Raw genomic sequence first — 57,300 nt, forward strand, 5'->3', positions numbered from 1 at the left:
CTGGACGAACAGGCCCCGCTCGGCGCCGGCCGGCAGCGACGCCAGCGCCGCGTCGCCCTTGACGGGATCGCGGCCGACGAGAACGACGCGCGCGCCGGCCTCGACCATGCCGCGCGCGATGCCGAGCCCGATGCCGCTCGCCCCTCCGGTAATGACGGCCACCTTGCCTGAAAGATCGAACACACGTGCCTCCGATTCGCGTTGCTGTCCCGATAGCGCGACAGGATAGCCCTGCGCGACTCGGCGTTGCGCCGGTACGAAGCACGATATTTTTTGCCGCGAATCATGCCTTTTTCGAATCTTTCGGACATCGACCGACCGGTGCCTGCGGCGCATCGCACAGCGTCGGACGATCAACCGCCGGCATTCTCGCGAATGATCGCCGCGGCGGCCGCATCGGCCTCGCTCGCGACGCCGTCGTGCACGCGCGTGCTGACGGCCGGTGTCGGCGGCTCGCTGTCGAGCGCGTGGCCGTTGCGGTCGTGCGTGTCGACCGTCGCGCGCATCGACAGCCCGACGCGCAGCGGATGCGCGGCGAGATCGCGCGGATCGAGCGCTATCACGACCGGCACGCGCTGCACGACCTTGATCCAGTTGCCGGCCGCGTTCTGCGACGGCAGCATCGAGAACGCACTGCCGGTGCCCGCCGAGAAGCCCTGCACGCGGCCGCGATAGGTCACGCGCGAGCCGTACAGATCCGAAACGACTTCGACGGGCTGCCCGATGCGCATGTGGCGGATCTGCCCTTCCTTGAAATTCGCCTCGATCCACAGCTGGTTGAGCTGCACGACCGACATCAGCGGCACGCCGGGCCCGACCTGCTGACCGACCTGCACCGAGCGCTGCCCGATCGTGCCGTCGACGGGCGCGACGATCGTCGTGCGCTTCAGGTTCCGGTACGCGAGCTTGAACTGCGCGGCCGCCTGCACGACGGCCGGGCTTTCGTCGACGGGCAGTTTGGTGCCGAGCGCACGTGCCGCATCGAGCTGCGCCTGCGCGGCCGCGAGATTCGCCTGCGCACCAGCGACCGCCGCGCGTGCGCGCGCGAGCTCCTCGGGCGCGACGATCTCGACCGATGCGCCCGAGCGAGCCGCGAGCGCGCGCTGCGCGAGCGACAGGTCGGCGCGCCGCGCGTTCACGGCCTCGACGTACATCGTGTTCGAGATCTTCGCGTTCGCGACCTGCCGCACCGCCTGTGCGAGTTGCGCCTTCGCCTGCGCGAACGCGACGGACGCCTCGGTGTCGTCGAGCCGCACGAGCGTCTGCCCGGCGCGCACCGCCTGCGTATCGGCAACCACGACGTCGGTCACCGATCCGGGGATCTGCGCGGCGACCTGGACGATGCTGCCGGCGACGTACGCGTCGTCGGTGTCTTCGTAATAGCGGTCGCTCAGCAGCCAGTATGCGATCCATGCAAGCGCGGCCACCAGCACGACCGCGAAGAACGCGATGAAGCGCTTGCGGCGCGTCGCACGGCGCGCGTCGAGCGCCGGGTCGTTCAATGCGGCCGGCGGCGCGGCGGTATGGAGGTTGTCGTGGTGCATCAGTCGCTTTGCGTAACGATCAGACGATCGTGCTGGAACAGGGGAATCGGCGGCACGGCCGACGGGCTAGGCGCCGGATTCGCCACTACCGTGTGTGCGAGAACGGGCGCACCGCGAGGCGTCGCGCCGACGGCTGGCATGCGCGCCGCGTCGTCGCGCCGTGCGGAACCCGGATTCGATGCAGCGACGCTCGGCGACACGGCCGCGCGCTCCGCACGGGTATCCGCCGACGGCCCCGCCACCGGCCGGCTCGCGGTCGGTGTGGTCGCAGCAGCCACGGCAGCCGCCGCGGGCGGAGCAGCAGAAGCGCCTCGCTTCGCCGCCCCGCTACGCGCCCGATGCACGGCCGGTGCCTGTGCGACCGTTGCCCCTGCATCGAACCCGCCGCCCAGCGCGCCGATCAGCCCGACGCGCAGCGTCCGCTGCCGGCCGAGCAACGCGATCAATTGCGCGCGCTCGTCGATCAGTGTGAGATCCGCGACGTCCACGTCCTTCTGCATCAGCACGCCGCGCCGGTGACGGTCGGTCGCGATCTCCACGATCTTCTGCGCGGCCGCGACCGCGTCCTGCTGCTGCGCGACGAGCGTCTGCGACGTCTGCAGCGACGTGACGAACTGCGCGACCTGCCCGAGCGCATCGTCGACGGTCTTGTTGTACAGCCCGATCGCGACATCGGCCTGCGCGACATCCGCGCCGAGCTTCGCCTTCAGCCGGCCGCGATCGAAGATCGGCAGCGAGATCGCCGGACCGATGGAACCGGCAAGCGCGTCGCGCGAGAACAGCGACGCGGGCGTCAGCGCGAACACGCCGCCGAGCGCGACGAGGTTCACGTCCGGATAGAACTGGGCGCGCGTCGAATCGGCATTCGCGAACGCGGCTTCGACGCGCAACCGCGCGGCGACGATGTCGGGCCGGCGCCCCAGGAGATCGGCCGGCAGCCGCGCCGGCAGCGCGCCGCCCGCGAACGCGCCGACCCGCGGCCGCTGCAGCGCGAGCCCACGCTCGGGGCCACGGCCCGACAGCACGCCGAGCTGAAGTTGCGCGAGCTTGATCTGCTCGTCGTTCAGCGCGATCTGCGCGAGCAGCTTGCTGCGCTTGATCGACGCGTCGCTCGCGTCGTACGCGTTGTCGAGCCCGCGCGCGGTGCGCTCGCGCAGCACGGCCGTCACGCGCTGGCTGACCTTCAGCTTCTGCTGCAACAGATCCTGCGTCGCATACGCCTGGTCGAGCTGGCAGTACACGGTGACGATCGCGACCGCCAGCGTGAGCCGCACCTGCTCGGCCTCGACCCGCGCCGCTTCGCGCAGCGATATCAGGCTTTTCGTCGCGGCGCGGTTCTTGCCCCACAGGTCGAGCTGGTAGGTCAGCCCGACGAATACCGACGACGGCGAAGTGTTCGGATCGCCGAAGATCTCGACAGGTACGCGGTAGCCACTAACCGATACGTCGGCGACGTCGTTGCCCGGCTTCGGCATCCGCGCACGGCTGACCGTTGCGCCGGCCGTGCCCGTCAGCCCCGTCAACGAATCGAACTGCTGAAGCTGTGCCTGCGCGATCCTGAGCCGCGCCTGCGCGACCTGCAGATCGGGGTTGTTTTGCGACGCCTCGGCGACCAGCGCGTCGAGCTGCGGATCCTGCAACTGCTTCACCCAGTCGGGCGCGGGCCATGCGCCGTTCACGCCGGGGCCGGCCGTGTGCGCGAGTGCATCGTCGGCCGGCGCGTGCAACGACAGCGACGGCAGGAAGCCCGACGGCACACATCCGCTCAACGCCAGCGACACCGCCGCGGCGACGATCATCCTCGAGCCGCCCTTCGCGCCGCGCGCCGGATCCGCGTTTCCATTCACACGCCGCATCGCGCCCCTCATCCCTGCTGAACGCGCTGCGCCCGCGCGGCCAGACGCGGCCGCGCGCGTTCGAGCGGGCCGAGCCGGCCGAACAGGCCGTCCGCGACGCCGAACAGGATGCCGGCGAGCTTCGCACGCTTGTCGCGCTCGACGAGCGCGATCTGCACGACCTGCCACACGGTCAGCAGGTTCGGCACGATCGCCACCGGAAAGCGCAGCCCGTACTGCATCCCGAGCTGCACGGCATTGCGCGCGCTGTAGTAGCGCCGTTGCCACGAGTGATTCATCGACGTCATTTCGAAAGGGCCGATCGCGTGACGCTGCTTTGCGCCGATCCGGTGCGGCAGCACCAGCGACGGCACGACATAGAGCGGCACGTTGCGCGACAGCGCGCGGAAGCTGTATTCGGTATCGACGTGATCGATGAACAGCGTCTCGTCGAACCGGCCGAGCACGTCGAACGCGTCGCGCGACACGACGCAGCCCGAGGAAATCAGGAACGCGCAGCGCTGCAGCGGTGCACCCGGCTCGATCCGCAAGCGGCGCAGCCCGATCCCGTTGGTCGAGAGTTCGGGCAGGAAGCTGCGCGCGTTCTCGTCGAAGATGCGCGGGCCGGCCAGGAACGCGCGCCCCGCGAGCCCTGCGCAGACATCGCGCATCGCGGGGAAATACGCAGCCGGCACCGACGAATCCTGATCGAACAGCGCGACGGCGTCGATGCGATCGCGAAACAGCACCGCAAGCCCCGCGTTGTACGCGCCCGCGATCCCGCCGCGATTGCCGTGATGCAGCAGCGTGATGCCTTCGCGCGCGCACAGCTCGCGGGCCCGTGCATCGGGCTGCGGCGTGTTGTCGACGACGAGCAGCGCGTCGCACGCGTGCCGCCACGCGCCGAGTGCGTCGAGCTGCGCATCGCTCGGGTGATACAGGATCACGAGTGCGCCAAGTGTCGTCATGTTCCTCTCCTCAATGCCCGAACGACGCCGCCGCGCCGCGTTTCGGCCGCGTCAGCCACATCATTGCCGCGAGTGCGAGACACGTCATGCTCGCCATCCAGAACATGTCGTTGGTCGCCATCATGTAGGCCTGCTGCATCACGACCTGGTGCAGCGTCGTCAGCTCGCGCACGCCGTCCACGCCCATCGCGTTCAGCGTGTGCACGAAGCGCTGCGTGTTCGCCGACGCATGCGTGACGGATTGCGACACGACGTCGTAGTGATAAGTCGCGCGGTTGTCCCACAGCGTCACGCTCATCGCGGTGCCGAACGCGGCCGACAGCGTGCGCAGGAAGTTCGACAGGCTCGACGCGGCGGCGAGCCGGTCGTCCGGAATGCGCGACAGCGTCGCGGCGGTCAGCGGGATGAAGAAGCACGGCAGCCCGATCCCCTGGATCAGCCCCGGCGCGGCGATCTGCGCGAACGTCATCTTCAGCGTGAAATGCGCATCCCATGCGAGCACGCCCGCGAACACGAGGAAGCCGAAGGTCGCGAGCACGCGCGCGTCGAAGCGATGCGCATGCAGCCCGACGAGGATCGAGAACACCAGCGCGAGCACGCCGAGCGATGCCGTGGCGAGCCCCGCGTGGAACGCGTTGTAGCCCATCACGGCCTGCATCCACAGTGGGAACACGACGCCGACCACCGAGAAGCTCATCATCCCGAGCGAGATGATCAGCACGCAGAACGAGAACGTGCGATCGCGGAACAGGCTGAGATCGACGACGGGATGCGCCTCGCCCGCCTCCCAGATCAGCAGCGACACGATCGAGAGCGCCGCGACCACCGCCAGCGCGACGATCAGCGGCGAGCCGAACCAGCCGCGATCGTGGCCGAGATCGAGCATCGCCTGCAGCGAGCCGACGCCGATCACGAGCAGCACGATGCCCGGCACGTCGATCGGGCCGGCCTCGCCGCGTTGCGCATCAGGCCGCAGCATCGCGGTGCAGACCGCGAACGAGAACAGCCCGATCGGCAAATTGATCAGGAAGATCCACGGCCACGAGAAGTTGTCGACGATCCAGCCGCCGACCACCGGCCCGAAGATCGGCGCGAGCAGCACCGTCATCGCCCACAGCGCGAGCGCGATCGTGCGCTTGTCCGGCGGGAACGTGCGCAACAGGATCGTCTGCGACAGCGGCACCATCGGCCCCGAGCACAGCCCCTGCAGCGCGCGACAGATCACCAGCACGTGCAGGTCGCGCGCGAGCCCGCACAACAGCGACGTCAGCGTGAACAGCAGCACCGCGCCGACGAACAGCCGCAACTCGCCGACGCGGCGTGCGAGCCAGCCCGTCAACGGCACCGCGATCGCGGCCGCGACCGAATACGAGCTGATCACCCAGGTGCCCTGGCTGTTCGATACGCCGAGACTGCCGGAGATCGCCGGCACCGCGACGTTCGTCACGGTCGAGTCGAGCACCTCGATGAAGGTCGCGAGCGACAGCGCGAAGGTCAGCAGCGCCAGCCGGATGCCGCGCACCGGCTGCGCGGCCGGCTGGGGGGCCGGCGCGTCGAACGCGGACGGCCCGACGGGCCCGTCGTGAAGCGACGACGCGGTGCTCATGCGCCGGCCACCGCAACGTCGGGCCGCATGGCCGACGGCCCGTGCGCCGGTGCGAACCGTTCGATGAAATCGGCGGCGGCATCGCAGCCGTCCCGCTCGGCCGCAAGCAGCGCGCGCGTGCGCGCCGCGTGGGCCGCGAACGATGGTTCGCCGAGCACGCGCGCGAGCGCCGCGCCGAGGCGCGCGCCGTCGATCGGGCCGTCGACGCGCACGCCGCACCCGCTCACGGCAACCCGCTGCGCGTTGTCGAACTGGTCGTGCGCGAACGGCGTGACGACCTGCGCGATCCCGGCTTCGAACGCGAGCGCCGCGGTGCCGATCCCGCCGTGATGCACGAGCGCACGGCAAAGCGGCAGCAGCGTGCGCATCGGCACGAAGTGACGCACGAGCAACCGCTCGCTGCTGCGTGCCGCATCATCCGGCGTCAGCAGGATGCCGCGCGCGCCGGTCGCACGCAGCGCGTCCGCCACCGCACGCGCATAGGCCGCGTGATCGACCAGTGTCGAACCGGCCGTAAAAACGACCGGCGGCTCGCCGGCCGACAGAAATGCGTCGAGTTCGACGTCATGGGCGGGCGCCGCGACATCGTTGAACAACGGAAAGCCGCTTTGCACGTGATTCGCGGGCCAGTCGCGCTGCGGCGGCGCGAACCAGCCGGGAAACAGGCACAGCACGCCGTCGGTCGAATGCAGCCAGCGGCCCAGCACGCGCCGCACGGGCGCGAGCCCGAGATCGCGGCGCACCGCGTTGAGTGCGGGGCCGCAGGTGCGATCGAGCACCTGGCGCTCGATCAGCGTCATCAGCGCCGCCTTCACGGGCAGCGGCCAGCGCGCGGGAATCGTCAGGCGCGGGTGCGTCGGCGGCGCATGCGCGGACAACAGCGTCGACGGCGACACCTGCACCGACACGTACGGCGTGCCGTGCAGTTCCTGCATGAAGCGCGCGGAGAACGCCCACAGCGTGCCGACGAGCACCGTATCGCGGTCGGTCAGCGCACGCAGCGCGTCGTAATGCGGGCGCAGCGTCGGCGCGATCACCTGCCACAACGTGCGGAACGACGTGCGCGGATCCCACAGCGCGGGGTTCGCCATCGCGGCTTCGTAGTCGGCCTGCGTGCCGATCGGCACGAACGTGAACCCGCAACGGCGCACGGCCGGCTCGAACGGCGCGTGCGTGCAGAACACCACGTCGTGACCGCGCGACGCAAGCGTGCGCGCAACGCCGAGCAGCGGATGCACGTCGCCCGCCGAGCCGATCGCGGTCACGATCATCTTCGCCATCGCGCGCCTCGCGGGGTTCAATAGAAGCCGGGAATCAGCGCTGCGACTTCGCGACGGTACTGCGTGTACGCCGGCCCGAAATACCCGGTCAGCCAGCTTTCCTCGACGCGCACCTTGTACGCGAGCGACGCGAACACGAGCAGTACGCCGATCGCGCCACGCCATTCGCCGCCGATCAGCGCCGCGCCGACGAGCGCGACCAGGCAGCCCGTATAGATCGGGTGACGCACGAGCCCGTACGGCCCGGTGCGGACGAGTTCATGGTTTTCCTTCAGCGTGACCGACACGCTCCAGTTCGTGCCGAGGTGCAGCCGCGCCCACACCGAGAACAGCAGGCCGGCCACCAGCACCGCGAGCCCGCACTGTGCCTGCAGGCCGAAGCGCTGCCAGTCCGGCACGAGCGCCTGCCACGACGGATCGGGCAGGATGATCAGCGCGCCGCCGACGATCAGCGGAATCGACTGCAGCGTGCGCGAGCGCGATGCTTCCTTGCGCACGGTCGTCTTCACGCCCTGCGAAGTGGCGATCCAGTAGGCGAGCCACGCGGCCCACGGAACGACGATGGCGATGGTCTGAACGATATTCACGGCGGGCCTGCCTCGTTGGGATGGGAATTCGGGAGCGCCGCGCGTACCGGACGCACGGCGTTTTGCGTCACGACGACAGCGCGTGCATCGATGCGGGCACGCACGCCTGCGCGGCCGCAAGCGCGATGCCGGCGGCGCGCGACGACTCGCCGCAGAAAAAGTCGAGCAGCGCCGAACGCGTGTATTCGCGCTGCGCGCGGCCTTCGATGTCGAGGAAGTGGCCGGCGTCCGGCACCGTCGCGAACCGCGCGCGCGGCACGTGCGCGCCGAGCTGGCGCACGTCGGCGGGCGTCGTGTATTCGTCACGCTCGCCGTTCAGGAACAGCAGCTCGCAGCCGATGTTCGAGAACTCGCTGAAGTAGCGCTCGGGTTGCAGCGACAGGATCTGGTCGACGTGGAACGCGACCTGGTCCTGCTCGTCGCGCGGCAGGCGCGTGAGATACCGGTAGTTGTACAGCTTCATGATGCGCGGCAGGTAGCGGCCGACGGTGTCGTTCAGCAACTGCGCGGCCTTCAGGTTCTCGCCGGCCGCGATGTGATCGCGGGCGCGCGTCACATAGTCGACCATCGCATCGTTCAGGAACGGCGAGAACGAGCAAATCGCCGCGCGCCGCACGCTCGGGCAGCCGCGTGCCAGCGCGAACAGTGACGCGACGCCGCCCCATGACACCGACACGAGGTACGCCGGCGCGAAACGCTCGACCAGGTACTGCAGGATCGCGGCCTCGTCGTCCTTCGTCAGGATGAAGCAGCCCGGGTTGTGCTGGCGCGACTGCCCCGCATACGGCAGGTCGAAGCAGATCGTGTTCATCCGCTCGCCGAGATACTGGACGGTCTGCCCGAACGACGCGGTCGTCGCGAGGGCGCCGTTGACGAGCATCGCCGTGTCGAACGCCGGGTCGAACACGTTCCGTTCGACGTAGACCTTCAGACCATTCGGCAGCGGGACCACGTGTTTTTCGGTCAGCATCGTCGTTCTCCGGTGGATGCGGCGTCTCGACGTCGCGGCATGCTGCAGGTGCGCAATGACTGCGCCGGGTGTTCGCGCGCACTCCGAATCGCGCTGTTGGCCAATGCACCACGCCAATACCGGCGGCATCGATTCATTCCTCATGATGCGGCGCCATACTAATACGGACAATATTACTGACTCAAGTCAGTCCAACGATACCCTCTACTCCATTAGGAAATTCGGCAGATTCAAATTATTCCCTCATTTTTTATGGTAAGCGGAATTCATCCGAGGGCGATCGCAATCGTTTGCGAGGAGATGGCAAATCCTTGGTCAATCGACACATATTCATTTGAAATCAATGTGTTATAAATTTTCACTCATTCATTTAAAACGGATTTCCATGAATAAGTCGTGACGTCGGCTTGCGAGCCGACTTCCATGCCAGACCGAATATCACATAACTCAATATTCTTTCACTCCGTAATCGCTTCGACACCTGCAACGATTAGCCGGATTGATCGCTCACTTCACAAAGCGTTTTAAACAAACTCCAGCTTTTTTAATCATCTTTCAATTATTTTTCCGCACCTGCACAACCCGCGATCGGGGGCCTCGCTCGCCTGCCGGGCACCCGCTGAAACCGTCAGACCCCGATTTTTTGTTGATTGAACGTTCAATAAAAAACCGCTAAGCTCTCGACTTCCATGAACGGCCCGTCCGGGTGAAGGGAGTCGCGATGCCGAAAGTCGGAATGCGGGAGATTCGCCGCGCACAGTTGATCGACGCCACGCTGCGGTCGATCGACGAAACGGGGCTGCCCGGCACGACGCTCGCATCGGTCGCGCAGCGCGCGAACATCTCGACGGGCATCGTCAGCCACTACTTCGGCGACAAGGACGGCCTGCTCGAAGCGACGATGCGGCACGTGCTGCGCGACCTGTGGTCGGCCACCACGCGGCGCCGCGTGGCGGCACGCAAGGATCCGCGCTCGCGGCTGCGCGCGGTCGTCGCCGCGAACTTCGACGACACGCAGGTCAGTGCACCCGTGATGAAGACGTGGCTCGCGTTCTGGTCGCAGAGCATGCACGACCCGATGCTCAAGCGTCTGCAGCACGTCAACACGCGGCGCCTCCACTCGAACCTGTGCGCCGAATTCGCGAAGGCGTTGCCGCGCAAGCAAGCGCGCGAAGCCGCCAGCGGCCTCGCCGCGCTGATCGACGGCCTGTGGCTGCGCGGCGCACTCGCCGGCGGCCCGATCGACACCCGGGCTGCATTGAAGCTCGCCCACGATTACATCGACCTGCTGCTCGCGTCCGACTGACGCGTCACGCAGTCGCCCTCAAGGAGATCCTCATGTCCGTATTCGGTTTGCAGCGCCTCTACATCGGCGGCGGTTACGTCGACGCCACGAGCGGCAAGACTTTCGACACCTTCGATCCCGCCACCGGCGAACTGCTCGCGCAGGTGCAGCAGGCCAGCGCGGCCGACGTCGACCGCGCGGTGGCGTCCGCCCAGGAAGGCCAGCGTGAATGGGCCGCGATGACCGCGATGCAGCGCTCGCGCATCCTGCGCCGCGCGGTCGACCTGCTGCGCGAGCGCAACGACGAACTCGCCGCGCTGGAAACGCGCGACACCGGCAAGCCGATCGCCGAGACGCTCGCGGTCGACATCGTCACCGGCGCGGACGTGATCGAGTACTACGCGGGCCTCGCGACCGCGATCGAAGGGCTGCAGGTGCCGCTGCGCGCCGAGTCGTTCGTCTACACGCGCCGCGAGCCGCTCGGCGTGTGCGCGGGCATCGGCGCCTGGAACTACCCGATCCAGATCGCGTGCTGGAAGACGGCGCCCGCGCTCGCGGCCGGCAACGCGATGGTGTTCAAGCCGAGCGAAGTCACGCCGCTCACCGCGCTGAAGCTCGCGGAAATCTATACGGAAGCCGGCGTGCCGGCCGGCGTGTTCAACGTCGTGCAGGGCGACGGCTCGGTCGGCGCGCTGCTCACCGGCCACCCGGACATCGCGAAGGTGTCGTTCACCGGCGGCGTCGAAACCGGCAAGAAGGTGATGTCGCTGGCCGGCGCGTCGTCGCTGAAGGAAGTGACGATGGAACTCGGCGGCAAGTCGCCGCTGATCGTGTTCGACGATGCGGATCTCGACCGCGCGGCCGACATCGCGGTGACCGCCAACTTCTTCAGCTCGGGCCAGGTCTGCACGAACGGCACGCGCGTGTTCGTGCACCGCTCGATCAAGGATGCGTTCACGCAGCGCGTGCTCGAACGCGTGAAGCGTATCCGCGTCGGCAAGCCGACCGATGCCGACACCAACTTCGGCCCGCTCGTGTCGGCCGCGCAGCTCGACAAGGTGCTCGGCTTCATCGAGAGCGGCAAGGCCGAGGGCGCGAAGCTGCTCGCCGGCGGCACGCGCCTGACCGACGGCCACTTCGGCAGCGGCCAGTACGTCGCACCGACCGTGTTCGGGGATTGCCGCGACGACATGAAGATCGTCCGCGAGGAAATTTTCGGGCCGGTGATGAGCATCCTCGATTTCGAATCGGAGGACGAAGTGATCGCCCGCGCGAACGACACGCACTACGGCCTGGCAGCCGGCGTCGTGACCGAGAACCTGTCGCGCGCGCACCGCACGATCCATCGTCTCGAAGCCGGCATCTGCTGGATCAACACGTGGGGCGAATCGCCGGCCGAGATGCCGGTTGGCGGATACAAGCAATCCGGTGTCGGGCGCGAGAACGGCATCACCACGCTCGAGCACTACACTCGAATCAAGTCGGTGCAGGTCGAGCTCGGCCGCTACAACCCGGTGTTTTAAAGAAGGAGAATCCGTCATGACGACACGCGAATACGACTACATCATCTGCGGCGCCGGTTCCGCGGGCAACGTGCTCGCCACGCGCCTGACGGAAGATCCGGACGTCACGGTGCTGCTGCTCGAAGCGGGCGGCCCCGACTACCGCTTCGACTTCCGCACGCAGATGCCGGCCGCCCTCGCCTATCCGCTGCAGGGCCGCCGCTACAACTGGGCGTACGAAACCGACCCCGAGCCGCACATGGACAACCGCCGGATGGAATGCGGCCGCGGCAAGGGGCTCGGCGGTTCGTCGCTGATCAACGGGATGTGCTACATCCGCGGCAACGCGCTCGACTACGACAACTGGTCGACGCACAAGGGCCTCGAGAACTGGACCTACCTCGACTGCCTGCCGTACTTCAAGAAAGCCGAAACGCGCGACGTCGGCCCGAACGACTATCACGGCGGCAACGGTCCCGTGTCGGTCACGACCAGCAAGCCGGGCGTGAACCCGCTGTTCGAAGCGATGGTCGATGCAGGCGTGCAGGCCGGCTATCCGCGCACCGACGACCTGAACGGCTATCAGCAGGAAGGCTTCGGCCCGATGGATCGCACCGTCACGCCGAAGGGCCGCCGCGCCAGCACCGCGCGCGGCTACCTCGACCAGGCGAAGGCGCGGCCGAACCTCGAGATCGTCACCCACGCGCTCGCCGACCGCATCCTGTTCGACGGCAAGCGCGCGTCGGGCGTCACGTACCTGCGCGGCAGCGAACGCGCGACCGCGCAGGCGCGCCGAGAAGTGCTCGTGTGCAGCGGCGCGATCGCATCGCCGCAACTGCTGCAGCGCTCGGGCGTCGGCCCCGGCGCGTGGCTGAAGGAACTCGACATTCCCGTCGTGCTCGACCTGCCCGGTGTCGGCCAGAACCTGCAGGATCACCTGGAGATGTACATCCAGTACGAGTGCAAGGAGCCGGTATCGCTGTACCCGGCGCTCAAGTGGTGGAACCAGCCGAAGATCGGCCTCGAATGGATGCTGAACGGCACCGGCCTCGGCGCGAGCAACCATTTCGAGGCGGGCGGCTTCATCCGCACGCGCGACGACGATCTGTGGCCGAACATCCAGTATCACTTCCTGCCCGTGGCGATCAACTACAACGGCTCGAACGCGATCGAGATGCACGGCTTCCAGGCGCACGTCGGCTCGATGCGCTCGCCGAGCCGCGGCCGCGTGAAGCTGCGCTCGCGCGACCCGAACGCGCACCCGAGCATCCTGTTCAACTACATGGCCGAAGCACTCGACTGGCGCGAGTTCCGCGATGCGATCCGCGCGACGCGCGAGATCATGCGGCAGCCCGCGCTCGACCGCTATCGCGGCCGCGAGCTGAATCCGGGCGCCGACTGCAAGTCGGACAAGGAACTCGACGCGTTCGTGCGCGCGCGCGCGGAGACCGCGTTCCATCCGTCATGCTCGTGCAAGATGGGTTACGACGATATGGCCGTGGTCGATGAAGAAGGGCGTGTGCACGGGCTCGACGGCCTGCGCGTCGTCGATGCGTCGATCATGCCGATCATCACGACCGGCAACCTCAATGCGCCGACGATCATGATCGCCGAGAAGATCGCGGACAGGATTCACGGGCGCAAGGCGCTTGCGCGGGTGGACGTGCCTTACTTCGTGGCGAACGGGGCGATGGCGAGGAATGTCGCGAAGGCGGTGCGGCAGCCGGAGACGGTTTGACGACGGCGGGCGTGCTGCCCGCTCATCGGCGTACTGACGAAACGCCGCCGACAGCGATTGTCGGCGGCGTTTTTCATGCGTTTTTCATGCCTTCGTCAGCCGCTGTTCACTTCTCGCTTCAAACGCTCGACGTCCACGTGCATCAGATAGTGCGTGATGTTCTTCCAGATCGGATGGAACCCGTAGCCGCCGTGCTGCAGTTCATCGAGCGCCTGCTCGCGCGTCCAGCCCTGATACACCATCCGGTACAACGCCGACACGAGGCCGGTACGATCGGCGCCGTGCTGGCAGTGGATCAGCACCGGGCCGTCCTGGTCCGCCGTGCGCAGCGCCTTCAGCGCGGTGACCATGTCTTCGTCGCGAATGTCCCACGTGTTGATCCGGATGCGCTGCATCTTGATCTGCGTGCCGGCCAGGATGCTGTCGTCCGCGTGAAACGAACGGAAGCTGATGACCTTGCGGATGCCGAGCTTCTGCAGTTCCGGCACGTCCGAGCGCGACAGCTGGGCGCTGCGGTACAGCGTCGGCGTGATGCGGTGCAGGTTGTTCACATGCGCATCGGTCACGCCCTGCGCCCAATTGATCGGCCGGGCGGATACCTCGGCAGCCGGGTCCGCCTCGGCCGGCTGCACGAGTCCGGCAAGCGTGGCGGCGATCGCGGCAATGACGGCGATTTTCATGTCGGGTCAGGGCTCAGTAAAAGGCGCGCTTGCGCTCGCGGGAAAGCATGAACAGCACGATCGCGGCGGCGCTCATCGTCCAGTAGTCCGTCGGGGCCACGCCCAGCCAGTGGATATGCCATGGCACGTTGGCCGGATTGAAGCGGGCCAGGCCATACGCCGGATTCAGCACGAACCACAGGAAATCCTCGGTCAGCCAGAACACCATGATGCACGCGATGATGCGGGCTTCGATGCGCCACGACCATCGTCCATTGAACACGGCCGGCAGGTGAAAGAACAGCGCGACGAACGGAAACACCCACGCGTGGTAGCCGGTCATCGGGCGCCCGCCCCAGAAGATGTCGAGCAGCCAGTGATGCTCGATGCGCCACGTCGGCAGGTTGGCGGCCCAGCCCGCGCTGCCTTCGATCTGGATCTCGACGTTCGCGAAGAAGTACGCGAGCAACACGACCCACGCGACGACGAACACCGTATGGCGCGTCGGCACAAAACGCGCGCCGCTCATGCGGCCGGCTCCAGGCCCAGCACGCGATCGAGCACGAAGCGGCCGGCGAGCGGCCGCCCGAGCGGCGCGAGACGGCGGCGCATGTCGGCGAGGCGCTCCGGCGTCTGCAGCAACCCGCGGATCCGGTAGACGAGCGCATCGTCGTCGATCGCCTTCAGCGCGACGCCCTGTTCGAGCAGGAAATCCGCATTGCGCTCTTCCTGGCCCGGAATCGGCGAGTTGACGATCATCGGCAACTGCATCGCGAGGCATTCGGATGTCGTCAGGCCGCCCGGCTTCGTGATCACGAGGTCGGCACAGGCCATCAGGCGTTCGACCTGCTGCGTGAAGCCCTGCGGAAACAGCCGGCCCGGATGCCGCGCGGCCAGTGCCTGCAACGACGCCAGCATCGCCTTGTTCTTGCCGGCCAGCGCGATCAGCTGGAAGTCGGCATCCATCTCCAGCAGGCGCGCGGCCAGTACGTCGAGGCCGCCGAGGCCCGCGCCGCCGGACATCATCAGGAACGTCGGGCGCGCGGGATCGAGGCCGAATTCGGCCGCGCAGGCCGCGCGATCGAGCGGCTGGCCGAACGCCGGCATGATCGGAATGCCGCTGACGTGCACCGTTTCCGGCGCCATGCCGCGCGCATGCATGCGCCACGCGATTTCGTCGTTGGCCGCGAAATAGCCGCGCATGTTCGGCACGACCCACATGCTGTGCAGGTCGAAATCGGTGACCTGCACCCACACCGGCGTGTCGACGCGCCCCTTGCGGATCTCGCGCGACAGCAGTTCAGCCGGCAGGAAGTGCGTGCAGATGATCGCATCCGGGCGCTGCCGTTCGATCTCCGCGAGCAGCGCCCGGCAATTGAGCCGCTCGATCGCGCGCCGGATCTTCTGCGACGGCGCGGCGGGATCGACTTCGTCGGTCTTCTGGTACAGGTAGCCCCACAGCGCCGGCTGGCTGCTGACGAGCTTGATGTAGAGATCGGTGTAAAGCTTGCGAAAGCCGGTGGACACGAAATCCATCACGTCCAGGTGGGTGGCTTCGATGCCAGCGGGATGGTGGTCGGCGAACGCGCGGATCGCTTCGGCCGCGCGAGTATGGCCGGCGCCGGCGCTGACGCTCAGGAGGAGGATCTTCTTGCTTGGCTTTGACATCTGACTGACCGTTTCGATGAAGGGGGTCCGGAGGCGGGTTCGCAGCGGCGCGCTCACGCGGCGGCGGTTTGCGTCCGGTGTGCAACAAGCCTGGCCGATCTTCGGCGGTGCGGGCGGGCGGTTACAGCGCAGCGATCGCCCGCATCGTCTGCGGAATCATACTGCGTTCGGTCGATGGCGCCTGGATCGGGGAGGCGCGCAGGCGGTCAAGCGGTCAGGAAAGATGGATGGTGTGGACGGCGTGGCGTGCGGCCAGTGTGGACGCCGACGGCTCGTCGCGTCACCGGCCGACGCCCGTTCACGTGTGCGAACGGGGCTCGGCATTCGGCGCGAGCCACGTGCTCGTGCGCGATTGGTTTGGCATCCTCACATGTTGGTTCGGCAAAGGCGATGCATCGGCCGGTCGTGTCCCACGAACTCCCCGAATCAGGGTGTTGCACCACCCTGCTTGCGCATCCGCTTCCCACGAATGATCGGGTTCCATCGCGACGTCAGGCTCATCGCGCCTTGCAGGCGTTCGAACGCGACGTCCTCTTTCGGCCCGAATCGGCTGACCGCCGGCCATGCAAGCACGTGATCGAGCCACGCCTGCCACTCGTCACCGTGAAAGCGGCGACCGATTTCCCGGACGGCGTCCGGTGCCGCGATCACGATGCCCGCCAGCAGGGAGTAGGCCCAGAAGCTGCCCGCGCCGACGAGCTGATCGAGCCTGCACACGGATAACGCCGCGAGCAGCCCGTCCACCGACGCGAGATCGGCACGATGCGTGCGTATCGCGCGCGCCACGAGGTTGTGCTGACCGCCATACGCGGCAATGGACGTTCCGTTGCCGGCGGCGAGCACGGCCGAGAACGTCGCGAGCGCAGCCATCTCGTCGATGCGCGATGCATCGTCGCGCGGCCCGCACGCGCGCAGCACGATCGCGTCGATGACGGCGCCAGGCAAGGTCGACGTTTCTCCACCCGCCGCCGCGACGACGGCCAGCCTTTCTCTCAGGTTCTTCGCAGGCGGCAAGCCGTCCTGCGCGCCCTTTTCGTGTTCAGTGCTTTCGCCGTCATCGCCCCCGTTGCCTTCGACACCGCCGGCAATCCGCTCGAGCGCGGCCCAACCGATATCGGGGTCGTCGAATGCGCAGGCATCGATCGCGCCGTGCGCGGTGTCGAACACGGCGCGCGAGCCGGGGCAGCTGCGTTCGGCTTCGGCGAGTTGCTGCATCGAAGGCACATGCGAGCACGCGCCGCGCGGGTCGGTCAGGTCGCATGCGCAGGCGCCGCCGTCCGATGCGATCCACGGCGCGAGCCGGTGAAGCATCGCCGTCGCTTCCCGGGACAGGCTCGCGCCAGCCCGCATGCGTATCGCGTGAGACGCGATGACGGTCGTGTCGTCGGCGTCACCTGCCTGCGCCGCGCAAGCGGCAGCGTCGAGTCGTTCGATCAGGTACTGCAACCACGCGGCCGTGCGCAGCCGGTCAGGCGTCGCGCCGCGGGCATCTCCATACTTTGCTGGATCGGTAAGCATGGGTCTTCCGGGAGTATTCTGGCCAATTGGAATAGGGTTAATTCGGTCGAATCGGCTGGCGCGGTACGCCGTGCCGACCCGCAAGACCCCACGCGTCGGATCGCGACACGTGTGGTCAGCCTGTCGCCACGCTGATCCGGGCGACGGCTCGAAAACGTCGAAGAAGCGGACATCCGCGTAGATCCCGCGCCGCCTTCGTGCGCAGCAAGCTCTCCGCTTCGATCGGCGGCGCTTACTGAACGTGGAACTTCGGCGACGTGATGACCATGCCGTTCACCGTGCAATCCGGCGTCAGCACGGCGTTGTTGAACGTCGCCATACAGTGGATCGGACCGACCGCCCCCTTCTGGAGCGACGTGATCCCCGACGCCGAAAACGGTTCTCCATTCGGATTCATCGGCAAGCCATCCGCTCGCGAAACGGTCACTGCGAATGCGGGTACGGCCGAAACCGCGGTAACGACGACCGCGGCGGCAAGCGATGCAATTTGACGAATTTTCATCTGTACGGCCCTCTCTCTTGATATATGGCGGCCTTCCTCGAGAAACGCGACCGCTCTGCCGAACGAATCCGGCCGTCGCGCCGATACACGCGACGGCACGGACCCATCGAAACCGCGAATACCCGCCGCACCTACCGCACGGCCCTCGCGCGCGGCGGGCATCCTGCTTCGATCTGCGACGCTTACTGCACGTGGAACTTCGGCGACGTCAGGACCGTGCCGCCCACCGTGCAATCCGGCGTCAGCACGGCGTTGTTGAACGTCAGCGACGAGTTCGAATCGCTCCACGCCGTCACGACCTTGCTCGGCCCGCAAGTGCCGAGCAGCGTCACGGTCACCTTCGCGTTATTGATCGACAGCTGTGTCGTGCTGTCAGCCTGCCCCGTCCACGGCGACGCGCTGCTCGCGCTGCCGGCGATGAGGCCGCAGGTCCCGCCGCCGGTGAACTGCGTCGACGTGATGTTGACGATGCCGGTCGACGTGATCGTGCCGTTGAAGGTCGCGGTACAGGAAGCGCTGATCGATCCCTTGCTGAGATTCGTGATCCCCGACGCCGAGAACGGCTCGCCATTCGGGTTCATCGGCTGACCGTCGGCCCGCGAAACGGTAACGGCGAAAGCAGGCGCGGCCGAAACCGCGGTGAAAGCCACTGCAGCAACAAGCGATACGATTTTACGAATGCTCATTTGAACTGCCCCCTCTCTTCACAAATGGCGGCACGCCGCCAGGAACGCGACCTCCCGGCCGGAAAGGTCCGGCCAACCGGTCGCAGGAAGCCGCCGGCGCGCGTCATGCGCGCCGGACGGCTCAGAACTTGTAGGAAATCCCGACGAACGTGATCAGCGGATCCGCCTTCAGCCGCGTGCGCGTGGTGGCGAGCGTCGAGCCGTCGGCCGCCTTGATCACGAGCGACGAGTAGGTCTTCAGCGGCATGTACGTTAGCGTTGCCGTGAGCCCCCAGTGCTTGTCGATCGCATAGCTCGCGCCGACGTTGTAGACCGGCGTGAACGACGACGACGCCTTGCCCTCCACCGACGTCGGCCCCGGCTTGCCTGCGCCCGCCGCGAGTACGCTGCCGAGGTTCTCGTTGATGTCCTTCGCGAAGTTGCCATTCAGCTCGATGTTGCTGAACCAGCTGTAGGCCACGCCGATCCCGACGAACGGCCGGAACCGCGCCGTCGGCGAATTGAAGTAGTACTGCAGAATGACCGTCGGGCTCCATTGCCGCGCGTTCTTCACCGCCGGCTGGTTCGCCGGATCGTCCATGTTGACGCTGCCGAGCGCGCCGGCCGGGCCGGGCGGCCGGATCGTGCCGTGCCCGGTCAGCGTGAACTCGGGCGGCACGCCGAGCACCGACGTGACCGCAATATGGTCGGTGAAGAAGTGCGTGAGCGTGAGGCCGACCGTATCGGCATTGTTGACCGTCAGGCTCGTGCCCGGCGACGTGAACGACCCGGGCAGGCGCAGCGGCCCGTTGATCGGCATGCTCGCGAGATTCGTCGTCAGCCCGTTGGTCGAATCCTGCGGCATGATGTGCAGCCAGCCCAGCGTCGCGACGTTGTCGCCCGCCTGCTGGGCCGATGCGAGCGTCGACACACCTGCGACGACACCCGCGACAATCAGCTTCTTCATGAAGTCTCCCCTCATTCTGTCCGGGCGCCGCGCACCTGCGCGCGGCGCCGCCGTGTCTCCATCCAGGCGTGCGTCACTGCACGAATGCGCCGACCGTGAAGTACGGGTTGCTCGTATCGTTCATGTCGAGGAACCCGAATACGCCGCCGGCGAACACGAACTTGCCGGTCGCCGGCCCCGACGCGGCGTCCGCATGCACGGTCGTCACGACACCGGGCACCTTCTGCGTGTAGTCGAGGTTCAGCGCGCGCGTGAGCGCGGCCTGCGACGCATTGAACGGATCGAGCAGCGTGGCCTGCGCGCCGACGAGCGCGGTCGCGCGGTAGTTGAACGCGCTGTCGACACCCGTGTACTCGCCGTTCTGCGAGCCTTGCGCGATCGCCGTCTGCGGGCTCAGGAACGAGATGCCCGATTCGTCGTCCGCGCTCGGCGGGCCTTGCGTGAGGTCCGCGTTGGCAGCACCGGTGCGGATGAAGATCGGCACGAGCTGGTTGCGCAGCTTGCCGACGATCAGGATCCCCTTGCCGGCCTTCGCCGGATCGGCCGCGGCGAGCGTCGGCGGAATCTGCGGCAGGTAGTTGAGCGACTGGAACGCCGGCGCATCGGGCCGCAGCGTGAACGGCTGGTTCACGGTCGCGCTCGACGCGAGCGGCTGCCCGCCGTTCTTCTTGCCGAAGTTGTCGGTTTCGACGTAGCTGCCGTCCGCGTTGATCGTCACCTGCTGGTCGAGCGCCACCGGCTGGAAGCTCTGCGACGGCACCTGGTGATAGCCGAGCTGGTTATACTTGCCGGCGATCTTCGTCAGGTCGGTTTCCAGCGACGAGAAGCTGATGAACGGGTAGTACGGGAACGTCGTCTGCGCAATCTTGCCGACGCCGATCACGCCGTTGAACTGGATTGTCGCGCCGGGAATCGCGCCGCCCAGCACGCCTTCGCCGAGGAACAGCCGCGCGGGCCGGTTCGGGTCGAGGCTGGCGTTCTGCATCCGGAACGTGCACTGGTTCAGCTTCACCGTCGGCAGCCCCGTTTCGTCGGCGAGCGTGCCGTCGACCACGTTGGCCGGCGCCGTGTCGCGGGTCGGCTGTACGGTACCCGTGGTGCTCGGCACCGGCGATGCGAGATACGTCATCCGGTACGTCATCTTCGTCGTATCGAGCTGCACCTTCACGAGCTCCCCCGACCCCGATCCGCCGATGAACACCGTGTTGTAGTCGATCGTCTGCGGGCACAGCCGGACCACCGGCGCGGGCGGCGGGTCGCCGTCTCCGCCGCAGGCGGCCAGCACGGGCGCGAGCGACGCCGCGGCCATCCATTTCTTCAAATTCATAGGAATCCTCTTGAAATCCGATTCGCCGGCGGCGACGCGTGCGCCGCCGGTGTTACGCGTTCAATGCGGGGTTACTGAACGAATGCGCCGATCGTGAAGAACGGGTTGACCTGGCTGTTGTTGACGACCATCGCGTAGACGTTGCCGGCCGTCACGATCCAGCCCTTGTCGCCCTTCTTGAAGATCGCCACGTTGCCGCTGGCGCCCTTCGCGTTGAAGTCGCTGTTGGCCGTGATCGCGATCTTGCCGGGCGATGCCTGCGTATAGTCCAGCCCGAACTGAGCCGTCTCCGACGACGTCTGCGGATCGATGAATGCCGCGGTATTGCCCTGGAAGAGCGTCGACGTGTAGTTCGCCGCGATGGTCGATACGGCGGTGCCATCGGTACAGTTGCCGGCAGACGGCGTGAAGTAATTGAAACTGGTGTTGAACACGCCCGGCAGGTCCGGATGCGGGATCATCGGGTCGAAGCTCGGTCGCGCAACAGCCGCATTGCTCGACGGCCCGTTGTTCGTCACCACACCGCACGCGGACGCGCTCGTCGCACCGATGAACCCGCCCTTCAGCACGTTGGCCGCAACCGGTTTGGAAGGCGCGAGCATCGAGATGCCGACTTCCGCATCGGCCACCGAACCGAACGGATTGCCCGGCGGGGCATACGCGTACCCTACGCGGATCACCACCGGCACCAGTGCACCGTTCAGCTTGCCGACGATCATCACGCCATGGGCCTGGCTCGGCACGAGAAGCACGATCGGCTGCCCTTGGCCGGCCGACGGATACGGCTGCCCCGTCTGCGCATTGCTGACGAATACGTTGTCGGACGTGCCGTCCGCGTTCTTGCGCAACGTCCACGGCGTGCCGGTCGTCTGACACGAGTAGTCGCTGCCTTGCGTGATCGTGCACGAGCCGTCCGCATTGAGCGTCTGGTTCCAGTTCACGACGTCCGGCTGCCAGCCCTGCGGCGTGGTGGTCTGAAAGCCGGTGCCGGTCGGCGACAGGTGAATGCCGACTTCGTTGTATACGCCGGCCACCTTCGTGAAATCCGTTTCCGTGTCGGTAAAGCCGATGAACGGATAGAAGTCGAACGTGCGCGACGGTACAGTACCGAGGAAGTAGCCCGGCACGACCTCGATCCCCTGGAACGCGATCGTCGCCCCCGGAATCCCGCCGCCCACGACGCCGTTGCCGACGAACAGCATCGGCGGATCCGCGCGATTGATCGTCACCGAATACGTGCCGTCGCTCGTCGCGCCGCTGTCGAGCACGAATGCGCAGCGGTTCTGCTCGGCCGTCGGAAGATTGGTCGGGTGATGGAACGCGCCGTTGATCGTCAGGCCCGCGCGCGTGTTGTTGATCTGCCCCGCCGACGTCGGCACCGACGAGTCGAGGAACTGCATCTGATAGGTGAGCTTCGTCGTGTCGAACTTCACCTTCACGTACTCGCCGCTGCCCGAACCGCCCGTATACGTCGTCGTGTAATCGAGCGCGTCCGGACACAGCTTCGTCACGACCGGCAGCGTCGTTTCGGCGCCGCTCGGCCCGCATGCGCTGCCCGAACATTGCGGCACATTGATCGGCCCCGGATCGTCGCCGCCGCCGCAACCGGCGACGAACGGCAACGCGGCTACCGCGCACGACAGGATCGCCTTCCGCCATTCAGGAATGCAAATCATCAACCCCTCCTTTTCAGGTACGACAAGTCTCGTCCGGACAGGCTGCATGGCCCGCCGGTTGGTATCGCGCCGCGGCACGAACGCGCGGCGCATGACGATGCGCGCAAGACGGCCGCGATGCCGGTCAGGCAAATGCGGCACGCGCCGCGGCGGCAGACAAGCGAGCTCCCGCAGCGCCGTCATGCGGCACGGCGCCGTCGGAACGATCGAAACGGGAAGTGGTTCGCCGCTACACGGCGATAGGGCAACGCAGGCATGCGATCTGCGTCGCGCCTGCATTCAGCGAAAAAACGGGAAACGGCAGTCCGACCGGCCCCGCGGATACGCGTCTCATCTGTGGGTCTCCATCCGTACGCTTGATTCGTTATCGTGATGCGTCGTTTGTGGAAACTATGATCGGGCGATACCCACAAGTAAATGGATGCAGAGTTCCAAACGACCGAAACCGCGCAATCCTAGCGTTCATACGGTATTTGACAGATTTTCAAACAGCCTTCATTTTATTTGCTCAGACAAATACCCAAGCTGTATAACACGCGTTTGAACGGCGCCTGCCGATCCGCGCTTGGCCAAGCCAGTCGGGCCTGAGCCGCTCGCATGCATGTTGCGGCGCAACCTTACACATCGACGATCGCGAGCGTGCCGTGGCTGCCCGGCAGCACCGCGTGAAGGGTTCCGGCAAGCGCCAGGTACATCTGCCCGGCCTCGACCACGACCGTCTCGCCCCCGACCTCGAGCATCATCCGGCCGTCCAGCACCAGCAATCCCTCGTTGTAGTCGTGCACTTCCGCTTCATAAGCCTGCGCATCCATGCGCAGCACCTTGATCCTGGCCGGCCCGACCTCGCCGACGATCGTGGATTTCCAGGCGACGGCCTGCGCCGCCGCCACGGATTTGAAATCGATCAAAGCCATGTGCTCGGCTCCGCGAACGATGAGAGGAACGCATTATCGCGAGCGCCGCGCATGCCGTCCCGGTACGGCGCGGCGGCCTTCGGGCGGCACAGTCGGCCGGCGAGCCGCGCGGCGGCCGAGCCGAAACCCGATCGCTGCCCGATTCGCCGAAAGCGGCGCAAATTGTTCGCGCATCGCAAATAAAGCGCCGCGTTATTCGGCGATGCACCGTCAATTCACGCAAATCCGGCGCCGGCAACGCACGCCCTTTCCACGAACATGCATTTCCATCTACCGATTGCTAATATGGCGGTCCCGCGATCCCGCACCACAACGCCGTTCGACATGACGCCCGTTCGCCATGCCGTCCCCGATCCCGGCCGCTTCGCGAGCGGCGGCGATGCCGGGCACGCGCGGCACACACCGTCGCGCCGGCCGGCCATGCCACCCGTGAGCATGCAACCGATCCTTTCCGTCTCCGATCTTTCCAAGACCTACGCGTCCGGCTTCCAGGCGCTGAAGCACGTGACCCTCGACATCCGCCCCGGCGAGATCTTCGCGTTGCTCGGGCCGAACGGCGCCGGCAAGACGACGCTGATCGGCTCGATCTGCGGCATCGTCACGCCGACCGAAGGGCGCGTGACGGTCGGCGGCCACGACATCCGCGATCAATACCGCGCGGCCCGTGAAATGATCGGCCTCGTGCCGCAGGAACTGACGACCGACGCATTCGAAACCGTCTGGGCGACCGTGTCGTTCAGCCGCGGCCTGTTCGGCAAGGCGCCCAATCCCGCGCATATCGAGAAGACGCTGAAGGCGCTGTCGCTGTGGGACAAGCGCGACAACAAGCTGATGACGCTGTCGGGCGGCATGAAGCGCCGCGTGATGATCGCGAAGGCGCTGTCGCACGAGCCGCGCATCCTGTTCCTCGACGAACCGACGGCCGGCGTCGACGTCGAGCTGCGCCGCGACATGTGGAAGCTCGTCGATTCGCTGCGCGAGAGCGGCGTGACGATCCTGCTGACCACGCACTACATCGAGGAAGCCGAGGAAATGGCCGACCGGATCGGCATCATCCTCGGCGGCGAGCTCGTGCTCGTCGAGGAAAAGCATGAGCTGATGCGCAAGCTCGGCAAGAAGCAGCTCACCGTGCAGCTCGAGCACCCGCTCGCCGACGTACCGCCCGCGCTCGCGCCGTTCGGGCTCGAACGCGCGGACGACGGCGCCGCGCTCGTCTACACGTACGACTCGCAGCGCGACGACGCGAGCATCGCGAAGCTGATCAACGCGCTCGGCTCGGCCGGCATCGGCTTCCGCGACCTGCACACGACGCAGAGCTCGCTCGAGGACATTTTCGTCAGCCTGATCGACAACCGCCGCAACGGCATGCAAGGAGCCTGACGCATGAACCTGCATGGCATCCGCGCGATCTACCGCGCAGAAATGGCCCGCACCCGCCGCACGCTGATGCAGAGCATCATCGCGCCGGTGATCTCGACGTCGCTGTACTTCGTGGTGTTCGGCTCCGCGATCGGCTCGCGCATCAGCGACGTGAACGGCATCGGCTACGGCTCGTTCATCGTGCCGGGCCTCGTGATGCTGTCGCTGCTGTCGCAGAGCATCTCGAACGCGTCGTTCGGCATCTACTTCCCGCGCTTCACGGGCACGATCTACGAGATTCTCTCCGCGCCCGTGTCGTACTGGGAGATCGTGATCGCGTATGTGGGCGCGGCCGCGTCGAAGTCGATCCTGCTCGGCGTGATCATCCTCGCCACGGCCGGCCTGTTCGTGCCGCTGCACATCCTGCATCCGTTCTGGATGGTGCTGTTCCTCGTGCTGACGGCGATCACGTTCAGCCTGTTCGGCTTCGTGATCGGCATCTGGGCCGACAGCTTCGAGAAGCTGCAGCTCGTGCCGCTGCTGATCATCACGCCGCTCACGTTCCTCGGCGGCAGCTTCTATTCGGTCGACATGCTGCCGCCCGCGTGGCGCGTCGTCACGCTGTTCAACCCGATCGTCTACCTGGTCAGCGGCTTCCGCTGGTCGTTCTACGGCATCGCCGACGTGCACGTGGGCGTCAGCCTCGGCGCGACGTCGCTGTTCCTCGTCATCCTGCTGGCGATCGTCGCGTGGATGTTCCGCACCGGCTACAAGCTGAAGAACTGACGCAAGACGGCGCCACCCCGCGCCGCCGTCAATGACGCATTTGGGCAAGCAGGCGGCGTTTTTCCTCTGATGCGGCATTTTGTGGTCGCGTCTACTGAAGATGAAGCATCGGGGCCTCGGAGCACACGCTTCGCGGCCCCTTTTCATTTCAGAGGACGCCATGCCCGCCGCCACCGCTCCCGCCTCCGCCGCCGCCCGGCTCGAACGCCTGCCGTTCTCCGGCTATCACAAGCGGATCTTCTTCATCATCGCGATCGCGTTCTTCTTCGACTCGGTCGACCTCGGCACGATGACCTTCGTGCTCGGCTCGATCCGCAAGGAGTTCGGGCTGTCGACCGCGGCCGCCGGCCTCGTCGCGAGCGCGAGCTTCTTCGGGATGGTGCTCGGCGCGGCCGTCGCCGGCCTGCTCGCCGACCGCTTCGGCCGCCGGCCCGTGTTCCAGTGGAGCATGGTGCTGTGGGGCGCGGCCTCCTATCTGTGCTCGACCGCGCAGAGCGTCGACGCGCTGATCGTCTACCGCGTGCTGCTCGGGATCGGGATGGGGATGGAATTCCCGGTCGCGCAGACCTTGCTGTCCGAATTCGTGCCGACCGAGAAGCGCGGCCGCCTGATCGCGCTGATGGACGGCTTCTGGCCGCTCGGCTTCATCACGGCCGGCATCGTCGCGTACTTCGTGCTGCCGCAGTTCGGCTGGCGCACCGTGTTCGCGCTGCTCGCGATTCCCGCCGTGTTCGTGCTCGTCGTGCGCCGCATCGTGCCGGAATCGCCGCGCTGGCTCGAGCATGCGGGCCGGCACGCGGAAGCCGACACGGTGATGCACACGATCGAGGCGAAGGTGATGCGCTCGGCCGGCGTCACCACGCTGCCGCCGCCGTCGCGGCTTGCCGAGCCGGTCGCCGCCCGCGGGCGCGGCGCGCTGCGCGAGATCTGGAGCGGCGTGTACCGGCGCCGCACGGTGATGGTGTGGCTGCTGTGGTTCTTCGCGCTGCTCGGCTTCTACGGCCTCACGTCGTGGCTCGGCGCGCTGCTGCAGCAGGCCGGCTTCGAAGTCACGAAATCGGTGTTCTACACGGTGCTGATCTCGCTCGGCGGCGTGCCGGGCTTCCTGTGCGCGGCGTGGCTCGTCGAGCGCTGGGGGCGCAAGCCGACCTGCATCGCGTCGCTGCTCGGCGGTGGCGCGATGGCGTATGCATACGGCCAGAGCGCGCTGTACGGCGGCAGCATGGCGCTGCTGATCGGCACCGGCCTCGCGATGCAGTTCTTCCTGTTCGGGATGTGGGCCGCGCTGTACACGTACACGCCGGAGCTGTACGGCACCGGCGCGCGCGCGACGGGCTCGGGCTTCGCGTCGGCGATCGGGCGCGTCGGCTCGCTGATCGGGCCTTACGTGGTCGGTGTCGTGCTGCCCGTGTTCGGCCAGGGCGGCGTGTTCACGCTCGGCGCGCTGTCGTTCGTCGCGGCCGCGCTCGCCGTGTGGACGCTCGGGATCGAAACGAAGGGCCTCGCGCTGGAGCAACTGGCGGCGGGCGATGAAGCGGGTAGCGGCGGCCGGTACGCGGCCGCGGCGGACAAGGTGTCCTGAGCGCCCGGTCAGCCTGGGTGTTCCTGACGGCCGGGACGGCGTTCGGTGCCGTGCCCGGCTGGCTGCTGCTTGAACTGACAGGATTCGCGGCCAGCCCGTGCCGATCTTCACAAAGCATGTCCATCAATGGGATGCGCTGGTCGTGTATCTGCCGGCGTACCAGGCGCTGCTGTCGTCGGACATCCTGATGCGCTTCGGCGACGAAGCCGCCGCCGACCCGCTGCCGGCGTTCCTCGATTCGATCCGGCGCTCGGACTACCTGCCGTCGCTCGCACACCTGGCGAGTGCGGTGCGCCGGACCCAGGCGCTCGATCTCGACGTCATCCTGCCGATGCATGGGCCGGTAATCACGCACGACATCCCGCGCGTGCTCGCCGACGCGATCGCGCATTGCGACGCCGCCGCCGCGTAAGCTGCGGCGTCGGCAATCCGACGGCGGCGCAGCAGGTTTCGAGCAGGTCCCGGTCAGGCGCCGGCGACGACGAACTCTTCGGCCGCCTTGCGCTGCACCGCGGCCATCACCGCCAGTTCGCGCTTGCTGCGCGCGTCGCCGGACACGACACCGGTTGCGTTCTTCGCCTTCGCGCCCAGCGGGAAGAAGACAAACGACGCTCCATCCGGAGCCGCCGGCTCGGCGCGCAAGCGTTTGTTCAGGATTTTCAGGTACTTCTTCTTCGAGACTTCCTTAGCAGCCATGGCGTCCTCCGCGTGAACGTGGTGAGGATCAGCATACCAGTTTTGGCGACAGGCTCCGCTGCAAGGCCCGCCGGAGCGCAGTCAGCGAAAATTCATCGGGCCCGATGTCGATTCGCGTCGCCGTCGCGCGTCGTGTTGTCGTAGCCGATCGTTTTGCCGTCGGCACGGCCGACGGCGCCCCCTCATTCCATTCAAGGAGAGTCTGCCATGCGCGTCCTGGTAATCGTCAAGGCCACTGCCGATTCCGAATCCGGCCGGATGCCCGACCCTGAAATGATCGCCGCGATGGGCCGGTTCAACGAAGAACTGGCGCAAGCCGGCATCCTGCTCGCCGCCGACGGGTTGCATCCGAGCATGCGCGGCAAGCGCGTGCACTTCGCCGGCAAGAACCGCACCGTCATCGACGGCCCGTTCGCCGAGACGAAGGAACTCGTCGCCGGCTTCTGGCTGTGGCAGGTGAAATCGATGGAAGAAGCGGTGGAATGGGTGAAGCGCTGCCCGAACCCGATGCCGGGCGACTCCGACATCGAGATCCGCCCGCTGTTCGAGGCCGAAGACTTCAGCCCGGCCTTCACGGCCGAGTTGCAGGAGCAGAAAGCGCGGCAGCGCGCGCAAGCCGAGGCCGGGAAACACGCATAAGCCGGGCGACGCTCGACGGTTTCGCACGACCGTCGGGCGCCGCGTCTACCCGCTGGTGCGTGCGCGTCTCACGTGCGTTTGCGCGGCACCGCGAGCCGCTCGACCGCGCCGCCGGTCACGTCCCTGAACATCCCGGCATTGCCGTACGCCCGCGCGGCGAGCATCGCGCCATAGACCAGCGACACGAATGTCGCGGCCTCGGTCTGCACCGACACGCCCGGCTGCACGATGCCGTCCTTCACCCCTGCCTCGAGCACGCGCACCAGCCACGCGGCGAGGTCGTCGAAATGCGCCTTCACCGCCCGTGCGACTTCGTCAGGCAGCGCCGGCAGTTCCGCGCCGAGCATGCCGGCGACGCAGAACGGCGCGCTGTCGTCCGCGATGCAGCGTTCCCAGTAGCCGAGGTATGCGCGCATCTGCACCAGCGCGTCGGCGCCGCTCGATTCGAGCAGCGCCATGTCGGCATCGAAGTTCGCCTGCGACTGCTGCAGCACGGCGACCGCCAGATCCGCCTTCGTCGGAAAGTGATGGTGAATGCTCGCCTTCCGGATGTCGATCGCGTCCGCAATGTCGGCATAGCTGAATCCGCTGTAGCCGCGCCGCATGATCAGTTGCCGCCCGGCTTCGAGAATGCGGGCCGCCGTGCTGTCACCCGTTACCGTCATATTTGCCTACCATCTAGTCGGATGAAAAACAGGGATAGTTTACCGTCCTGAGATAGTCTTTTCCAGTCGCAGTTTCTCCTTGTCTCATTTACCTACCTACTAGTAGGATGAACATATCGACGAAACAAGAAGCCTGTCGATATCCGACGGTTCCCTACCCTGTCTTTCTTCTGGAGAATGAAAATGAAGCGCTTATCCCAAGTCCGCCAGATCGCGGCCGCTGTCGCGTTGTCCGCCGCCGCACTCGGCTCGCATGCGGCCGTCGCCGCCCCAGTCAAGAACGTCGTGCTGGTCCACGGCTACTTCGCCGACGGCTCGGGCTGGCAAGCCGTCTCGAACATCCTGACGCGCGACGGCTACAAGGTTGCCGTCGTGCAGCAGCCGGAAACGTCGTTCGACGACGACGTGAAGGCGACCCGCCGCGTGATCGACGCGCAGGACGGCCCGAGCATCCTCGTCGGCCACAGCTACGGCGGCGCGGTGATCACCGAGGCCGGCAACGACGACAAGGTCGCGGGCCTCGTCTACGTGGCCGCGTTCCAGCCCGACACCGGCGAAAGCCCGCTCGACCTGACCAAGAAGACGCCGCCCGCGACGAAGGCGATCAAGGCCACCGAAGACGGCCACCTGGTGTTCGACGAAGCGTCGTTCCACGCCGACTTCGCAGCCGACGTGCCGGCCGCCGAAGCGAAATTCATGGCGATCTCGCAAGTGACGCCGGCCGCGCAGTCGTTCGGCGTGCCGATCACGCACGCCGCCTGGCGGACGAAGCCGAGCTGGGCCGTGGTCGCCACGGCCGACCGCGCGATCAACCCCGAGCTCGAACGCTTTATGACGCAACGCGCCGGCAGCAAGACGATCGAACTCAAGTCGAGCCACGTCGCCTACCTCTCGCACCCGGCCGAAGTCGCGAAGCTGATCGAACAGGCGGCCAAGGGCGCCGGCCAAGAGTGAGGCAACCCATCGCCCGCATCCCGCCGTTGACGCTGCCCGCCGAGTAACGTATCGTTTTGATACGTTACTCGGCGAAATCCTTCCGTCATGCATTCCCGCTTCGACCGTTTCCGCACCACCGCGCTCGGCGCCCAGCTCGAAGCGTTGATCGCGCAACCCGGGCGCTACGCCGAATTCGCGGCGCTGTCGCGCGTGGGCGTCGCCGCGATCGGCGCGGTTCAGCACGAAATCGCGCACAAATTCCCCGAAATCGAAACCGACACGACCGCCCGCCAGTTCTGCGGCGCGATGGTCGCGGAAATCATGCGCCGTCACGGCCACGACGTCGTGCAGGCACGCGGACGGCTCGGCGGCACGCTGTTCAGCTATGGCGCGGTGTTCAGCGCGTATCCACAGGTGCTGCCATTCGCCGACGTGGTCGCCGCGCTGGCGCGCCTGCCTGATCGGCTCGCCGCGTATGCCGCACACGTGCCGGCCGCGCTGTGGACACGCCGCCCCGACGGCACGGGCTTCTCGCTCGTCGAGCACGCGTGCCACCTGCGCGATCTCGACGCGGTGTTCGCCGAACGCATCGACGCCGTGCGCACGCTCGAACTGCCGGTGATCGCGTCCGTCGACGGCACCGTGCTCGCCGCGCAACGCGACTATCTCTCGCAGCGGCTTGATGCTGCCGTTACAGCATTCCGCACCGGGCGGGTCTCGCTATGTGAAACCGCAGCTGCGCTGGCGCCGTCGCAACTCGCACGCTGCGGGCTGCGCGACGGCATCCGCCGCATGTCGCTCGACGAACTCGTGCGCGAACTGCTCGACCACGACCGCACGCATGTGCTCGAACTCGACGAACTGCTCGCCGAACTCGGATTGCCGCCCCTTCCTTCCACGCCCGCCCCATGACCCGGCCCACGCCCGTCGTCTTCATCCACGGTTTCATCGGCACGCTCGACGTGCGCGGGTGGAACGGCCCGCATCTCGCCCCCGACCTGCTCGGCTACGGCGCGCATCGCGCGATACCGTTCGACGCGATCACGCTCGCCGCGCAGGTCGAGCATGTCCGCCACGCCGTCGATACGCACTTCGGAATGCAGCCGGTCGATATCGTCGGCCACTCGGTCGGCGGTGCGATCGCGATGCTGTTCGCGCACGCGCACCCCGAACGCGTGCGGCGGATCGTGAACGTCGAAGGCAACTTCACGCTCGACGATGCGTTCTGGTCGGCGTCGGTCGGCCGCATGACGCCCGCCGAAGCCGACGCGATGCTCGACGGCCTGCGCGCCGATCCGCCCGGCTGGCTGCGCGGCACGATCGACGCGCCATCGCCGGGCCTGCTCGACGACGCTCGCCGCTGGCTCGCGCATCAGCCGGCATCGACGCTGCGCGCGATGGGCCGCTCGGTCGTCGCGACGACCGGCGAACCCGGCTATCTGCGGCAGCTCGCCCAGGTATTCGAGCGTCACCCGGTCTGGCTGATGGCCGGCGAACGCTCGCGCGCGGGCTGGCACGTGCCCGACTGGGCACGCGCCCGCTGCGCCGGCTTCGACACGATCGAACGCTGCGGGCACCTGATCCCGGCTGAACGGCCCGACGCGTTTCGCGCGGCGCTCGAGCGCATCGTGTCCGCGCCGGCCGCCTGACAACCCGTAGGATTCGCCGAAATATGGTTGAAAGGCGCGGTTGCTAGAGTCGCCCGAACAGGGTTTCCCGGCGCCCGGCGCCGAACGGGGTCGACACATGCGAGGATCGCTGAACCTGGCACGCGCCTTCTGGCTGCTTCTGCTGGTCGCCATTTCAGGCCCTGCCCTCGCGTTCCATGCGCGCGTCGTCGCGATTCCCAGCGCCGCGATGAACGAGACGCTCAAGGCCACCGTCGTGCTGCCCGACGCTTATGCGCGCGGCGCCCGCGACGGCGACCGCTATCCGGTCGTCTATCTGCTGCACGGCTCGGGCGGCGACCATACCGACTGGACGTCGAACACGCGCATCGCCGCGCTGGCCGATCGCTATCACGTGATCCTCGTGATGCCCGACGGCGGGCACGAGAGCTGGTACATCGACAGCCCGTTCGATTCGGGCAGCCGCTACGAAACCTTCATCGGCGACGAAGTCGTGTCCTACGTCGATTCGCACTTCCGCACGATCGCGACGCAACGCGCCCGCGCGATCACCGGGCTCAGCATGGGCGGCTTCGGCGCGCTGCGCATTGCGCTCGACCGGCCCGACACGTTCGGCGCGGTCGGCAGCATCAGCGGCGCGGTCGATCCGCGCTGCTGCGAGGACGAGCCGGGCATCGACCATGTATTCGGCGACCCCGGCCGCCATCCGTCGTTCTGGAACCGCAACGTGATCGCCGCCAACGCCGGCGCGTTCGTGCGCGCGCATCTCGACCTGACGATCGATTGCGGCCGCGACGACACGTTCGTCGGCTCGAACCGCACGCTGCACGAACGGCTCGTCGCGCTCGGCGTGCCGCACGACTATGCGGAGCGGCCTGGCGGCCACACGTGGGATTACTGGGGGAATGCGATCCGCTACCAGATGCGGTTCTTCGCGACGTCGTTCCAGCATGGCGGCTATGCATACCATCCCGCGCCCCGTGCGCCGGGCATGACGCGCGCGGGCTGACGCGCGCTGCATCGCCGCGCCGCATGTCGCCGCCGGCCGCCTCGACAGCGTGCTTGAAGACGGGTGCCCGACTTTTCCGGCCATCACTTGTAGTACGCGAGCCGGCGGCAGTCGTCACGCGCGCTCGCGGTGATCGTCGATGCGCTGCGCTATCGCACATGAGTCGACGACGCGCCGCGATTCATGAACCGGATCGATAAGTGCATGCGGATTGCCGGGGATTATCGATAGGCGCATCGGTGGCTACCATCGACGGTGTTCCCCACGTTCCCCGGAGCCCTCGATGTCCGAACCGACTTCCGCCGCGCGCAAAGCGTTCGGCGCCATCGCCCCCGCCCTCGCCGACTACACCGACAACGTGCTGTTCGGCGATGTCTGGCAGCGCCCCGGCCTGTCGCCGCGCGATCGCAGCCTCGTCACGGTCGCGAGCCTCGTATCGCTGTATCGCGTCAACGAACTGCCGTTCCATCTGAAGAAGGCGCTCGACAACGGCCTCACGCGCGACGAGCTGATCGAAGCGATCACGCACCTCGCGTTCTACTCGGGCTGGCCGACCGCAAGCTCGGCGCTGACGATCGCGCAGCGCGTGTTCGACGAAGCCGGCGCGTAAGCACGGCCGCCCCTCATTCAACCGGCGGGCGCGCGCCCGCATGGAGCCTTCATGGATTACCGCTATCTCGGGCGCAGCGCGCTCAAGGTGTCGCGGCTGTGTCTCGGCGCAATGATGTTCGGCGGCGAGACCGACGAAGCGACATCCTCACGGATCATCGACAAGGCGTTCGACCAGGGCGTCAATTTCATCGACACGGCCGACGTCTATCACGCCGGCCGCTCGGAAGAAGTCGTCGGCCGCGCGATTGCGTCGCGTCGCGACAGCTGGGTCGTCGCGACGAAGTTCGGCTATCCGGCCGGGCCGGACGCCGGGCCGAACCGGCAGGGCCAGTCGCGCAAATGGATCGTCGAATCGGTCGACGCGAGCCTGAAGCGGCTCGGCACCGACTACATCGACATCCTCTATTTCCATCGCGCGCTGACCGATGCGCCGCTCGATGAAGGCATGCGCGCGATCGCCGACCTGATCCGGCAAGGCAAGCTGCGCTACTTCGGGTTGTCGAACTTCAAGGGCTGGCGCATCGCCGAGGTCGTGCGGCTCGCCGACCAGCTCGGCATCGATCGCCCGGTCGCGAGCGAACCGCTGTACAACCTCGTCGATCGCACGGCCGAGGTCGAACAGCTTCCGGCCGCCGCGCACTACGGGATCGGCGTCGTGCCGTACAGCCCGCTCGCGCGCGGCGTGCTGACCGGCAAATATGCGGTGGATGCGCAGCCGCCCGCCGATTCGCGCGCCGGCCGCGGCGACCGGCGTATCCAGCAAACGGAATGGCGGCCCGAATCGTTGCACATCGCACAGCAGGTGGCCGCGCATGCGGCCGCGCGCGGCACGACATCGGTTGCGTTCGCACTCGCGTGGGTCATGAAGAACCGTATCGTCAGTTCGACGATCGCGGGGCCGCGCACCGAAGCGCACTGGGACAGCTACATCGATGCGCTCAAGCTCGAACTCGGCCCGGACGACGAACGGTTCGTCGATTCGCTCGTGCCGCCCGGGCATGCATCGACGCACGGCTATACCGATCCCGGCTACCCGGTCGAAGGCCGCAAGGTCTGAAGCTGGAACGGGATGATTGAATGACATGCCGGGCGCGATGCCCGGCATGAAGATGAACGCGCGTCGCCCGACGCGCATTCACGTTGATGCTGCTCGATCAGTTGTCGTGCGTCGTGTCGGCGCTGACGACGCGATCGAAGCATTCCTGCGCACGCGCCAGCTCGTCGAGCGCGCGATCGAGGCGCGACATCGCGCGTGCATATTCGGCCGACGAAACGTCGTCGTCGCTTTCGCCGCGCACGGCACGAAAGGCCTGATCGACGTTGCGCGTGGCTTCGACGAAGCGTTGCGCGGCCCGGGCTTCCCGCGAACAGATGTGGGTCGACATCGACACTTCTCCCTCAGGATTGCAGTGTGAAGCACGCCGACGCTCAGTGTGCGTGGTGCGCATGTCGGCGGCGTGAACCACGACCCATCGATTGTCGACGCATCGGCCGCCGCGCAGCGCGCTTCGTGCCGATTGTCTCTCTGCGCTCGCCGCTCCGCTATGGCGAGATTGCAACAAATTCTTGCGCGATTCCGCTGCGCGCGTTTCGTCATGCGCGCCCGATGCGCGAATGCGCAAGGCCTGCGAACGCGGCCGCCTCACCCGGCGACAGGTCGAACAGGTCGCCGGTGAGATCGCGCGGATGCTCGGCTGCCGGCCGATTGCGCAAGCGCGCCGCGTGCGTGGGCGCAACATACGCGGCCGCCGTTTCGATCGGCGGCATATCGAACAGATCGCGCGTGACGCCGCGCACGGCGTCGGTCGGCGAGCGGCCGCGCAAGCGCGCGACGAGTTCGACGAAGCGATCGAAATCGCCCGCGCGCGTGGCCTTGTTCACCTCCGCGAGATCGCGCGCCTTCAACACGCACGGCTGCGCGAGCCGCACGAAATACGGTGCTTCGAGCTCGACCGACAGCGCGAGCGGATAGCTCTTGCCCGTCTGCTCCTTCGCGCGCCCGACGCAATCGACCACGGCCGCCCCCTGTGCGGCGCCGAGTGGCTTGCCGGTGCTCACGCTGCGCAGGTGATCGGGAAACACGCGCAATTGCGTGCCGACCGTCAGCGCGGTGGATGACGCGCACACGAGCGCGTAGTGCTGTTCGCGGCGCCGGCCCGACGGCAACGTCGCGCGACTGGCGATGAACGTGTGCGGCGGCAACGGCCGCACCTGCCCGCTCGCGTCGACCCATGCATTCCACAGCAGCATGTCTTTCCGCTCGCCTGCGCGCGGGCGCGATGCGACCGGCGAAAACAGCGCGAGCAGCGAGCCGGTGCGATGCGCGGCGACTTGCGCGCTGCTGCCGAGCGGCTGGTTGATGCCCCACAGAAACCGCCCGCCCCCGAGCCGGCGCTCCCATTCCTTGCGGAGCACGACGGTCGGCAGTTCCTCGCCGGACTCGGCACCGATCTTGGTCCAGCAGAACGTGGGGGGGAGGTGTTTCAGTGTCATCAACTTTCTCGGGATACAGCCTCGCTGGTGACAGCAAGCCCATTCAACAGCCGTAACTGTATAGGTATAATGCATCGCATGGAAGCCCCGGACCAAGATTTTCCCGTTCAAGACCTGTTGCGCCGCCTGATGGCAGATACACGCTCGTCCAGCGAAATAGCGCGACTCTCCGGGGTCAGCCAGCCGACCGTATCGCGCCTGAGGCTTTCGAACGGGCATCGGCTGCGCCGCAGCGCGCCATTCAATAAGCTATGCAGTTTCTATGGTGTCGATACCGGGCCGTCGCGCCGCCAGTACAACGACCTGCTGCGCGACGCGATCGTCGACGCATGGGATGGGTCGGACGAGCACGGGCGCGCGCTGCTGGTCGTGATCCAGGGGTTGAAGGGGTTGCAGGCGAAGGCGGATGATGGGTGATGGGGGTGTGCGGGACGCTGGATGTCCGCCGCTGCGATTGCGATCGGCAGCGGCTTGCTGCTAGTCGCTGATCCCGAAGTGCAAAAGCCAGCGTCCGTCACGCGCGATACGGGTACAGTAAAGCACCTACTGCTCCAGCCCCACCACCAGCGGCCGCTGATCGCTACGTCCGTGATCGTCGACCACCCGCACCGTATAACTACCGGCCGTACCCGGCTGCCAGAACAGCGCATCGCCCGGCGCACTGCGCCCGACAAACGCGTCGTTGACGAACCAGTACAGCGCATGCGCGCTCGCATCGGCCGTCGCGTTGAACGCGATGCGCGTCTCCTCGGTATGCTTCACGCGCATCGCATACGTACTCCCGCGCAGCGGCGACGTGATGCGCGGCGGGTCGCCCTCGACCTGCCCCGCGTCGCGGCAGTCCGCATTCTGCGGCGGCCGCCGGCGCGGAATGCCGGCCTGCATGAACACCTGCTGCAGATCCGACGGCCAGAACTCGAAGATCTCCGTATGCGTGCGCTTGCCGTCGTACGGCGGGCACGCGGCCTTCCCTGTCGCGTCGTCGATCACGACCGGCCGGTGCACGGTACTCACGCGAATCGGCGACGTGCCCGGAATGAACCACGTCCAGCCCTGCTGCGGGCACCACTCGTTCGGCAAATCGCCGCTCGCGAGGCAGATCCGCACACGCTTCAGCTTCGGCGGCACCGCGCGCGGCAGCTCGACGAGCGTGCGCTCGGCATTCAGCGCATCGACGACCTGGAAGAACAGCGGCGCCGCCGCATCGACGCCGACGAACGCCGTATTGGTCGAGTTGTCGAAGTTGCCGACCCACACGACCAGCACGTACGGGCCGAACACGCCAGCCGTCCACGCATCGCGGAACGACCATGACGTGCCGGTCTTCCAGTAGACCGGCACGCTCGATGGCTGCGCGCCGCTCGTCTCGTCGGGGCGCAGATGCTGGCGCAGCATGTCCATCGTCATGTAGCTCGCCTCGGCGCTGAGCAGACGCCGGCCGGGCAACGCCGGTTCGTCCGCGCGCAGCCGCAGCGGCCGGAACTCGCCGCGATTCGCGAGCATCGCGTAGAGCGCCGCGAGATCCTGCATCGTCACTTCGCCGCCGCCCAGCACGAGCGCGAGCCCGTAGTGCTGCGCGCTCGCGAGCCGGCGCACGCCGGCTTCCTGCAGGAACCGGTACAGATCGGGTGACTTGAGCTGCGACGCGACCCACACGGCCGGCACGTTGCGGCTGCGGTTCAGCGCATCGGTCGCGGTGATCGGCCCGAGAAAATGGCCGTCGAAATTCTCCGGCGCATACGGGCCGAACGCGGTCGGCACGTCGCGCAGCACGGTCTGCGGGTGCAGCACGCCCTGGTCGAAGCCGAGCGCGTAGATGAACGGCTTGAGCGTCGAGCCCGGTGAACGCCGCGCGAGCGTGCCGTTCACCTGCCCGTCGATCGTGCGGTCGAAGAAGTTCGCGGAGCCGACGAGTGCCTTCACGCCCATGTCGCGCGTATCGACGAGGATCGCCGCCGCGTTGCGCACGCCGCGCGTGTCGTTGCGCGCGACATAGCGTGCAATCTGCCGCTCGAGCGTGTGCTGCAGGTCGAGATCGAGTGTCGTCACGAGCCGCGCGTCGGCGTCGCTGTCGTTCGCCGCCGCGCTCGCGGCCGTGCGCCACGCGCTGCGTGCGGCGAGCGCCTGGTCGACCGCATGCGGCGCATCGAACGGCAGCGCGGACAGCGGCCGCATTGCCAGCGGCAACGCGAACAGCGGCTTGAACGATGCATCGCCCGGATGCTTCGTCAGCCAGCGCGCATACAGCCGGTTGCGCGACGCGGCCAGCGCGCGGTTGATTTCGTCCTGCCCGCCGCGCACCCGCCGCGCCGGGTCCTGCGGAATCACCGCGAGCGCGAGCGCCTCGGGCAGCGTCAGCGCGTCGGGCATCCGGTCGAAATAGACGACGCTCGCGGTGCCCGCGCCTTCGACGTTGCGACCGTACGGCGCATCGTTCAGATACGCTTCGAGGATCTGCCGTTTCGAATAGAAGAGTTCGAGCTGCACCGCGCGCGCGACCTGCTCGAGCTTGCCGGCCGGCGTGCGCGTGTTCAGCCGCCACAGCGAGCGTGCGAGCTGCATCGTCAGCGTCGAGCCGCCCTGCGGATTGCCGCCGCGCACATACGTGATCCACGCGCCGCGCGCGAGCCCGTACGGATTGAAACCGGGATGCCACCAGAACCAGCGGTCCTCGTGCAGCATCACGGCTTCGACGAGTTGCGGCGACATCCGCTCGAGCGGCACCCACAGCCGGTAGCGGTCGTCCTTCGCGAGCGTGAGCCGCAGCAAGCGGCCCCGTGCGTCGACCACCGCGACCGACGACGGTTTCCAGTCGCGCAGCGGCGGATGCGGCCACAGCCGGCAAGCGGCCAGCACGCCGAACACGAGCAGCGCGCCGGCGATCCAGTTCTGCCAGCGATGCAACCAGCGGCCGGCGCCGTGCAGCACGCGCCGGAGCACCGAAACGTCGTCAGCCACGCGCGGGCGCTCCTCGCACCCGGCGCGGCCGGTAACGACATTGAAGCCTCGTCGTCATCGCACGCGCTCCACCGTCAGCGTCGTACCGCCGGGCGCCTGTGCCTGCAAGCGTCGGTCGTACATCGACTCGCCGTATGCCGGCGGCGCGACGAAGCGGCCCGCGTTGCTCGCCTTGATCCGGTAGACGAACTCGCGCACGTCGGTCGTCGCGGTGCCGTAGATCACCACGCGATCCTCGCGCACGTCCGCGAACTGCGGCTGCCACGTGGAACCCTTCACGCCGATCGGCGAACGCCACGGTGCGTCGGCCACCGGCGCCGACGCGCCGCCATCGCCACTGCTGTCGCCATCCGGTGCGTCGGTGACGGGCGGCGGCGCGATCACCGGATCGAAGCCGCCCGGCAACAGGTCGACGATCGCGACGTTGCCGACGCTCGCGTTGCCCGTCGCGCGGATCTTCAGGTGCACATCGATCTCCTGGCCGACCGTGATCTTGTCGAGCGGCTTGCCGTCCGTGCCGGTGTAGTCGCGCACGATCTCCAGCCCGTTCTTGATCGCCTTCGTCGACGTGCCGCGGTCGTAGCCCGACTGGCTCGCGATCCACCACGCGGGCAGCGTGCTGCCGTTCACGAAATCGACGCGCGACGCACCGGCCGACCACGTGCCCGAGCGCACGAGGTTCGCCTGGATCAACGACACGTCTTTCGGCGCGGCGCCCGCGCGGACCTCGTCGATCGAGAGCTGGTCGAGCTGGCCCGCGCTCGATGCCGCGTACGCATCGAGCGCGAGGATCGTCATCGCCGACGACAGCGTGTTGTAGCGGTTGTCGACGAGCGGCGCGGCGAGGTTGTCCATCGCGCGCGGCGACAGCTTGCGCACGCGGTCCGGGAAGTGCTTCGCGATCAGGTACAGCACGCTCGCGTCGCGCGTCAGCGGATCGAGGTAGTAGCCGGTCACGTAGCCGCCGTCGGAGGCGCGCTTGCGCTCGAGCAGCGCTTGCGGGCCCGCGATCAGCGCCGCGGCCTCCTTGTCCTGCTTCAGCAGCTGGTACGACGCGGCGAGCCACGCAGCCGCGAGATCGTTCTTCCAGTCGTTCGGGTACGCATCCTGCAGCCGCTTCTGCACGGCCGCGAGGCTGTTGGTCGTCACGTTGCCCTGGCGCGTCAGCAGATACACCGCGTACGCGCGCTGCCGCAGCAGGTCGGGCGAGCCCAGCGAATCGTTCGCTGCAAGCTTCTGCAGATACGCGTTCCCCGCGTCGAGCATGTCCTTCGGCACCGCGATGCCACGCTCGCGCGCGTCGAGCAGCACGTGCATCGCGTACGCGGACACGAACGGATCGGCGTCGGGCGTCGCGCTCCACAGGCCGAACCCGCCCTGCGCGTTCTGCCGGCTGCGCAGCACGCCGAGGAACTGCGTGATCGCCGCCGCGTTCGTCGCGTCGGCGCCGGCGTCGGTCGCATGCATCGCGCTCGTCAGCGCGCGCACCGACAGCCACTTCGCCGCGAACACGCGCGGCACGGCCGCGCTCACCAATTGCTCGCTGCAGTAGTGCTCGAAGTTGACGAGATACGACGACAAGCCTTCGGACAGCACGAGCGGCGCGGTCGAAATGCTCGCGTCGCGCGATGCATACGCGTCGTACATCGGCCGCAGGTTCGGCACGCTTGCCTTCTTGCCCGGATCGAGGCGCGCGATGTCGAGCTGCGTGCGGAACGCGGCGGCCGGCCGCACCGATACGTCGACACGCTGCTGCGCGCCCTTCGCGCCATAGCGCGCGCCGAACGACAGCGAACCCGAGCCGAGCGTATCGGTCGCCTTCACGCGGAACATTGCGACACCCTCGTGCTGCGGCGCGAGCGCGACGTTCTGCGTGACCGGCCCGATCACCTGCAACTGCGGGCCTGTCTTCAGCGTGACCGCGACCGGCACCGGCTGGTTGCCGGCGCCCGTCAGGTTGTTCGCGACGCCGACGCTGACGTCGGCCTCGTCGCCCGGCGCGAGCGTCGTCGGCACGTTCGGCGACAGCACGAAATCGCCGCGCACCGTCGTCGCGCCTTCGAACGTGCCGACCAGGTCCGGCGACACCGATACCGCCATCACGCGCAGCTTGCCGTTGAAATAGTCGGGCACGGTGTAGCTCAGGCGCGTGTCGCCGTTCACGTCGACGATCCCCGACCAGTAGACGACCGGTTTGTCGCGCTTGCGCTTGAACGGGTTCAGCTGGCGGCCGATCGCATCGTCGGCGTCGCCGCCGGGCGCGGCCATCGCCATCAGCTTCTCGAAGTCCGGCAGGATCAGGTCGAGGATCTGCGACGTGCCGACTTCGAGCATCCGCTTGCGGAAGAAGAACTTCAGCGGATCGCCGAGCTTGTAGCGCGCGACCTGCAGGATGCCCTCGTCGACAGCGAACACGACGACCTTCGCGGGCTTCGCCGAATGCACGGTGAAATTCACCGTGTCGCCGGGCTTCACGAGCGCGGGCGCATCGACCGACACCGCGTTGCGGCGCGCATCGAGGTTCACGGAGAACGGCACGACGCCGTAGCTCAGCGGGCTCATGAAGATTTCATCGGACGACGGATCGCGGATGTATTGCACGTTGATGTAGCCGTTGCCCTCGAAGCCAGCCGGCACCGTGATGTGCTGGATCGAGCTCGTCGTGTCCGCATGGAACCACGCGTGCGCATACACCTTGTCGCGCTCGATCGTGATCAGGCCGCTGCCCGCGTAAGGCGCGCGGATCGCGATCTCGACCTGCTCGCCCGGCTTGTAGTCGTGCTTCGCGAGGGTCACCTGCAGCTCCGCGTTGCGGTCGAGCGAACGCGTGACGTTCGCATCGCCCGTGACCGAATACTCGATCCGGTTCACCGCCGCGCCGGCCGCGTCGCGGATCACGAGCGCATAGCTGCCCGGCTTGTCGGTGCGCAGCGTGAAGTCGAGCCCGCCCGCCGGAATCGTCAGCGGTTTCTCGTCGACCGGCACTTCCTTGAGCCGCGAATCGTATTTGTACGCGCCGGAATCCTGCTTGGTCAGCACCGACACGTAGCGCTCCTCGACGAGCTGCGCGCGCAGGTCCTTCACGTCGATCGCCTTCGCGTTCGGATCGATCGCGACGAGCCGCACCGTGCGCGGGCTGCCACGCTTCACGTAGCCGAGATCGTCGACCGACTTGTAGCCGACGAGCCAGTCGTTGTTCGAGACAAGCGTCTGCGCATTCGCGGCGACGCTGCGGCCGCCTTCCGCTTCATAGGCCTTCGCCTGGAAGTAGAGCTGGTAGGTCGCGTCCGCGTACTTGTCGAGATCGAGATCGAACTCGGCATGGCCCTTGTCGTCGGTCGCGCCGTCCTGCAGCGTCGTCGTATAGCCCTCCTTCGCGCGGCGGGCATCGAAGAAGCGATAGCCCTGCCAGCTGCGGAACGACGGCCATACCGGGCGCAACGTCAGCGTCGCCGCGACGCGGCGCTTCTCCGCCGGCGTGCCGAACAGGTTCTGCGCATCGACGATCCCCTTCAGCCCCTTCGGCTTCACCCATCCTTCGACGACCTGCTGCGACAGCTTCGCGTCGACCTTCATCCGGTCGGGCAGGAACTCCTTCACCTGCACCGTCGTGCTGCCGATCGGCTCGGCACCCGGCTGGCCGTCCTTGACGATGTAGAGGTTGACCGTCCACGTGCCGGTCGGCGCCGTTTCGGCCGTCGTATAGCCGAGCTCGGTGAAACCCGTCGCATCGACCGTCACCGGCTTGCGCTCGACGGTGATCCCGCGCGGATCGACGATCTCCGCCTGCAGCGGCACGCCGGCCGGGCTGCGCGCCCAGCTCGCCGCACGCACGATCAGGCCGATGTGGAACGGATCGCCGGGCCGATACAGGCCGCGATCCGAGAACAGGTACGCGGACAGTTGCCCCTGGCCCGTCGCATTGCGCTCGCCGTCGACGTCGAAACGCGAGAAGTCGAGCTGGCGATCGCGGCCGGCCACCGGCAGGAACGACAGGTCGGTATCCTTCTTCACGACATACAGCTGCGGCCGCTTCTCGCGGTCGAGCCCCTTGAACGCGGGGAAATGCACGATGCCGTCGGCGCCGGTCGTCTGCGTGAACAGCGCCTGGCCGTTCACCGCGAGCACCGACACGGTTGCGCCCGCAACCGGGCGGCCGTTGCGGATCGACTGGACGAACACGTCCTGGCTGCCGTCCAGCGCCTTCTTGACCAGCATCCCGAGATCGGTCACGACGATCAGGCGCGTGTCGCCGAGCGCGTTGTCGCTGTCGTCGCCGTTGCCGTTGTCGTTGCTGTCGCCCGAATCGGCGCTGTCGGACGAATCCTGGCTGCCGTCGCCGGACGATGCATCGCTGTCCTTCGCATCGTCGGCTTTCTTCTTCTCGGCCGCCGGATCGTACTTCGTCAGGTGCAGCAGGAACACGCCGCGCTTGCCGCCTTTCAGGTACTGGCCGAGATCGATGCCTTCGTAATGCGCCTTGCCGGGGTCGCCCGCCGGGAACGCACGCGTCTGCACGAAGCGCTCGACGATGTGATCCTCACTGAACGAATACGACAGCTCGGGCCGCGCGTACGTGCCGTTGTTGAAGCTCACGAGATGCTGGAGCTGGTCGGGCAGCACGCGGCCGATCTCGACCTTCATCCCCGGCAGGTTGCGCGACACGACCGACAGCCGCTTGCTGCCGCTCATCGACAGCAGCGAACCGTCGGCCATGAAGCGCAGCAGCTTCGGATAGTCGGGCACCGTGAACGCGGTCGTCACCGGCTCGGCGAGCAGGTAGCCGCCCGCCGATTTCAGGTCGCCCGCGAAACGCACGACGATGCGATCGCCCGGCGTCGCGTGATACTTGAAGCTTTGCAGCGTGGCGTAGTCGTTCTCGGTCGGCACCGCGTCGAGCGGCAGCGGCTTCGACTGCTTCAGCACCGCATCGCTGATGTCGGCCACGTTCCATTCGTACGGCGGATCGTCGTCCGCCTGATCGACGCCCGGCTTGCGCTTCGGCAGCACCCACGCCTTGGCGCGCGCGGCCAGGTCGGCGCTGCGCACGCCGTCCGACGCTTCCGCGACGAGTACCTGCTCGGGTTCGTAGCGCTCGTTGTCGACGAGCGTCGGCGCGATGTTGTCGATCGACAGGCTGTAGAGCCCCGGCACGTCGACCGAAGCATGCAGCACGTCAGGCGTGCCGTTGCCGCCGCGCGCGCTCTTCACGCCCTTGTCGACGTCGAGCCGTGCCACCAGCGGATCGCGCGGAATCTCGAGCGGCTGCGAGTAGACCCACGCGCTCGTCTTCATCTTGTCGTAGTTGACCGTATAGCGCAGCGGCGTCGAATTCTTGCCGTCACGGCCGACCAGCACGAGGCCGATGCGCTTCTCGAACTCGGCCGGATCGACCGGGTAGTTGAAGCGCAGCTGCAGCAGCGCCTGCTTCTCCGCCGGATTGTCGGGGTTCTGGTAGAACTCATTGTTGCCGACCGTTGCGGCGAACGCCGGCAGGTCGAATGCGAAACGGTCGTCGTGCATCGTCACCTGCGGCGCGAACACCCGGTGCACCGCGAAACGCACCTCGACGTGCGCGCCGACCGGCCAGTCGGCCGCCGGCGTGAAGCGCAGCGTCTTGTCGTCGACCCACTCCCATGCGCCCTTCAGCGCGGGCGTCATCTCGATGCCGTCGCCGGCCGGCTTGCCGACCCGTTCGATCGGCGCCGCCGATTGCGCGAACACGACTTCGAGCGGATGCACGGTGATCTTCGGCTTGTCGGTGTCGTCCACCTCGTAGGTGGTGATCGCCGGCGCCTTCACGGTGAAGCTGACGGTTTCGGGCTCGGGCGGCTTCGGGCGATGCTTGAGCCAGTACCCGCCGTAGCCGAGCGCGGCCGCGAGCAGCACGAGGCCGCCGGCATGCCACGGGCGGCGGCGCACGGCCGCGGCGGTGATGCCCATCCACGCGGGCGCCGTCCACGACACGTCGCCGACCAGCGGCCGCAGCGCGCAGCCGAGCAGCCACCAGACGAAGCCCGCCACGCGAATCGGCAGGAGCAACAGGAAGCGCAGCAAATCCATTGTTATTTCCTTGTCAAGGACATGCTGCCTGATGCGGCAACCTTCCCCGAATTGTTATGGGTCTTGTGACGGCGCGGCCCGGTTGCGCCGTAATTGCTTGGTATGTTCGACCGGATGCTGGGCGCCATTATCGATCAGACCCGAAACGATGGAAACATCGCCGTGCCGGCGCGCAACGCGGCCGAATGACCGGCCGGTCGGGCGGATTTCGGCTCGCCGGCCGACCGCTGCACGCGCTCGCGCCGCCTTCGCTAAAATGCGCGACCCGGCATGATTCGAATCAAAATGAAAGGAAACCGCTTGAAACTCCCGTTCGAATGGCAGATCGGGCTGCGCTATGCGCGCGGCGGCCGGCGCTCGGCCGGCGACGGCTTCGTGTCGTTCATCGCGGGCGCCGCGATGGCCGGCATCGCGCTCGGCGTCGCCGCACTGATCGTCGTCTTGTCGGTGATGAACGGCTTCCGCACCGAAGTGCGCGACCGGATGCTGTCGGTGCTCGCGCATGTGGAAATCTTCTCGCCGACCGGCGCGATGCCCGACTGGCGGCTCACCGCGCACGAATCGCTGCAGAATCCAACGGTGCGCGCCGTTGCGCCCTATGTCGACGCGCAGGCCCTGCTGACGAACGCGGGCAGCGTGACGGGCGTCGCGCTGCGCGGCATCGATCCGGTGCTGGAGCCACGCGTGTCCGAGATCGCGCGCAAGCTGAAGACCGGGCGGCTCGACGCACTCGTGCCGGGCGAGATGGGCATCGTGCTCGGCTCGGCGCTGGCCGACGCGCTGCACGTGAAGATCGGCGACCGCATCACGTTCTTCGCGCCCGGCAACACCGCGCGCATCGGCGACGCGCTGCCGCGGTTCCGGCAGTTCAACGTGGTCGGCACGTTCGAGTCGGGCCACTACCAGTACGACAGCGCGCTCGCGTACATCCATCTCCGCGACGCGCAGACGCTGTTCAACGTGCGCGCACCGACCGGCATCCGGCTGCGCCTCGACGATCTGCAGCGCGCGCCGGAGATCGCGCTGGCGCTGTCGCGCACGCTGTCGGGCGACCTCTATATCCGCGACTGGACGCGGCAGAACCGCACGTGGTTCGAAGCCGAGCGGCTGCAAAAACGCATGCTGTCGCTGATCCTGATGCTGATCGTCGCGGTCGCCGCGTTCAACCTCGTGTCGTCGCTCGTGATGACCGTCACGCAGAAGCAGGGCGACATCGCGATCCTGCGCACGCTCGGCGCGCCGCCCGGGTCGATCATGAAGATCTTCGCGATCCAGGGGATGACGATCGGCCTCGCCGGCACGCTCGCGGGTGTCGCGCTAGGCTGCGCGATCGCGGTGAGCATCCCGTGGGTGCTGCCGGCGATCGAGCAGTTGCTCGGCATCCGCTTCCTGACGCCGTCCGTGTACTTCCTCAGTTCGCTGCCGTCGAAGCTCGCGGCGACCGACGTGATCGAGATCGCCGCGGCCGCGTTCCTGATGTCGTGCGTCGCGACGCTCTACCCGAGCTGGCGCGCCGCGCGGGTGCGGCCGGCCGAGGCGTTGCGCGACGAATAGGCGCGCAGCGGCCGGTGCCCGGCGCTGCGGGGCGCGTCGTCATGCGATCTCGTGCAAACCGATGCTGTTGCGGCCGTTCAGGATGTCCTCGAACGCGGCCCCGAAGCCGACGTCGATCAGGCCCGCGCGCCTGCCGTCGGTCTTCTGCCCCGAGTCGTCGACGAAGATCGCCGCGCCCGACGACAACTGACGGTCGGTATCCAGCAGCGCAAGCGTGCCGCGCGCGCTGCCGGCCGACGGGTCGAACTTCAGCGGCGTGCCGTCCTGCGTGGTGAAATGCCCACTGACCTCTTCGAACTTCTGGTTGCGCGCGACGGACGCGTTGATCTCCTTCATGAAGAGGAAGTCCGCGTCGGCGCGCTGGCTGGCCACCTTGCGATCGTCGTCCGTGAACGTCTCGCCCACGGCGGCCGCGCCCTGCCCGGCAAAGTCGACGGCCTGCTGGTGAAACTCGCGCGTCGCGAGCACGAGGCCCGCGTTCGCGTTCAGCGTCGACTCCACCCACGCGCGGTCACTGTCCGTCATCGTCTTCGACACGACCTTGATCCGGCCGTCGTCGGTCTTGAAGTCGAACTGCGCGTCGGCCAGGTCCGGGCGCTTCGCGATGATCTCGTGCATGCTCGTCGCGAGCTGGCTGGTGACGCCGCGCAGCTTCGTCGACAGGTCGCCCAGCATCGACATCTGCTTCATGCGCGCCGCCTGCATCGCTTCCTGATCGAGCGCCCGGATGGTCATCGGCGTGTCCGGCGGTTTCCCGGTGGTCGCGTCCGTCTGTGGGCGCCCGTCGAGCGTCGCATCCTGCGCCATCTGCACGAGCGAAAGGCCGCTCGCTGCCGTGACTGAAATCGTCATGCCCTCTCTCTCCTTTCAATCTGTTTTTTACCGTTTACGGACAGATTTCCCGGAAATTTAGACCGATCGCATGGCGATCGCCCGGCGCGCCTGGAAACTTTGTTTGACTCAAACTAAAAAAGTTTGACACCGAGATTTCACTGAGATAAGTTTTGCGCAAGCTTCCGGAAAGCATTCCGGCCAGCCCCGCCGACTCGCGTCGCGCTTTCCTGCCGTTGCAGCACCGCCGTTCGCAACATCCCCGCCGCATCGCATCGTGCCGTTCCGTTTCATCTGAAACCTGAAGGAAGATCGGGTATGCCCGCATTTGATTCGCACTCCTGCGTTCATTTCGTACCGCCTGCCTCGCATCGACCGTGCGGCACGAACCAGCCGCCGCGCTGACGCTTTCCGTTCGGGGCGATGCCGTCGCCCCGACACCCGCCGGTTTGTGCGATGCGTGACGCGCGTCGACGCCGGCCGTGACACCCGGGCATCGCGCCCGGCGCTTTCGAAGGTGCCGTTCCGTTTCATCCGATGCAGCACCCGGCCGGGCCGCAGGGGGCATATCGCGGGCCGTCCGGTTCCGGACAATCACAACAAGAGGTCGACAATGGACATTCATCGAACCGGATTGCGTCGCGCGTGGCTTCCCGCACTCGTTGCAGCCGCGACGCTCGCCGCATGCGGCGGCGACGACGGCGGTAGCGTGGCGGGCGTCTCCGCGCTCGCGCAGGGCCAACAGGAGGGGGCCGCCGCCTCGGCGGCCGACAAGCAGTCGCTGGCATCACGCATTTCGCCGTCCGGCGTGCCGTACGCCAATCCGGCCAGCAGCGGCCGCTACCGGCCCGTGATCGCGAACGGCCAGGTGCAGCCGTCGCTGTCGGGCGGCACGATCGAGGAGAACGCGTGGGTCGACACGCCGGTCGATTCCGACGGCGACGGCACGCGCGACCGCATCCACGTGCGCATCGTGCGCCCGAGCGAAACCGCGAACGGCGCGCGCACGCCCGTCATCGTGCTCGCCAGCCCGTACTACGCGGGCCTCGCCGACAGCCCCGACCACAACGTCGACGTCGAACTCGACGGCACGCCGCACCCCACCGCCAACGCATCGGCCGCCGCGGCCGCATCGACGTCCGCGCGCATCATGGCCGCCGCGCCGCAGGTGCGGCTGCAGCAGCAGGTCGAAGCGGCCGCCGCCGGGCGCTCGTGGATCGAGAGCTACTTCATCCCACGCGGCTTCACGATCGTCTACGCGGATTCGCTCGGCACCGCCGGCTCGGACGGTTGCCCGACGATCCTCACGCGCGACGAATCGGTCGCGATGGCATCGGTGATCCGCTGGCTCGGCCGCGACGCGACCGCGAAGGACGCGAACGGCAAGACGGTCGTCGCGAACTGGTCGACGGGCCACGTCGGCATGTACGGCGTGTCGTACGACGGCACGCTGCCGAAGATGGTCGCGAGCCTGCGCACGCGCGGGCTCGACGCGATCGTGCCGGTCGCCGGGCTGACGAACATGTACGGCTACTACCGCTCGGGCGGGCTCGTGCGCGCGCCGGAAGGCTATCAGGGCGAGGACGTCGATGTGTACATCAAGGCGCTGCTGACGAACGCGCATCCGGAGCGCTGCACGCACCTGATCGACGAAGCATTGCAGCAGGAAGACCGCAAGACCGGCGACTATTCGCCGTTCTGGGCCGCGCGCGACATTCCCACCGCATACGCGGTCGCGCCGGCGCTCGTCGCGCAGGGGCTGACCGACGACAACGTGCGCGTCGATCAGTCGACGTCGTGGCATCTCGCGATGCGGCGCCAGGGCGTACCGACGCAGCTGTGGCTGCATCGCCTGAAGCACACCGACCCGACCCGCGTGCCGGCGATGGCCGATGCGTGGACCGCCGAAGTGAACCGCTGGTTTACGCGCTACCTGATCGGTTTCGACAACGGCGTCGAACGCGATCCGCGCGCGGTGATCGAGCAGGCGGACGGCACGCTGCTGAAGGAAGCGGACTGGGCCGCACGCCACGCCACGCCGGTCACGTATTTCGCGGGCGGCGACGGCGCGGGCACGGGCACGCTGCTGCGACTGCCGACCGGCGGCCCGCTCGCCCGTTTCACCGACGATGCGCGCATCACCGCGCTCACGCTGGCGAACGCGCCGACGGGCGAGAACCGCAGCCGTTTCGAAACCGCGCCGCTCACGGCCGCGACACGCCTGTCCGGCGCCGCGACCGCACGCGTGAGGCTGATCTTCACGGCGGTAGCCAACGTGACGGCCCTGCTGGTCGATCGTGCGCCGGACGGCACGGCCACGATCGTCACGCGTGCGTGGACCGACCCGCGCAACCGGTGGTCCGAGTGGCGCTCGGAGCCCGTGCTGCCCGGGATGCCGTACGACCTGAAGCTGACGTTCATGCCGCGTGACTACAAGCTGGAAGCCGGCCACCGGCTGGGGCTCGTCGTGCTGTCCAGCGACAACGAGGCCACGCTGCGGCCGACGCCGGGCACCGGGCTGACGCTTGACCCGGCCGGTACGTCGGTGACGGTGCCGCTGGCTTCGCTCACGGGCGCGTAGCCCCACGCCGGCTGCCGGTGTAACGGCACAGCGTCCCCCGCCTGCGCGCCGGTCGGCGCCGGCGGGGGTTCGCTGCAAGAAGGTAACGTGTGCGATAGGCTGCGAAAGTCGAATGCCAACGGAAAACGCACATGATCCCGATCAGCGCCAAGGCGATCGTCCGCGACGGTCGCTCCGTCCTGTTCCTGCGCAATCCGCGCGACGAATGGGAGTTGCCGGGCGGCTGGCCCGAAGCGGGCGAATCGCTCGAAGAAACCATCACGCGCGAAGTATGGGAGGAATGCGGAATCGTCGCATCGGCGATCCGCTACGTCGCGAGCCGTTCGTGCGAAGTCGTGCCGGGCAAGCGCGTGCTCATCGTGTGCTTCCAGTGCGAGGTCGATCGTCATGAAATCGTCCTGAGCGACGAGCACCGTCAGTTCGGCTGGATCGACCTCGATGCCGACAAGCCGGCGAACCTGCCGGCGTTCTATTGGGAATTCTGCGCGCAGGCGGCCTGAACCGCGCCCGCCCCACGCTCAAAGCGGCGTCAACACCGGCTGCCCTGAAAAGTGCCGCGCCGCGTTGTCGATGAACTGCCGCACCGACCGATCGAGCGCCTCGGGCGACCAGCCGCCCATGTGCGGCGTCAACACGACGCTGTCGAGATCCGTCAGCGCACGCGGCGGCTCCGGTTCGCCTTCGTACACGTCGAGCCCCGCGCCCGCGATGCGCCCTTCGCGCAACGCTTCCGCCAAAGCAGCGGTATCGACAACGCTGCCGCGCGACACGTTGACGACGAACCCGCCGGGGCCGAGTGCATCGAGCACCGCACGATCGATCAGGTGCCGCGTGCCCGCGCCGCCCGGCGTCGCGACGATCAGGTAATCGGCCCACTGCGCGAGCGCGTCGACGCGGTCGAAATAGCGGTAGGGAACGTTCTTCTCCGACCGGTTGTGATAACCGATCTCGATATCGAAGCCGGCCGCGCGGCGCGCGCACTTCTCGCCGATCTTGCCGAGCCCGACGATGCCGAGCTTCTTGCCCGATACGTTCGGCGGCATCGGCAGCCCTTCGCGCCACACGCCCGCGCGGGTTTTCGCATCGAGCCGCACGACGCCACGCACCGCCGCGAGCAGCAGCGCGAACGCGTGATCGGCGACGCAATCGTCGTTGGTGCCGGCGCCCGTCACGACCGTGACGCCGCGCGCCTTCGCATGCGCAACGTCGATATGCTCGTAGCCGGCGCCGAGCGCGCTGACGAACGTGAGTTGCGGAAGACGATCGATCTCGGCGGCGGTGAGCCCCGTGCTGCCGTTGGTCAGCACCGCGCGTATCGTGCCGCCGTATTCGGCGATCGCGCGTTCGCGTTCTTCGGCAGTCGGGGCATAGCGCACGTCGAACGACGCGGCGATCTCGCGATGCGCGTCGCCGCGCAATGCGATGAGGACCAGCAGCTCGGGCTTCATGGCAGGAAGTGTCCGCAGGCGGGAATGGATTTCAGTGTAACAAGCCCGCGTGACGGATGCGGGTTATCCCCACGCGGGCTGTGGGCACGCCGCCGCGCACGGTTTGCCAAAGCCGGCTCAGTCAAGTAACTTTCGGCGTACGCCCCCGTCCTGGAGATTGGCTCATGAAGCTCGCCCTGCCCGCCCGGATCCTGGGCCTCGCATTCGCCGCCGCGCTCGTCGCGCCCGGCGCACACGCCGACACGCCCGTCGTGGTGTCGTCGAAGATCGATACCGAAGGCAACCTGCTCGGCAACCTCATTGCGCAGGTGCTGAAGGCCCACGGCATTCCGGTCACCGAAAAGATCGCGCTCGGCACGACGCCGATCGTGCGCAAGGCGCTCACGAGCGGCGAGATCGACATCTACCCCGAATACACGGGCAACGCCGCGTTCTTCTTCAACAAGGCCGACGATCCCGTGTGGAAGAACGCAAGCCAGGGCTACGACACCGCGAAGAAGCTCGACTACGCGGCGAACCATCTCGTGTGGCTCGCACCGGCGCCCGCGAACAACACATGGGGCGTCGCCGTGCTCGCGCCGGTCGCTCAGTCGCAGCACCTGAAGACCTTCTCCGATTTCGGCAAGTGGGTCGCGGGCGGCGGCAAACTGAAACTCGCCGCGTCGGCCGAATTCGTGAACAGCGCGTCCGCGTTGCCTTCATTCGAGAAGGCGTACGGCTTCAAGCTGAAGCCCGAGCAGCTCGTCGTGCTGTCCGGCGGCGACACGGCCGCGACGATCAAGGCCGCCGCGAACCAGACCGACGGCGTGAACGCCGCGATGGTCTACGGCACCGACGGCGGCATCGCATCAAGCGGCCTCGCGGTGCTCGACGACGACAAGCACGTGCAGCCCGTCTATGCGCCGACGCCCGTGATCCGCGAAGCCGTGCTGAAAGCCCATCCGCAGATCGCCGACTACCTGAAGCCCGTGTTCGCGAGCCTCGACCTGAAGACGCTGCAGTCGCTGAACGCGCGCATCCAGATCAACGGCGAGCCGGCGGCCGGCGTCGCGAAAAGCTATCTGAAATCGAAGGGCTTCGTTAAATGACGGATCGCGCGGCGGCGTCCGCGCGGCGCGTGACACCCGACAAGGTCGGCATCCTGATCGGCGTACTGACGATCGTCGCCGTGCTCGGCCTGCCGTTCGCGGTGCTGCGGCCGAACCGGATCGCGGCCGGCGCCGACCTGTCGGTGTTCGCCGCGCTGCCCGCCGTACAGGGCGCCGCACTCGCCGCGCTGTGGATCGCCGGCGCGCTGTGGGCGATGACGGCAAGCCGCCCCGCCTGGCGGCTCGTGGCCGGCTGCGCGTGGCTCGCCACGCTCGCTTACGCGGTCGGTGCGGCCGCGACGCACGTCGTCGCACCCGACGACACGCTCGCCCGCGTGTCGCCCTCCTCCGGCGTCTGGCTGCTGCTGTTCGCGTGGGCCGTGCTCGTCGCCGACGCACTCGCACGGCTCGCATTCGGCCCGTGGCGGCGTCTCGCCGCGCTCGTCGTCGCGATAGCGGCGATTTCGGTGCCGCTCGCGAGCGGCTGGTGGGACGGCCTCTCGGTGATGCGCGAATACGCGGTGCGCAGCGACGATTTCTGGCGCGAGGCGCTCCGGCACGTGTCGCTCGCGGGCGGCTCGGTGGCCGCCGCGCTCGTCGCGGGCGTGCCGCTCGGCATCGCCTGCGCGCGCATCGCGGCGGTGCGTACCGTCGCGATGCCCGTGCTCAATGTCGTACAGACGATCCCCAGCATCGCGATGTACGGGCTGATGATGGCGCCGCTCGGTTTGCTCGCCGCGCACGTGCCGCTCGCGGCCGCGCTTGGCATCCGCGGCATCGGCGTCGCGCCGGCCGTGCTCGCGCTGTTCCTGTACTCGCTGCTGCCGATTGCGTCGAGCGTCGTGGTCGGGCTCGGCCAGGTGCCGCCGCACGTCACTGAAGCGGCGCGCGCGATGGGCATGACGCGCGCGCAGCGGTTGCTGCGCATCGATCTCGCGCTCGCGCTGCCGGTGATCCTGAGCGGCGTGCGCATCGTGCTCGTGCAGAACATCGGGCTGACCGCGGTCGCCGCGCTGATCGGGGGCGGCGGATTCGGCACCTTCATTTTCCAGGGGATCGGGCAATCGGCCGCCGATCTCGTGCTGCTGGGCGCGATCCCGACGATCGCGCTCGCGCTGGTGGCGGCCGTCATGTTCGAAGCCGCGACCACGCTCGCGAAGGGGCGTGCAGGATGATCGAGATCGAACGCGCGGGCAAACGCTTCGGCGACATCGTCGCCGTCGACGACGTATCGCTGACGATGAAGCGCGGCACGATCACCGCGCTCGTCGGCGCATCGGGCAGCGGCAAGTCGACGCTGCTGCGCATGATCAACCGGCTGATCGCGCCTACCAGCGGCACGATCCGCATCGACGGTGTCGATACGGCCACCGTTGCGCCCGAACAGCTTCGCCGCGGCATCGGCTATGCGATCCAGGGGCACGGACTGTTTCCGCACTGGAGCGTCGCGCGCAACATCGCGACCGTGCCGCGCCTGCTCGGCTGGCCGGCCGATCGCATCGATGCGCGCGTGAACGAATTACTGGACCTGTTCCATCTCGCGCCGGCCGAGTTCGCGGACAAGCTGCCGCACGAACTGTCGGGCGGCCAGCAACAACGCGTCGGCGTGGCGCGCGCGCTCGCGGCCGAGCCCGCGATGCTGCTGATGGACGAGCCGTTCGGCGCGCTCGATCCGATCATCCGCAACAAGGCGCAGGACGACCTGTTCGCGCTGCAGCGCCGCCTCGGCATCACGGTCGTGATCGTCACGCACGATATCGAGGAAGCGCTGAAGCTCGGCGACACGATCGCGGTGATGGATGCCGGCCGGCTCTTGCAGGTCGCTTCGCCGGCCGAGATTCTCGGCAAGCCGGCGGCCGGCGTCGTCGAGCAGCTCGTCGCGGGCGTCGACCGGCCGCTGCGCCTGCTCGCGCTGACACCGATCGACGCGGTGGCCGAACCCGGTCATGCCGACGGCGAACCGATCGCCGCGACACGCACGCTGCGCGATGCGGTGTCCGAGCTGCTGTGGCGCGGTGTCGATGTGCTGCCGGTCGGAGATGGCGACGGCAACAACACGCGCCGCATCACGCTCGATGCGATCCGCGCGCACGCGAGGAAGCCCGCATGACGACGCACGGCGTGCGGCCTGCGCGTGCGGCGCTGCCCCGGCGGCTGCCGGCCTATGCGGCCCGCGCGGCCGCGCTCGCACTGCTGCTCGTGCTGCTGTTGCACCCTGCATGGCTGCAAGGGCTGTTCGCACCGTTCGCGGACAACGGCGCGCCGGTCATCTACGATCGCGCGAGCCTGCTCGACCTCACGCTCGCGCATCTCGGCACGGTCGCGCTGTCCAGCCTGATCGGCACGATCGTCGCGGTCGCGGCCGGCATCGCGGTCACGCGGCCGTGGGGCGCGGATTTCCTGCCGGTCGCGCGCAGCGTCGTCGACATCGGCCAGACGTTCCCGCCGGTCGCGGTGCTCGCGCTCGCGGTGCCGGCCGTCGGCTTCGGATTGAAGCCCGTGCTGATTGCGCTCGTGCTGTATGGCCTCCTGCCCGTGTTCGAAAGCACGATCGCGGGGCTCGAGGACGTGCCGCGCGACGTCGTCGACGCCGCGCGCGGAATGGGGATGAGCGGCTGGCAGCAACTGGTATCGGTCGAGCTGCCGCTCGCATTTCCGGTGATCGTCAACGGGGTCCGGCTCGCGGTCGTGATCAATCTCGGCACCGCGACGATCGGCTCGACAGTCGCCGCGCGCGGGCTCGGCGACGTGATCATCGCGGGGTTGCAGACGTCGAATACCGCATTCGTGCTGCAGGGCGGCGTAATCGTCGGGCTGCTCGCGGTGCTCGTCAGCGATGCGATCGGCGCGATTGCACGGATGGCGGCCGCGCGACGCGCGTAAGGTTCGCGGCGCAGCACGCTTTATGCGTGTGTTAAAAAACGTCAGCGCGAGATTGTGCGGCGTTTATCCGGACTACGATGCGTGTCCGCGCAACGATCGCCCTATCGATTCGTTGCGCACCGAAACAAGCCTACATGTCGCTTTCATTCGAGCCGGCGTTCGACAACCCTTGGAGATTGGCCGATATACTATGCGCCTCTCATTTCCCCGCACTTCACCATGCGACGGTTTCTCTCGCTAATCGTGCTTTCGTTCGGCATCGCGCAACAGGCATCGGCGCAGCAAGCGCCCGCGCTGCCCGCGTCCGCGCCCGAAGCGATTGCATCGGCGCCGTCCGTCGCATCCGCGCCGCTCGCCGACGCCAACGATCAGCCGAACGAAGCAAACCGCCGCATCACGTCCTACCTGACGAAGAAGTTCGGCGTCGCGAAGGAACGGGCCGCGAAGCTCGCCGATATCGTGAGCGTGACGGCGACGAAATATTCGCTGCCTCCCGCACTCGTTTACGCCATCATCTCGATCGAATCGCGCTTCCAGGAAAAGGCACGCGGCCAGCATGGCGCGACCGGGCTGATGCAGGTCGTGCCGGCCGCGCACCGCGGCCTGCTGCGCAACGTGAAGGACCTGACCGAGCCGAACGCGAACGTCGAAGCCGGGTCGGCCATCCTGTCGGGCTATGTGAGGGCGGCAGGCGGCAACGTGCAGGCCGGGCTGAAGAGCTACGGCGGGTCGAACGCGTATGCGGCGAAGGTGATGCAGCGGGTCGATTCGTTCCGGTTCGTGCTCGAACCCGACGACGACGCGAAAGCCGCGAATCCCGAGAATGATGCGAAGGGCCGCATGATGCCGGTCAGCGAAAAGTCGAGCCCGACGTCGGTCCGCGGCAACTAGCCCGCTCTACGCCGGATCCGCATGCGCCACGCCACCCGCATCCTTGCCGTCGCCGCGCTGGCGATCGGCCACTCCTCCGCATTCGCCGCCGTCGACTGCGAGAAACACGCGCTGACGATGAGCAACGTGCGGACTTGCGTACTCGGCCAGAACGATCAGGCCGTCGAGCGCGCGTACCAGTCGCTCGAGCGCAAGCTCAATCAGCGCAACCCCGATGCCGCCAGCGCGCTCGCGAAGTCGCAGGCAAGCTGGACCCGCTTCGCCGACGACACTTGCGACTACGTGAAAGCCGCCAATCTGCAGCAAATGCTCCCGGAAGACGCGCGAATGAATTGCTGGATCGATTTCAGCCAGGCACGCGTGCGCATCCTGAAGAAATGGGAAGCGCAGCTGGACGCGCCGCAACCTGCGCAGCAGTGATCGACGGAAGGATGCGCGCGCAACCGCCCGTCACGCGTGCGCGAAACGCTCCCGCAAAAACTCGATGAAATGCTGCGTCTTCGCGGGCAGCAGCCGCGTTTCCGTCATCGCATAGACGGGAATCGGCTCGCCCTCCCATGCGGGCATCACGCGGCGCAACCGGCCGGCGGCCAGATCATCCGCGACGACCTCTTCCGACAGCACGATGATGCCCGCGTCGAGCGTGGCCAGGCGCCGCAGCATGCCGACGCTGTTTACCGCGAAACGGCTGCTCACCGGTACCGCGACGGTGCGCGTGCCGTCATGCAGCGTCCACGTGCCGGCCCTCGCCAGGCCGAGGCACGCGTGCCGCGCCAGGTCGTCCGGCGTGTGCGGCTCGCCCTCGCGCGCGAGATAGCCGGGCGACGCATACAGGTAGTTCCCGAGCGTAGCCAGCCGCCGTGCAATCAGTTGGGAATCGTCGGATTCGCCCATGCGGATCGCCACGTCGAACGGTTCGCTCACCAGATCGACACGCCGCGACGTCAGCTCGAAATCAAACGTCAGCTTGGGGTAACGATTCGAGAACTCGACGATCAGCGGCGCCAGGTAGGTCACCGCGAAATCGACCGGAAACGATGCGCGCAGCACGCCCGTCGGTTCGGCCAGCAGATCGCCGAGCTGCTCGTGCGCGAGTCGCGCCTCGTCGACGATGCGCTTGCAACGCTCGAAGTACAGCCGGCCGGCCTCGGTCAGCTCGATCCGGCGCGTCGTGCGATGCAGCAGCCGCAGCCCGATCGCCTTCTCCAGCGCGCTGATACGCCGCGACAGCGTCGAGTTCGGCATCCCCAGCGTCTCGGCCGCGCTGCGAAAGCCCTTCGCCTTCACGACTTCGACGAACAGCGCCATGTCGTTCAGCAGTTCCATGCTCATTGCCCCACCAATGGATCAATGTTATCCAGATTACCCGGTTTATCCCGAAAAGGAA

Annotated in this window: 51 protein-coding genes and 1 pseudogene (1 of these 52 only partly in view); 25 read left to right on the forward strand and 27 right to left on the reverse strand. The window is 67.5% G+C overall.

Annotated elements, in window-relative coordinates; genetic code table 11:
- The 8 genes from LGN17_RS09505 to LGN17_RS09540 form a co-directional block, all read right to left on the reverse strand.
- A protein-coding gene (locus tag LGN17_RS09505) for an SDR family NAD(P)-dependent oxidoreductase (protein ID WP_226196179.1) crosses the window boundary here: on the reverse strand, positions 1-336 show its beginning. 576 nt of this gene lie to the left of the window's left edge; only the first 336 of its 912 coding nucleotides appear in the window; the start codon lies at positions 334-336; its stop codon lies beyond the left edge, outside the window.
- Positions 337-353: 17 nt separating this feature from the next.
- Complete coding sequence (locus LGN17_RS09510) at positions 354-1,544, reverse strand: efflux RND transporter periplasmic adaptor subunit (RefSeq protein WP_226196181.1); 1,191 nt, start codon at positions 1,542-1,544, stop codon at positions 354-356.
- Complete coding sequence (locus LGN17_RS09515; RefSeq protein WP_413227017.1) at positions 1,544-3,343, reverse strand: efflux transporter outer membrane subunit; 1,800 nt, start codon at positions 3,341-3,343, stop codon at positions 1,544-1,546. The genes LGN17_RS09510 and LGN17_RS09515 overlap by 1 nt, the downstream gene beginning before the upstream one ends.
- 65 nt (positions 3,344-3,408) lie before the next feature.
- On the reverse strand, positions 3,409-4,347 hold the full coding sequence (locus tag LGN17_RS09520; RefSeq protein WP_226196185.1) for a glycosyltransferase family 2 protein: 939 nt from the start codon (positions 4,345-4,347) through the stop codon (positions 3,409-3,411).
- 10 nt (positions 4,348-4,357) lie between these two features.
- A complete protein-coding gene (locus tag LGN17_RS09525) occupies positions 4,358-5,953 on the reverse strand; it encodes a DHA2 family efflux MFS transporter permease subunit (protein WP_226196187.1) in 1,596 nt (531 codons plus the stop codon).
- Positions 5,950-7,233, reverse strand: a complete 1,284-nt coding sequence (locus LGN17_RS09530; protein WP_226196188.1) for a glycosyltransferase — start codon at positions 7,231-7,233, stop codon at positions 5,950-5,952. The genes LGN17_RS09525 and LGN17_RS09530 overlap by 4 nt, the downstream gene beginning before the upstream one ends.
- Positions 7,234-7,250: 17 nt before the next feature.
- The gene (locus LGN17_RS09535; protein ID WP_175954614.1) at positions 7,251-7,820 is read right to left on the reverse strand and encodes a methyltransferase family protein; all 570 of its coding nucleotides are present in this window, start codon (positions 7,818-7,820) and stop codon (positions 7,251-7,253) included.
- 67 nt (positions 7,821-7,887) lie between these two features.
- Positions 7,888-8,790 carry an alpha/beta fold hydrolase gene (locus LGN17_RS09540; protein WP_226196189.1) on the reverse strand — a complete coding sequence of 301 codons (903 nt, stop codon included), beginning with the start codon at positions 8,788-8,790 and terminating at the stop codon, positions 7,888-7,890.
- Positions 8,791-9,511: 721 nt separating this feature from the next.
- Between LGN17_RS09540 and betI the strand changes: the two genes are divergently transcribed.
- From betI to betA, 3 genes are read left to right on the forward strand one after another with little or no spacing between them, the layout of a single operon-like run.
- Entirely contained in the window at positions 9,512-10,096 is a 585-nt protein-coding gene (betI, locus tag LGN17_RS09545; protein WP_226196190.1) for a transcriptional regulator BetI, read from the forward strand.
- Positions 10,097-10,128: 32 nt separating this feature from the next.
- Positions 10,129-11,598, forward strand: coding sequence for a betaine-aldehyde dehydrogenase (gene betB / locus LGN17_RS09550; RefSeq protein ID WP_175954620.1), 1,470 nt, complete (start codon positions 10,129-10,131; stop codon positions 11,596-11,598).
- Between the two features lie 16 nt (positions 11,599-11,614).
- Positions 11,615-13,315, forward strand: coding sequence for a choline dehydrogenase (gene betA / locus LGN17_RS09555; RefSeq protein ID WP_226196191.1), 1,701 nt, complete (start codon positions 11,615-11,617; stop codon positions 13,313-13,315).
- 95 nt (positions 13,316-13,410) lie between these two features.
- Here betA and LGN17_RS09560 read toward each other — a convergent pair whose 3' ends face one another.
- From LGN17_RS09560 to LGN17_RS09605, 10 genes are all read right to left on the reverse strand, one after another.
- Positions 13,411-13,995 carry a dual specificity protein phosphatase family protein gene (locus LGN17_RS09560; RefSeq protein ID WP_175954624.1) on the reverse strand — a complete coding sequence of 195 codons (585 nt, stop codon included), beginning with the start codon at positions 13,993-13,995 and terminating at the stop codon, positions 13,411-13,413.
- A 13-nt stretch (positions 13,996-14,008) separates the two neighbouring features.
- On the reverse strand, positions 14,009-14,503 hold the full coding sequence (locus tag LGN17_RS09565) for a hypothetical protein (RefSeq protein ID WP_226196192.1): 495 nt from the start codon (positions 14,501-14,503) through the stop codon (positions 14,009-14,011).
- Positions 14,500-15,642, reverse strand: a complete 1,143-nt coding sequence (locus LGN17_RS09570) for an MGDG synthase family glycosyltransferase (protein WP_226196193.1) — start codon at positions 15,640-15,642, stop codon at positions 14,500-14,502. The genes LGN17_RS09565 and LGN17_RS09570 overlap by 4 nt, the downstream gene beginning before the upstream one ends.
- A 426-nt stretch (positions 15,643-16,068) precedes the next feature.
- Positions 16,069-17,160 carry a hypothetical protein gene (locus LGN17_RS09575; RefSeq protein WP_226196194.1) on the reverse strand — a complete coding sequence of 364 codons (1,092 nt, stop codon included), beginning with the start codon at positions 17,158-17,160 and terminating at the stop codon, positions 16,069-16,071.
- 232 nt (positions 17,161-17,392) lie between these two features.
- Positions 17,393-17,662 carry a hypothetical protein gene (locus tag LGN17_RS09580; protein ID WP_226196461.1) on the reverse strand — a complete coding sequence of 90 codons (270 nt, stop codon included), beginning with the start codon at positions 17,660-17,662 and terminating at the stop codon, positions 17,393-17,395.
- Between the two features lie 182 nt (positions 17,663-17,844).
- The gene (locus LGN17_RS09585; protein ID WP_069260616.1) at positions 17,845-18,348 is read right to left on the reverse strand and encodes an activator protein; all 504 of its coding nucleotides are present in this window, start codon (positions 18,346-18,348) and stop codon (positions 17,845-17,847) included.
- Between the two features lie 121 nt (positions 18,349-18,469).
- On the reverse strand, positions 18,470-19,294 hold the full coding sequence (locus tag LGN17_RS09590) for an OmpW/AlkL family protein (RefSeq protein ID WP_089462135.1): 825 nt from the start codon (positions 19,292-19,294) through the stop codon (positions 18,470-18,472).
- A gap of 73 nt (positions 19,295-19,367) precedes the next feature.
- Positions 19,368-20,621, reverse strand: coding sequence for a DUF2957 domain-containing protein (locus tag LGN17_RS09595; protein ID WP_226196195.1), 1,254 nt, complete (start codon positions 20,619-20,621; stop codon positions 19,368-19,370).
- 71 nt (positions 20,622-20,692) lie between these two features.
- Complete coding sequence (locus LGN17_RS09600; RefSeq protein WP_226196196.1) at positions 20,693-22,297, reverse strand: DUF2957 domain-containing protein; 1,605 nt, start codon at positions 22,295-22,297, stop codon at positions 20,693-20,695.
- A gap of 617 nt (positions 22,298-22,914) precedes the next feature.
- A complete protein-coding gene (locus LGN17_RS09605; RefSeq protein ID WP_226196198.1) occupies positions 22,915-23,211 on the reverse strand; it encodes a cupin domain-containing protein in 297 nt (98 codons plus the stop codon).
- A gap of 435 nt (positions 23,212-23,646) precedes the next feature.
- On the opposite strand from LGN17_RS09605, the gene LGN17_RS09610 reads away from it, so the two are divergent.
- The 4 genes from LGN17_RS09610 (at position 23,647) to LGN17_RS09625 (ending at position 27,350) form a co-directional block, all read left to right on the forward strand.
- Positions 23,647-24,591 carry an ABC transporter ATP-binding protein gene (locus LGN17_RS09610; protein ID WP_226196200.1) on the forward strand — a complete coding sequence of 315 codons (945 nt, stop codon included), beginning with the start codon at positions 23,647-23,649 and terminating at the stop codon, positions 24,589-24,591.
- Between the two features lie 3 nt (positions 24,592-24,594).
- Entirely contained in the window at positions 24,595-25,356 is a 762-nt protein-coding gene (locus tag LGN17_RS09615; protein WP_011354149.1) for an ABC transporter permease, read from the forward strand.
- A gap of 160 nt (positions 25,357-25,516) precedes the next feature.
- A complete protein-coding gene (locus LGN17_RS09620; RefSeq protein WP_226196201.1) occupies positions 25,517-26,938 on the forward strand; it encodes an MFS transporter in 1,422 nt (473 codons plus the stop codon).
- A 97-nt stretch (positions 26,939-27,035) separates the two neighbouring features.
- Positions 27,036-27,350 carry a hypothetical protein gene (locus LGN17_RS09625; RefSeq protein ID WP_226196203.1) on the forward strand — a complete coding sequence of 105 codons (315 nt, stop codon included), beginning with the start codon at positions 27,036-27,038 and terminating at the stop codon, positions 27,348-27,350.
- Positions 27,351-27,403: 53 nt separating this feature from the next.
- On the opposite strand, the gene LGN17_RS09630 is transcribed toward LGN17_RS09625, so the two are convergent.
- Positions 27,404-27,634 (reverse strand): hypothetical protein, encoded by a 231-nt coding sequence (locus LGN17_RS09630; protein ID WP_226196205.1) that lies wholly within the window; start codon positions 27,632-27,634, stop codon positions 27,404-27,406.
- A gap of 207 nt (positions 27,635-27,841) precedes the next feature.
- Here LGN17_RS09630 and LGN17_RS09635 point away from each other — a divergent pair, with 207 nt between their 5' ends.
- Positions 27,842-28,273: a YciI family protein gene (locus LGN17_RS09635; protein ID WP_175954645.1), complete on the forward strand. Its 432-nt coding sequence runs from the start codon at positions 27,842-27,844 to the stop codon at positions 28,271-28,273.
- Between the two features lie 68 nt (positions 28,274-28,341).
- Here LGN17_RS09635 and LGN17_RS09640 read toward each other — a convergent pair whose 3' ends face one another.
- Entirely contained in the window at positions 28,342-28,938 is a 597-nt protein-coding gene (locus tag LGN17_RS09640; RefSeq protein WP_226196207.1) for a TetR/AcrR family transcriptional regulator, read from the reverse strand.
- Between the two features lie 183 nt (positions 28,939-29,121).
- Here LGN17_RS09640 and LGN17_RS09645 point away from each other — a divergent pair, with 183 nt between their 5' ends.
- From LGN17_RS09645 to LGN17_RS09675, 7 genes and pseudogenes are all read left to right on the forward strand, one after another.
- Positions 29,122-29,892, forward strand: a complete 771-nt coding sequence (locus LGN17_RS09645; protein WP_226196208.1) for an alpha/beta hydrolase — start codon at positions 29,122-29,124, stop codon at positions 29,890-29,892.
- An 87-nt stretch (positions 29,893-29,979) separates the two neighbouring features.
- Positions 29,980-30,786: a DinB family protein gene (locus tag LGN17_RS09650; protein ID WP_226196210.1), complete on the forward strand. Its 807-nt coding sequence runs from the start codon at positions 29,980-29,982 to the stop codon at positions 30,784-30,786.
- Positions 30,783-31,523 carry an alpha/beta fold hydrolase gene (locus LGN17_RS09655; protein ID WP_226196212.1) on the forward strand — a complete coding sequence of 247 codons (741 nt, stop codon included), beginning with the start codon at positions 30,783-30,785 and terminating at the stop codon, positions 31,521-31,523. Before LGN17_RS09650 ends, LGN17_RS09655 begins: the two co-directional genes overlap by 4 nt.
- A 97-nt stretch (positions 31,524-31,620) precedes the next feature.
- Complete coding sequence (locus tag LGN17_RS09660; RefSeq protein ID WP_226196214.1) at positions 31,621-32,511, forward strand: alpha/beta hydrolase; 891 nt, start codon at positions 31,621-31,623, stop codon at positions 32,509-32,511.
- A gap of 10 nt (positions 32,512-32,521) precedes the next feature.
- Positions 32,522-32,673: pseudogene (locus tag LGN17_RS09665) on the forward strand (LysR family transcriptional regulator); the annotation flags it as partial.
- 121 nt (positions 32,674-32,794) lie between these two features.
- Positions 32,795-33,121, forward strand: a complete 327-nt coding sequence (locus tag LGN17_RS09670; protein WP_226196216.1) for a carboxymuconolactone decarboxylase family protein — start codon at positions 32,795-32,797, stop codon at positions 33,119-33,121.
- A gap of 51 nt (positions 33,122-33,172) precedes the next feature.
- Positions 33,173-34,180: an aldo/keto reductase gene (locus tag LGN17_RS09675; protein WP_226196219.1), complete on the forward strand. Its 1,008-nt coding sequence runs from the start codon at positions 33,173-33,175 to the stop codon at positions 34,178-34,180.
- Between the two features lie 97 nt (positions 34,181-34,277).
- Here LGN17_RS09675 and LGN17_RS09680 read toward each other — a convergent pair whose 3' ends face one another.
- Positions 34,278-34,508: a hypothetical protein gene (locus tag LGN17_RS09680; protein ID WP_175954661.1), complete on the reverse strand. Its 231-nt coding sequence runs from the start codon at positions 34,506-34,508 to the stop codon at positions 34,278-34,280.
- A 208-nt stretch (positions 34,509-34,716) separates the two neighbouring features.
- On the reverse strand, positions 34,717-35,616 hold the full coding sequence (locus tag LGN17_RS09685; RefSeq protein WP_226196221.1) for a hypothetical protein: 900 nt from the start codon (positions 35,614-35,616) through the stop codon (positions 34,717-34,719).
- A 78-nt stretch (positions 35,617-35,694) separates the two neighbouring features.
- On the opposite strand from LGN17_RS09685, the gene LGN17_RS09690 reads away from it, so the two are divergent.
- The gene (locus LGN17_RS09690) at positions 35,695-36,033 is read left to right on the forward strand and encodes a helix-turn-helix domain-containing protein (protein WP_011354126.1); all 339 of its coding nucleotides are present in this window, start codon (positions 35,695-35,697) and stop codon (positions 36,031-36,033) included.
- A 126-nt stretch (positions 36,034-36,159) separates the two neighbouring features.
- Here LGN17_RS09690 and pbpC read toward each other — a convergent pair whose 3' ends face one another.
- Together pbpC and LGN17_RS09700 are read right to left on the reverse strand one after the other, a co-directional pair.
- Positions 36,160-38,574, reverse strand: coding sequence for a penicillin-binding protein 1C (gene pbpC, locus LGN17_RS09695; protein ID WP_226196224.1), 2,415 nt, complete (start codon positions 38,572-38,574; stop codon positions 36,160-36,162).
- 54 nt (positions 38,575-38,628) lie between these two features.
- The gene (locus LGN17_RS09700) at positions 38,629-44,637 is read right to left on the reverse strand and encodes an MG2 domain-containing protein (RefSeq protein WP_226196226.1); all 6,009 of its coding nucleotides are present in this window, start codon (positions 44,635-44,637) and stop codon (positions 38,629-38,631) included.
- Positions 44,638-44,937: 300 nt separating this feature from the next.
- On the opposite strand from LGN17_RS09700, the gene LGN17_RS09705 reads away from it, so the two are divergent.
- Positions 44,938-46,191 (forward strand): lipoprotein-releasing ABC transporter permease subunit, encoded by a 1,254-nt coding sequence (locus LGN17_RS09705; protein WP_226196228.1) that lies wholly within the window; start codon positions 44,938-44,940, stop codon positions 46,189-46,191.
- A 39-nt stretch (positions 46,192-46,230) separates the two neighbouring features.
- Here LGN17_RS09705 and LGN17_RS09710 read toward each other — a convergent pair whose 3' ends face one another.
- Positions 46,231-47,043, reverse strand: a complete 813-nt coding sequence (locus LGN17_RS09710; RefSeq protein WP_226196231.1) for a hypothetical protein — start codon at positions 47,041-47,043, stop codon at positions 46,231-46,233.
- Between the two features lie 592 nt (positions 47,044-47,635).
- Here LGN17_RS09710 and LGN17_RS09715 point away from each other — a divergent pair.
- Positions 47,636-49,603, forward strand: coding sequence for a Xaa-Pro dipeptidyl-peptidase (locus LGN17_RS09715; protein ID WP_226196234.1), 1,968 nt, complete (start codon positions 47,636-47,638; stop codon positions 49,601-49,603).
- Positions 49,604-49,734: 131 nt separating this feature from the next.
- Entirely contained in the window at positions 49,735-50,103 is a 369-nt protein-coding gene (locus LGN17_RS09720) for an NUDIX domain-containing protein (protein ID WP_226196236.1), read from the forward strand.
- An 18-nt stretch (positions 50,104-50,121) separates the two neighbouring features.
- Here the strand turns inward: LGN17_RS09720 and LGN17_RS09725 are convergent, their stop codons facing one another.
- Entirely contained in the window at positions 50,122-51,051 is a 930-nt protein-coding gene (locus LGN17_RS09725) for a 2-hydroxyacid dehydrogenase (RefSeq protein WP_226196238.1), read from the reverse strand.
- A gap of 164 nt (positions 51,052-51,215) precedes the next feature.
- Here LGN17_RS09725 and LGN17_RS09730 point away from each other — a divergent pair, with 164 nt between their 5' ends.
- From LGN17_RS09730 to LGN17_RS09755, 6 genes are all read left to right on the forward strand, one after another.
- Positions 51,216-52,139: an ABC transporter substrate-binding protein gene (locus LGN17_RS09730; RefSeq protein WP_175954673.1), complete on the forward strand. Its 924-nt coding sequence runs from the start codon at positions 51,216-51,218 to the stop codon at positions 52,137-52,139.
- Positions 52,136-53,314, forward strand: coding sequence for an ABC transporter permease (locus LGN17_RS09735; RefSeq protein ID WP_226196240.1), 1,179 nt, complete (start codon positions 52,136-52,138; stop codon positions 53,312-53,314). Before LGN17_RS09730 ends, LGN17_RS09735 begins: the two co-directional genes overlap by 4 nt.
- Positions 53,311-54,249, forward strand: coding sequence for an ABC transporter ATP-binding protein (locus LGN17_RS09740; protein ID WP_226196242.1), 939 nt, complete (start codon positions 53,311-53,313; stop codon positions 54,247-54,249). The genes LGN17_RS09735 and LGN17_RS09740 overlap by 4 nt, the downstream gene beginning before the upstream one ends.
- Positions 54,246-55,022, forward strand: a complete 777-nt coding sequence (locus LGN17_RS09745; protein WP_226196244.1) for an ABC transporter permease — start codon at positions 54,246-54,248, stop codon at positions 55,020-55,022. The genes LGN17_RS09740 and LGN17_RS09745 overlap by 4 nt, the downstream gene beginning before the upstream one ends.
- Before the next feature lie 219 nt (positions 55,023-55,241).
- Complete coding sequence (locus LGN17_RS09750) at positions 55,242-55,913, forward strand: lytic transglycosylase domain-containing protein (protein WP_226196246.1); 672 nt, start codon at positions 55,242-55,244, stop codon at positions 55,911-55,913.
- Positions 55,914-55,934: 21 nt separating this feature from the next.
- Positions 55,935-56,333 (forward strand): lysozyme inhibitor LprI family protein, encoded by a 399-nt coding sequence (locus LGN17_RS09755; RefSeq protein ID WP_226196247.1) that lies wholly within the window; start codon positions 55,935-55,937, stop codon positions 56,331-56,333.
- A 30-nt stretch (positions 56,334-56,363) separates the two neighbouring features.
- Here LGN17_RS09755 and LGN17_RS09760 read toward each other — a convergent pair whose 3' ends face one another.
- On the reverse strand, positions 56,364-57,239 hold the full coding sequence (locus LGN17_RS09760; RefSeq protein WP_226196249.1) for a LysR family transcriptional regulator: 876 nt from the start codon (positions 57,237-57,239) through the stop codon (positions 56,364-56,366).
- Positions 57,240-57,300 lie beyond the last annotated feature (61 nt).

Origin of the sequence: Burkholderia sp. AU30280 (genome assembly GCF_020420125.1) — a bacterium.
GTDB lineage: Bacteria > Pseudomonadota > Gammaproteobacteria > Burkholderiales > Burkholderiaceae > Burkholderia.

Coding starts and splice junctions, on each gene's coding strand:
- LGN17_RS09580 (WP_226196461.1), bottom strand. CDS start 17,662: ATGAAAATTCGTCAAATTGCATCGCTTGCCGCCGCGGTCGTCGTTACC.
- LGN17_RS09640 (WP_226196207.1), bottom strand. CDS start 28,938: ATGACGGTAACGGGTGACAGCACGGCGGCCCGCATTCTCGAAGCCGGG.
- LGN17_RS09740 (WP_226196242.1), top strand. CDS start 53,311: ATGATCGAGATCGAACGCGCGGGCAAACGCTTCGGCGACATCGTCGCC.
- LGN17_RS09530 (WP_226196188.1), bottom strand. CDS start 7,233: ATGGCGAAGATGATCGTGACCGCGATCGGCTCGGCGGGCGACGTGCAT.
- LGN17_RS09680 (WP_175954661.1), bottom strand. CDS start 34,508: ATGTCGACCCACATCTGTTCGCGGGAAGCCCGGGCCGCGCAACGCTTC.
- LGN17_RS09620 (WP_226196201.1), top strand. CDS start 25,517: ATGCCCGCCGCCACCGCTCCCGCCTCCGCCGCCGCCCGGCTCGAACGC.
- LGN17_RS09595 (WP_226196195.1), bottom strand. CDS start 20,621: ATGAATTTGAAGAAATGGATGGCCGCGGCGTCGCTCGCGCCCGTGCTG.
- LGN17_RS09615 (WP_011354149.1), top strand. CDS start 24,595: ATGAACCTGCATGGCATCCGCGCGATCTACCGCGCAGAAATGGCCCGC.
- LGN17_RS09575 (WP_226196194.1), bottom strand. CDS start 17,160: ATGCTTACCGATCCAGCAAAGTATGGAGATGCCCGCGGCGCGACGCCT.
- LGN17_RS09700 (WP_226196226.1), bottom strand. CDS start 44,637: ATGGATTTGCTGCGCTTCCTGTTGCTCCTGCCGATTCGCGTGGCGGGC.
- LGN17_RS09760 (WP_226196249.1), bottom strand. CDS start 57,239: ATGGAACTGCTGAACGACATGGCGCTGTTCGTCGAAGTCGTGAAGGCG.
- LGN17_RS09610 (WP_226196200.1), top strand. CDS start 23,647: ATGCAACCGATCCTTTCCGTCTCCGATCTTTCCAAGACCTACGCGTCC.
- LGN17_RS09660 (WP_226196214.1), top strand. CDS start 31,621: ATGCGAGGATCGCTGAACCTGGCACGCGCCTTCTGGCTGCTTCTGCTG.
- LGN17_RS09510 (WP_226196181.1), bottom strand. CDS start 1,544: ATGCACCACGACAACCTCCATACCGCCGCGCCGCCGGCCGCATTGAAC.
- LGN17_RS09655 (WP_226196212.1), top strand. CDS start 30,783: ATGACCCGGCCCACGCCCGTCGTCTTCATCCACGGTTTCATCGGCACG.
- LGN17_RS09525 (WP_226196187.1), bottom strand. CDS start 5,953: ATGAGCACCGCGTCGTCGCTTCACGACGGGCCCGTCGGGCCGTCCGCG.
- LGN17_RS09755 (WP_226196247.1), top strand. CDS start 55,935: ATGCGCCACGCCACCCGCATCCTTGCCGTCGCCGCGCTGGCGATCGGC.
- LGN17_RS09570 (WP_226196193.1), bottom strand. CDS start 15,642: ATGTCAAAGCCAAGCAAGAAGATCCTCCTCCTGAGCGTCAGCGCCGGC.
- betA (WP_226196191.1), top strand. CDS start 11,615: ATGACGACACGCGAATACGACTACATCATCTGCGGCGCCGGTTCCGCG.
- LGN17_RS09600 (WP_226196196.1), bottom strand. CDS start 22,297: ATGATTTGCATTCCTGAATGGCGGAAGGCGATCCTGTCGTGCGCGGTA.
- betB (WP_175954620.1), top strand. CDS start 10,129: ATGTCCGTATTCGGTTTGCAGCGCCTCTACATCGGCGGCGGTTACGTC.
- LGN17_RS09645 (WP_226196208.1), top strand. CDS start 29,122: ATGAAGCGCTTATCCCAAGTCCGCCAGATCGCGGCCGCTGTCGCGTTG.
- LGN17_RS09675 (WP_226196219.1), top strand. CDS start 33,173: ATGGATTACCGCTATCTCGGGCGCAGCGCGCTCAAGGTGTCGCGGCTG.
- LGN17_RS09725 (WP_226196238.1), bottom strand. CDS start 51,051: ATGAAGCCCGAGCTGCTGGTCCTCATCGCATTGCGCGGCGACGCGCAT.
- LGN17_RS09605 (WP_226196198.1), bottom strand. CDS start 23,211: ATGGCTTTGATCGATTTCAAATCCGTGGCGGCGGCGCAGGCCGTCGCC.
- LGN17_RS09565 (WP_226196192.1), bottom strand. CDS start 14,503: ATGAGCGGCGCGCGTTTTGTGCCGACGCGCCATACGGTGTTCGTCGTC.
- LGN17_RS09560 (WP_175954624.1), bottom strand. CDS start 13,995: ATGAAAATCGCCGTCATTGCCGCGATCGCCGCCACGCTTGCCGGACTC.
- LGN17_RS09515 (WP_413227017.1), bottom strand. CDS start 3,343: ATGATCGTCGCCGCGGCGGTGTCGCTGGCGTTGAGCGGATGTGTGCCG.
- LGN17_RS09715 (WP_226196234.1), top strand. CDS start 47,636: ATGGACATTCATCGAACCGGATTGCGTCGCGCGTGGCTTCCCGCACTC.
- LGN17_RS09745 (WP_226196244.1), top strand. CDS start 54,246: ATGACGACGCACGGCGTGCGGCCTGCGCGTGCGGCGCTGCCCCGGCGG.
- LGN17_RS09635 (WP_175954645.1), top strand. CDS start 27,842: ATGCGCGTCCTGGTAATCGTCAAGGCCACTGCCGATTCCGAATCCGGC.
- LGN17_RS09720 (WP_226196236.1), top strand. CDS start 49,735: ATGATCCCGATCAGCGCCAAGGCGATCGTCCGCGACGGTCGCTCCGTC.
- LGN17_RS09730 (WP_175954673.1), top strand. CDS start 51,216: ATGAAGCTCGCCCTGCCCGCCCGGATCCTGGGCCTCGCATTCGCCGCC.
- LGN17_RS09690 (WP_011354126.1), top strand. CDS start 35,695: ATGGAAGCCCCGGACCAAGATTTTCCCGTTCAAGACCTGTTGCGCCGC.
- LGN17_RS09750 (WP_226196246.1), top strand. CDS start 55,242: ATGCGACGGTTTCTCTCGCTAATCGTGCTTTCGTTCGGCATCGCGCAA.
- LGN17_RS09685 (WP_226196221.1), bottom strand. CDS start 35,616: ATGACACTGAAACACCTCCCCCCCACGTTCTGCTGGACCAAGATCGGT.
- LGN17_RS09590 (WP_089462135.1), bottom strand. CDS start 19,294: ATGAAGAAGCTGATTGTCGCGGGTGTCGTCGCAGGTGTGTCGACGCTC.
- LGN17_RS09650 (WP_226196210.1), top strand. CDS start 29,980: ATGCATTCCCGCTTCGACCGTTTCCGCACCACCGCGCTCGGCGCCCAG.
- LGN17_RS09710 (WP_226196231.1), bottom strand. CDS start 47,043: ATGACGATTTCAGTCACGGCAGCGAGCGGCCTTTCGCTCGTGCAGATG.
- betI (WP_226196190.1), top strand. CDS start 9,512: ATGCCGAAAGTCGGAATGCGGGAGATTCGCCGCGCACAGTTGATCGAC.
- LGN17_RS09670 (WP_226196216.1), top strand. CDS start 32,795: ATGTCCGAACCGACTTCCGCCGCGCGCAAAGCGTTCGGCGCCATCGCC.
- LGN17_RS09520 (WP_226196185.1), bottom strand. CDS start 4,347: ATGACGACACTTGGCGCACTCGTGATCCTGTATCACCCGAGCGATGCG.
- LGN17_RS09585 (WP_069260616.1), bottom strand. CDS start 18,348: ATGAGCATTCGTAAAATCGTATCGCTTGTTGCTGCAGTGGCTTTCACC.
- LGN17_RS09630 (WP_226196205.1), bottom strand. CDS start 27,634: ATGGCTGCTAAGGAAGTCTCGAAGAAGAAGTACCTGAAAATCCTGAAC.
- LGN17_RS09540 (WP_226196189.1), bottom strand. CDS start 8,790: ATGCTGACCGAAAAACACGTGGTCCCGCTGCCGAATGGTCTGAAGGTC.
- LGN17_RS09735 (WP_226196240.1), top strand. CDS start 52,136: ATGACGGATCGCGCGGCGGCGTCCGCGCGGCGCGTGACACCCGACAAG.